The sequence below is a fragment of the Pseudomonas sp. RA_15y_Pfl2_54 genome (assembly GCF_963971015.1).
Classification (GTDB): Bacteria; Pseudomonadota; Gammaproteobacteria; order Pseudomonadales; family Pseudomonadaceae; genus Aquipseudomonas; species Aquipseudomonas baetica_A.
On record NZ_CAXAPN010000039.1, the window covers coordinates 1 to 57,671 of the forward strand.

The 57,671-nt window shown below is 59.1% G+C and carries 45 protein-coding genes and 4 tRNA genes (1 of these 49 running past the window's edge); 24 read left to right on the forward strand and 25 right to left on the reverse strand.

Annotated features, from left to right (window positions below; translation table 11 throughout):
* Window positions 1-133: 133 nt before the first annotated feature.
* Window positions 134-1,072 (reverse strand): D-alanyl-D-alanine endopeptidase, encoded by a 939-nt coding sequence (gene pbpG, locus AACY50_RS24420; protein ID WP_339431962.1) that lies wholly within the window; start codon window positions 1,070-1,072, stop codon window positions 134-136.
* Between the two features lie 242 nt (window positions 1,073-1,314).
* Entirely contained in the window at window positions 1,315-2,169 is an 855-nt protein-coding gene (folD, locus tag AACY50_RS24425; protein ID WP_339431963.1) for a bifunctional methylenetetrahydrofolate dehydrogenase/methenyltetrahydrofolate cyclohydrolase FolD, read from the reverse strand.
* A 275-nt stretch (window positions 2,170-2,444) separates the two neighbouring features.
* Here folD and AACY50_RS24430 point away from each other — a divergent pair.
* From AACY50_RS24430 to AACY50_RS24480, 11 genes are all read left to right on the forward strand, one after another.
* A tRNA-Arg gene (locus tag AACY50_RS24430) sits at window positions 2,445-2,521 on the forward strand.
* 32 nt (window positions 2,522-2,553) lie between these two features.
* Window positions 2,554-2,629: transfer RNA gene (locus AACY50_RS24435), tRNA-His, on the forward strand.
* Between the two features lie 56 nt (window positions 2,630-2,685).
* Window positions 2,686-2,770 (forward strand) — tRNA-Leu (locus tag AACY50_RS24440).
* A gap of 76 nt (window positions 2,771-2,846) precedes the next feature.
* A tRNA-His gene (locus AACY50_RS24445) sits at window positions 2,847-2,922 on the forward strand.
* Window positions 2,923-3,324: 402 nt separating this feature from the next.
* Complete coding sequence (tig, locus tag AACY50_RS24450) at window positions 3,325-4,635, forward strand: trigger factor (RefSeq protein ID WP_221730452.1); 1,311 nt, start codon at window positions 3,325-3,327, stop codon at window positions 4,633-4,635.
* A 93-nt stretch (window positions 4,636-4,728) separates the two neighbouring features.
* The gene (clpP, locus tag AACY50_RS24455; RefSeq protein WP_007951559.1) at window positions 4,729-5,364 is read left to right on the forward strand and encodes an ATP-dependent Clp endopeptidase proteolytic subunit ClpP; all 636 of its coding nucleotides are present in this window, start codon (window positions 4,729-4,731) and stop codon (window positions 5,362-5,364) included.
* A gap of 112 nt (window positions 5,365-5,476) precedes the next feature.
* A complete protein-coding gene (clpX, locus tag AACY50_RS24460; protein ID WP_007951558.1) occupies window positions 5,477-6,760 on the forward strand; it encodes an ATP-dependent Clp protease ATP-binding subunit ClpX in 1,284 nt (427 codons plus the stop codon).
* A 162-nt stretch (window positions 6,761-6,922) separates the two neighbouring features.
* Window positions 6,923-9,319 carry an endopeptidase La gene (lon, locus tag AACY50_RS24465; RefSeq protein ID WP_339431964.1) on the forward strand — a complete coding sequence of 799 codons (2,397 nt, stop codon included), beginning with the start codon at window positions 6,923-6,925 and terminating at the stop codon, window positions 9,317-9,319.
* Between the two features lie 148 nt (window positions 9,320-9,467).
* On the forward strand, window positions 9,468-9,740 hold the full coding sequence (locus tag AACY50_RS24470) for an HU family DNA-binding protein (protein WP_008077714.1): 273 nt from the start codon (window positions 9,468-9,470) through the stop codon (window positions 9,738-9,740).
* A 228-nt stretch (window positions 9,741-9,968) separates the two neighbouring features.
* Complete coding sequence (locus AACY50_RS24475) at window positions 9,969-11,825, forward strand: SurA N-terminal domain-containing protein (protein ID WP_339431965.1); 1,857 nt, start codon at window positions 9,969-9,971, stop codon at window positions 11,823-11,825.
* 301 nt (window positions 11,826-12,126) lie between these two features.
* On the forward strand, window positions 12,127-12,987 hold the full coding sequence (locus AACY50_RS24480) for a DUF2242 domain-containing protein (protein ID WP_339466325.1): 861 nt from the start codon (window positions 12,127-12,129) through the stop codon (window positions 12,985-12,987).
* A 337-nt stretch (window positions 12,988-13,324) separates the two neighbouring features.
* Here AACY50_RS24480 and AACY50_RS24485 read toward each other — a convergent pair whose 3' ends face one another.
* Together AACY50_RS24485 and AACY50_RS24490 are read right to left on the reverse strand one after the other, a co-directional pair.
* Window positions 13,325-14,365, reverse strand: coding sequence for an AraC family transcriptional regulator (locus AACY50_RS24485; RefSeq protein ID WP_339466324.1), 1,041 nt, complete (start codon window positions 14,363-14,365; stop codon window positions 13,325-13,327).
* 3 nt (window positions 14,366-14,368) lie between these two features.
* Entirely contained in the window at window positions 14,369-15,496 is a 1,128-nt protein-coding gene (locus AACY50_RS24490; RefSeq protein WP_339431968.1) for a carbon-nitrogen hydrolase family protein, read from the reverse strand.
* 208 nt (window positions 15,497-15,704) lie between these two features.
* Here AACY50_RS24490 and AACY50_RS24495 point away from each other — a divergent pair, with 208 nt between their 5' ends.
* Both AACY50_RS24495 and AACY50_RS24500 read left to right on the forward strand, forming a co-directional pair.
* Window positions 15,705-17,744, forward strand: a complete 2,040-nt coding sequence (locus AACY50_RS24495) for an NADPH-dependent 2,4-dienoyl-CoA reductase (protein WP_339493758.1) — start codon at window positions 15,705-15,707, stop codon at window positions 17,742-17,744.
* Window positions 17,745-17,824: 80 nt separating this feature from the next.
* Window positions 17,825-18,751: a 1-aminocyclopropane-1-carboxylate deaminase/D-cysteine desulfhydrase gene (locus AACY50_RS24500; RefSeq protein ID WP_339431970.1), complete on the forward strand. Its 927-nt coding sequence runs from the start codon at window positions 17,825-17,827 to the stop codon at window positions 18,749-18,751.
* Between the two features lie 3 nt (window positions 18,752-18,754).
* Here AACY50_RS24500 and AACY50_RS24505 read toward each other — a convergent pair whose 3' ends face one another.
* From AACY50_RS24505 to AACY50_RS24515, 3 genes are all read right to left on the reverse strand, one after another.
* Window positions 18,755-19,303: a cytochrome b gene (locus AACY50_RS24505; RefSeq protein WP_339431971.1), complete on the reverse strand. Its 549-nt coding sequence runs from the start codon at window positions 19,301-19,303 to the stop codon at window positions 18,755-18,757.
* A 189-nt stretch (window positions 19,304-19,492) separates the two neighbouring features.
* Window positions 19,493-20,320 carry a phosphonoacetaldehyde hydrolase gene (gene phnX / locus AACY50_RS24510; protein ID WP_339431972.1) on the reverse strand — a complete coding sequence of 276 codons (828 nt, stop codon included), beginning with the start codon at window positions 20,318-20,320 and terminating at the stop codon, window positions 19,493-19,495.
* 79 nt (window positions 20,321-20,399) lie between these two features.
* A complete protein-coding gene (locus tag AACY50_RS24515; RefSeq protein WP_339431973.1) occupies window positions 20,400-21,509 on the reverse strand; it encodes a 2-aminoethylphosphonate--pyruvate transaminase in 1,110 nt (369 codons plus the stop codon).
* Window positions 21,510-21,621: 112 nt separating this feature from the next.
* Here AACY50_RS24515 and AACY50_RS24520 point away from each other — a divergent pair, with 112 nt between their 5' ends.
* The gene (locus AACY50_RS24520) at window positions 21,622-22,482 is read left to right on the forward strand and encodes a LysR substrate-binding domain-containing protein (RefSeq protein WP_339431974.1); all 861 of its coding nucleotides are present in this window, start codon (window positions 21,622-21,624) and stop codon (window positions 22,480-22,482) included.
* A gap of 65 nt (window positions 22,483-22,547) precedes the next feature.
* Here the strand turns inward: AACY50_RS24520 and AACY50_RS24525 are convergent, their stop codons facing one another.
* Entirely contained in the window at window positions 22,548-23,948 is a 1,401-nt protein-coding gene (locus AACY50_RS24525) for a type VI secretion system Vgr family protein (protein ID WP_339431975.1), read from the reverse strand.
* 221 nt (window positions 23,949-24,169) lie between these two features.
* Between AACY50_RS24525 and AACY50_RS24530 the strand changes: the two genes are divergently transcribed.
* On the forward strand, window positions 24,170-24,874 hold the full coding sequence (locus tag AACY50_RS24530) for a YebC/PmpR family DNA-binding transcriptional regulator (RefSeq protein WP_123529345.1): 705 nt from the start codon (window positions 24,170-24,172) through the stop codon (window positions 24,872-24,874).
* Between the two features lie 58 nt (window positions 24,875-24,932).
* Here the strand turns inward: AACY50_RS24530 and AACY50_RS24535 are convergent, their stop codons facing one another.
* The 4 genes from AACY50_RS24535 to AACY50_RS24550 form a co-directional block, all read right to left on the reverse strand.
* A complete protein-coding gene (locus AACY50_RS24535) occupies window positions 24,933-26,246 on the reverse strand; it encodes a protein kinase (RefSeq protein ID WP_339466317.1) in 1,314 nt (437 codons plus the stop codon).
* Window positions 26,247-26,361: 115 nt separating this feature from the next.
* The gene (gene zapE, locus AACY50_RS24540) at window positions 26,362-27,492 is read right to left on the reverse strand and encodes a cell division protein ZapE (RefSeq protein ID WP_339539275.1); all 1,131 of its coding nucleotides are present in this window, start codon (window positions 27,490-27,492) and stop codon (window positions 26,362-26,364) included.
* A 174-nt stretch (window positions 27,493-27,666) separates the two neighbouring features.
* Complete coding sequence (locus tag AACY50_RS24545; RefSeq protein WP_339431978.1) at window positions 27,667-28,422, reverse strand: anti-sigma factor family protein; 756 nt, start codon at window positions 28,420-28,422, stop codon at window positions 27,667-27,669.
* The gene (locus AACY50_RS24550; RefSeq protein ID WP_339431979.1) at window positions 28,419-28,925 is read right to left on the reverse strand and encodes a sigma-70 family RNA polymerase sigma factor; all 507 of its coding nucleotides are present in this window, start codon (window positions 28,923-28,925) and stop codon (window positions 28,419-28,421) included. Before AACY50_RS24550 ends, AACY50_RS24545 begins: the two co-directional genes overlap by 4 nt.
* A 157-nt stretch (window positions 28,926-29,082) precedes the next feature.
* Here AACY50_RS24550 and AACY50_RS24555 point away from each other — a divergent pair, with 157 nt between their 5' ends.
* Together AACY50_RS24555 and AACY50_RS24560 are read left to right on the forward strand one after the other, a co-directional pair.
* A complete protein-coding gene (locus tag AACY50_RS24555) occupies window positions 29,083-30,177 on the forward strand; it encodes a catalase family peroxidase (RefSeq protein ID WP_339493746.1) in 1,095 nt (364 codons plus the stop codon).
* Window positions 30,174-30,719 (forward strand): cytochrome b, encoded by a 546-nt coding sequence (locus AACY50_RS24560; RefSeq protein WP_339466316.1) that lies wholly within the window; start codon window positions 30,174-30,176, stop codon window positions 30,717-30,719. Before AACY50_RS24555 ends, AACY50_RS24560 begins: the two co-directional genes overlap by 4 nt.
* Window positions 30,720-30,797: 78 nt before the next feature.
* On the opposite strand, the gene AACY50_RS24565 is transcribed toward AACY50_RS24560, so the two are convergent.
* Window positions 30,798-31,949: a M14 family metallopeptidase gene (locus tag AACY50_RS24565; protein ID WP_339539276.1), complete on the reverse strand. Its 1,152-nt coding sequence runs from the start codon at window positions 31,947-31,949 to the stop codon at window positions 30,798-30,800.
* Window positions 31,950-32,046: 97 nt separating this feature from the next.
* On the opposite strand from AACY50_RS24565, the gene AACY50_RS24570 reads away from it, so the two are divergent.
* Window positions 32,047-32,211: a hypothetical protein gene (locus AACY50_RS24570; protein WP_339431983.1), complete on the forward strand. Its 165-nt coding sequence runs from the start codon at window positions 32,047-32,049 to the stop codon at window positions 32,209-32,211.
* Between the two features lie 217 nt (window positions 32,212-32,428).
* Here AACY50_RS24570 and AACY50_RS24575 read toward each other — a convergent pair whose 3' ends face one another.
* Window positions 32,429-32,767: a DUF6124 family protein gene (locus AACY50_RS24575; protein WP_339431984.1), complete on the reverse strand. Its 339-nt coding sequence runs from the start codon at window positions 32,765-32,767 to the stop codon at window positions 32,429-32,431.
* 130 nt (window positions 32,768-32,897) lie between these two features.
* On the opposite strand from AACY50_RS24575, the gene AACY50_RS24580 reads away from it, so the two are divergent.
* Entirely contained in the window at window positions 32,898-33,554 is a 657-nt protein-coding gene (locus AACY50_RS24580) for a LexA family protein (RefSeq protein ID WP_339539277.1), read from the forward strand.
* Between the two features lie 39 nt (window positions 33,555-33,593).
* On the opposite strand, the gene AACY50_RS24585 is transcribed toward AACY50_RS24580, so the two are convergent.
* The 4 genes from AACY50_RS24585 to AACY50_RS24600 form a co-directional block, all read right to left on the reverse strand.
* A complete protein-coding gene (locus tag AACY50_RS24585; RefSeq protein ID WP_339539278.1) occupies window positions 33,594-35,543 on the reverse strand; it encodes an acetyl/propionyl/methylcrotonyl-CoA carboxylase subunit alpha in 1,950 nt (649 codons plus the stop codon).
* Window positions 35,543-36,358, reverse strand: coding sequence for a gamma-carboxygeranoyl-CoA hydratase (locus tag AACY50_RS24590; protein WP_339431987.1), 816 nt, complete (start codon window positions 36,356-36,358; stop codon window positions 35,543-35,545). The genes AACY50_RS24585 and AACY50_RS24590 overlap by 1 nt, the downstream gene beginning before the upstream one ends.
* 116 nt (window positions 36,359-36,474) lie before the next feature.
* A complete protein-coding gene (locus tag AACY50_RS24595) occupies window positions 36,475-38,082 on the reverse strand; it encodes a carboxyl transferase domain-containing protein (RefSeq protein WP_221730427.1) in 1,608 nt (535 codons plus the stop codon).
* Between the two features lie 12 nt (window positions 38,083-38,094).
* Complete coding sequence (locus AACY50_RS24600) at window positions 38,095-39,258, reverse strand: isovaleryl-CoA dehydrogenase (RefSeq protein WP_339431988.1); 1,164 nt, start codon at window positions 39,256-39,258, stop codon at window positions 38,095-38,097.
* 294 nt (window positions 39,259-39,552) lie between these two features.
* Here AACY50_RS24600 and AACY50_RS24605 point away from each other — a divergent pair, with 294 nt between their 5' ends.
* Entirely contained in the window at window positions 39,553-41,250 is a 1,698-nt protein-coding gene (locus AACY50_RS24605; protein ID WP_339431989.1) for an AMP-binding protein, read from the forward strand.
* A 665-nt stretch (window positions 41,251-41,915) separates the two neighbouring features.
* On the opposite strand, the gene AACY50_RS24610 is transcribed toward AACY50_RS24605, so the two are convergent.
* The 3 genes from AACY50_RS24610 to AACY50_RS24620 all read right to left on the reverse strand — a co-directional run bounded on the left by AACY50_RS24610 (window position 41,916) and on the right by AACY50_RS24620 (window position 44,286).
* The gene (locus AACY50_RS24610; RefSeq protein ID WP_339466306.1) at window positions 41,916-42,815 is read right to left on the reverse strand and encodes a hydroxymethylglutaryl-CoA lyase; all 900 of its coding nucleotides are present in this window, start codon (window positions 42,813-42,815) and stop codon (window positions 41,916-41,918) included.
* Window positions 42,816-42,881: 66 nt separating this feature from the next.
* Window positions 42,882-43,283, reverse strand: coding sequence for a MerR family transcriptional regulator (locus AACY50_RS24615; RefSeq protein WP_339431991.1), 402 nt, complete (start codon window positions 43,281-43,283; stop codon window positions 42,882-42,884).
* A gap of 73 nt (window positions 43,284-43,356) precedes the next feature.
* Window positions 43,357-44,286, reverse strand: coding sequence for a LysR family transcriptional regulator (locus AACY50_RS24620; protein WP_339431992.1), 930 nt, complete (start codon window positions 44,284-44,286; stop codon window positions 43,357-43,359).
* A 172-nt stretch (window positions 44,287-44,458) separates the two neighbouring features.
* Here AACY50_RS24620 and AACY50_RS24625 point away from each other — a divergent pair, with 172 nt between their 5' ends.
* Window positions 44,459-45,688, forward strand: a complete 1,230-nt coding sequence (locus tag AACY50_RS24625) for an acyl-CoA dehydrogenase (protein ID WP_221730422.1) — start codon at window positions 44,459-44,461, stop codon at window positions 45,686-45,688.
* Between the two features lie 68 nt (window positions 45,689-45,756).
* On the opposite strand, the gene AACY50_RS24630 is transcribed toward AACY50_RS24625, so the two are convergent.
* Together AACY50_RS24630 and xthA are read right to left on the reverse strand one after the other, a co-directional pair.
* Window positions 45,757-47,091, reverse strand: coding sequence for a phosphate ABC transporter substrate-binding/OmpA family protein (locus tag AACY50_RS24630; RefSeq protein WP_339539279.1), 1,335 nt, complete (start codon window positions 47,089-47,091; stop codon window positions 45,757-45,759).
* 187 nt (window positions 47,092-47,278) lie between these two features.
* A complete protein-coding gene (gene xthA / locus AACY50_RS24635) occupies window positions 47,279-48,097 on the reverse strand; it encodes an exodeoxyribonuclease III (RefSeq protein WP_339539280.1) in 819 nt (272 codons plus the stop codon).
* 241 nt (window positions 48,098-48,338) lie between these two features.
* Between xthA and AACY50_RS24640 the strand changes: the two genes are divergently transcribed.
* From AACY50_RS24640 to AACY50_RS24650, 3 genes are all read left to right on the forward strand, one after another.
* A complete protein-coding gene (locus AACY50_RS24640; protein WP_221730419.1) occupies window positions 48,339-48,989 on the forward strand; it encodes a GNAT family N-acetyltransferase in 651 nt (216 codons plus the stop codon).
* Window positions 48,990-49,055: 66 nt separating this feature from the next.
* The gene (locus AACY50_RS24645; protein ID WP_339539281.1) at window positions 49,056-50,783 is read left to right on the forward strand and encodes an autotransporter assembly complex protein TamA; all 1,728 of its coding nucleotides are present in this window, start codon (window positions 49,056-49,058) and stop codon (window positions 50,781-50,783) included.
* A complete protein-coding gene (locus AACY50_RS24650) occupies window positions 50,780-54,454 on the forward strand; it encodes a translocation/assembly module TamB domain-containing protein (RefSeq protein WP_339539282.1) in 3,675 nt (1,224 codons plus the stop codon). The genes AACY50_RS24645 and AACY50_RS24650 overlap by 4 nt, the downstream gene beginning before the upstream one ends.
* A 191-nt stretch (window positions 54,455-54,645) precedes the next feature.
* Here the strand turns inward: AACY50_RS24650 and AACY50_RS24655 are convergent, their stop codons facing one another.
* Both AACY50_RS24655 and AACY50_RS24660 read right to left on the reverse strand, forming a co-directional pair.
* Window positions 54,646-57,144: a fimbria/pilus outer membrane usher protein gene (locus AACY50_RS24655; protein ID WP_339539283.1), complete on the reverse strand. Its 2,499-nt coding sequence runs from the start codon at window positions 57,142-57,144 to the stop codon at window positions 54,646-54,648.
* A gap of 84 nt (window positions 57,145-57,228) precedes the next feature.
* Window positions 57,229-57,671: the 3' portion of a fimbria/pilus periplasmic chaperone gene (locus AACY50_RS24660; RefSeq protein WP_108225634.1), read on the reverse strand. 307 nt of this gene lie beyond the right edge of the window; 443 of the gene's 750 nt are visible here — the last part of the coding sequence; its start codon lies beyond the right edge, outside the window; the stop codon is at window positions 57,229-57,231.

Consider the following 57,671-nt stretch of genomic DNA (forward strand, 5'->3'; position numbering starts at 1 on the left):
TGGTGCGGGAAGCGGTCTTGATCTACAACCAAGAGCGCCCGCACCTGTCCTTAAAATACAAAACGCCCGATGCAGTGCATCGGGCGTTAGGGTGAGATAGGTGTAAACCTATTTCAGGACTAGACAGCGCGAATTACTTGGAGGCTTCGACCACGCCGCTCTGGCGCGCCTTGAGGTTTTTGTCGGCTTTGTACTGTTGAGCCGCTGCTGGAACGCTGGCGCTCCTGCCGGTTTCCACCCAACTGCGGATGCGGCTGGCATCGGCAAAATGGGTGTATTTACCAAACGCGTCGAGAATCACCAGCGCGACCGGGCGGTTGCCCATTTTCGTTACCAGTACCAGGCAATGACCGGCAGGATTGGTGAAGCCGGTTTTGGTGATCTTGATGTCCCAGTCGGCCTTATTGACCAAGTGATCGGTATTGCGAAAGCCCAGTGTGTAATTGGGTTTACGGAAAGAGACGGTCTTTTCCTTGGTGGTGGTGAGTTCGCTGAGGACCGGGTACTTGCTGGCGGCTACCAGCAACTTGCTCAAGTCACGGGCAGTCGACACGTTGCGCTCAGACAAGCCGGTCGGCTCGACGAAGTGCGTGTTGGTCATGCCCAGCGCCTTGGCCTTGGCGTTCATCGCCGCGATAAAGGCTGCGTAACCGCCCGGGTAGTGATGCGCGAGGCTGGCGGCCGCACGGTTTTCCGAAGACATCAGAGCAATCAACAGCATCTCGCGGCGCGGCAGTTCACTCTTGAGTTTGACTCGGGAGAACACGCCCTTCATTTCCGGCGTATTGCTGATATCGACATTGATCCATTCGTCCATGTTCTGTCGGGCTTCAACCACCACCAGGCCAGTCATCAGCTTGCTGACGGAAGCGATCGGCACAATCACGTCAGGGTTGCTGGAATAAATGACTTTTTTGGTCTGCATATCCATGAGCAGGGCGCTACCGGAGGCGATTTTCAATTGCGAAGCGTCACGGGGGGCAGCGATGGTTTGCGCGGCATTGATCGATGGCGTGATGAATGTGCCTGTAAAAGCAAAAAACAGGCTCAGAATCGAAAGACGAATTTTCACGCGGGCGAACTCATAAAGGTTGGATATTCCGTTAGTTTGTAACGGGTTATTTCTTAAAAGCGTCGCATTTTAGGAGTATGGCTGAATAACTGTCGATGGTTGTTTGAGTGGCCTGAAAATCTTGTGAAAAGGCCTGTAGAAATAGGGTTTTCCGGCGAACGGTTACAGCTTTTTCTCAGGCACGAAAAACCCCGCACGCGGCGGGGTTCTCGGGGGTATTGCCAGCGCGTGAAAAAAACCACTCAGGCGTGCAGGGTTTCCGCTGCGTATAGGGTGTTTTCCAGCAGGCAGGCACGGGTCATCGGGCCGACGCCGCCCGGTACCGGCGTGATCCAGCCGGCGCGGGGCAGGGCGGTTTCGTAGACAACGTCACCGACCAGTTTGCCGTCGTCCTGACGGTTGATCCCGACATCGATCACGATCGCGCCTTCCTTGATCCACTCGCCTTTGACCAGGCCCGGCTTGCCGGCAGCCACAACGACCAGATCGGCACGACCGACGTGCTCGGCCAGATCCTTGGTGAAGCGATGGGTCACGGTCACGGTGCAGCCAGCCAGTAACAGCTCCATCGCCATCGGACGACCGACGATGTTTGAGGCGCCGACCACAACTGCGTCCAGTCCGTAAAGATCAACGCCTGTGCTTTCCAGCAAAGTGATGATGCCTTTAGGGGTGCACGGACGCAGCAGAGGGATGCGTTGGGCCAGACGCCCGACGTTATAAGGATGGAAGCCATCGACGTCTTTGTCCGGGCGAATGCGCTCCAGCAGTTTGGAGGCATCCAGATGCTCGGGCAGCGGCAGTTGCAACAGAATGCCGTCGATTGCCGGGTCGTCGTTGAGGCGATCAATCAGATCGGTCAACGCTTCTTGCGTGGTTTCAGAGGGCAGGTCGTAGGCTTGAGAGAGGAAGCCGACCTCTTCACAGTCTTTACGCTTGTGCGAGACATAAACCTGAGAGGCAGGATCGCTGCCGACCAGGATCACCGCGAGGCCGGGAGTGCGCAGGCCTTGCTGGCGACGCTCGGCAACTCGTTGGGCGATCTGCTGGCGCAGGCTGGCGGCGATCGATTTGCCGTCGATTAGTTGTGCAGTCATTGCGCGTGATTAACCATCGAGAGGGGAAAAAATGAGAACGCATTCTCGCATGTCGAGCGGTGAGGGCAAAGGCGCTTGGTCAGCAAATTCCTCTAACTCCTTTAATTAAATGAATTTTTTTTAAAAAGGATTTGACGACCTTTCGGGCGCTCTATACTATTCGTCGCACTTGTCGGGCACAGCCTAGCACTGGTTAAGAAGGTGAAGCGGAATCAAGGTTCTGTGATACTGGAAAGCACTTAGTTTGTAGTCCTTTAAGAGTACAGATTAATAAGGCGCCCGTAGCTCAGCTGGATAGAGCATCCGCCTTCTAAGCGGATGGTCGCAGGTTCGAGTCCTGCCGGGTGCGCCATTAGGCAGCTTTGGCACAAGTAACGCGATATGGTGGGCGTAGCTCAGTTGGTAGAGCACGGGATTGTGACTCCCGTTGTCGTGGGTTCGATCCCCATCGTCCACCCCATATTTCGAAAGGCGCCAGATGTAACAGTCTGGCGCCTTTGCTTTAAAGCTTGATCCGCGGATGTGGTGGAATTGGTAGACACACTGGATTTAGGTTCCAGCGCCGCGAGGCGTAAGAGTTCGAGTCTCTTCATCCGCACCAATTAAAGCTTCATTCATGTCTTCGGGCAGGTGAGGTTCAACAAAGAAGTTGTTTGGCTTTTTTGTTACGCAATATGGTGGGCGTAGCTCAGTTGGTAGAGCACGGGATTGTGACTCCCGTTGTCGTGGGTTCGATCCCCATCGTCCACCCCATATTTCGAAAGGCGCCAGATTTAACAGTCTGGCGCCTTTTTTGTTTTAGCGATTTGAAGACTTGGCGATTGCCGGCTTCGATTCGCAGGAGTGGGGCGTTTCGTCGTGTTTATGTTGCTCGATGATTCTGTGCTGCTCGCCGGGCTTGCTTGCAGGGTCGGCCGTCAGGGCGTGATTGGCGGTCTCTTCTATATATAGAAGAGATCGGCGCAGAGCCCTGGCGTGATTGGTTGTATTCGCCTGTGGGGCGCCACGCATTCGTGCAACGGTCCCTATAAATTGCCTGCTGTTTTTTTACCCGTTTTCAGTAGGGTGACTTCTTGAGTTTGACCCACTAGAATGCATGCCCTTGATTCTGGGGTCGGAAACGGCCGGCTAACGTCTGTGCAACGAGGAATATCCATGCAAGTTTCTGTTGAAAATACTACTGCTCTTGAGCGCCGCATGAGCGTCACCGTGCCGGCTGAGCGCATTGAGAGCCAGGTCAACAAGCGTCTGCAGCAGACTGCCCAAAAGGCCAAGATTGCTGGCTTCCGTCCAGGCAAAGTGCCAATGAGCGAAATCAAGCGCCGTTTCGGTGCTGACGCTCGCCAGGAAGCTGTTGGTGATGTCATCCAGTCCTCCTTCTATGAAGCTGTGGTTGAGCAGAAGCTGAACCCGGCTGGTTCGCCTTCGATCGAGCCTAAATCGCTCGAAGCGGGCAAGGATCTGGAATACGTTGCTGTATTCGAAGTGTTCCCTGAGTTCACCGTTGCCGGTTTCGAAGGCATCACCGTTGAGCGCCTGAGCGCTGACGTGGCTGACGCTGACCTGGACAAAATGCTCGACATCCTGCGCAAGCAGAACACCCGTTTTGAAGTGGCTGATCGTGCTGCCCAGAACGAAGACCAACTGAACATCGATTTCGTTGGCAAGGTCGATGGCGAAGTGTTTGCAGGTGGCTCCGCCAAAGGTACTCAGCTGGTTCTGGGTTCCGGCCGCATGATCCCGGGCTTCGAAGAAGGCCTGGTGGGCGCTAAGGCGGGCGAAGAGCGCGTTCTGAACCTGACCTTCCCTGAGGACTATCAGAACCTGGATCTGGCGGGTAAAACCGCTGAGTTCACCGTGACGGTCAACACTGTTTCCGAGCCAAAGCTGCCTGAGTTGAACGAAGAGTTCTTCGCTCAATTCGGTATCAAGGAAAGCGGCATCGACGGCTTCCGCACCGAAGTTCGCAAGAACATGGAGCGTGAACTGCGTCAGGCGATCAAATCCAAGGTGAAAAATCAGGTAATGGACGGCCTGCTGGCCACCAACCCGATCGAAGTGCCTAAGGCTCTGCTGTCCAACGAAGTTGACCGTCTGCGCGTGCAGGCTGTTCAGCAGTTCGGTGGCAACATCAAGCCTGACCAACTGCCGGCCGAGCTGTTCGAAGAGCAAGCCAAGCGCCGCGTAGTGCTGGGTCTGATCGTGGCTGAAGTGGTCAAGCAGTTCGACCTCAAGCCTGACGATGCCCGTGTTCGTGAAATGATTCAGGAAATGGCTTCGGCGTACCAGGAGCCTGAGCAGGTCGTGTCGTGGTACTACAAGAACGACCAACAACTGAACGAGGTTCGTTCGGTTGTGCTGGAAGAACAAGTTGTGGATACTGTTCTGCAGAAAGCTAGCGTGACCGACAAATCGGTCTCTTACGAAGAAGCGGTCAAGCCGGTAGAAGCTCCAACAGCCGACTGATTGTTTTTGCGTTAAGAAGTGCACACCATAAGCCAGCTCTCGAGCTGGCTTATGCGTATTCAAGACATAACTATTTGGGAGTGACTGCAGAGCATGTTCCGTAATTCGTATATTCAGCAGAACTCTGATATCCAGGCCGCAGGCGGCCTGGTCCCGATGGTTGTCGAGCAATCTGCTCGTGGCGAACGCGCCTATGACATCTACTCGCGCCTGCTCAAGGAGCGAGTGATCTTTCTGGTTGGTCCGGTAGAGGACTACATGGCCAATCTGATCTGTGCGCAACTGCTGTTCCTTGAAGCGGAAAACCCGGACAAGGACATCCATCTCTATATCAACTCCCCGGGCGGTTCGGTGACAGCGGGCATGTCGATTTACGACACCATGCAGTTCATCAAACCCAACGTATCGACCACTTGCATCGGTCAGGCGTGCAGCATGGGCGCGTTCTTGTTGACCGCCGGTGCTCCAGGCAAGCGTTTCTGCCTGCCGAACTCGCGCGTGATGATTCACCAGCCACTGGGTGGTTTCCAGGGTCAGGCATCGGATATCGAAATCCATGCCAAGGAAATCCTCTTTATTCGCGAGCGCCTGAACACGCTGATGGCCAAGCACAGCGGTCGTACCCTTGAAGAAATCGAGCGCGATACCAATCGCGATAACTTCATGAGTGCAGAAGCTGCGAAGGAATACGGCTTGATCGATGAAGTGATCAACCAGCGCCCAGCTTAAAATAAGCAGCTCAAAATAGGCTTGGTCGGCGCGTCTGATCAGCGGCGGGCTTGAAAAAGCCCGCAATAGCCTTCATCTTGTGTTGCAAGCCTATCGGATTTGGATCGAACGAATGACTGACACCCGCAACGGCGAGGACAACGGCAAGCTGCTCTATTGCTCCTTCTGTGGCAAAAGCCAGCATGAAGTACGCAAATTGATTGCCGGCCCCTCGGTCTTTATCTGCGACGAGTGCGTCGACCTGTGCAATGACATCATCCGCGAGGAGGTGCAGGAAGCCCAGGCCGAAAGCAGCGCGCATAAATTGCCTTCGCCTAAAGAAATCAGCGGCATCCTTGATCAATACGTCATTGGTCAAGAGCGTGCGAAGAAGGTTCTGGCCGTAGCGGTGTACAACCACTACAAGCGTCTGAACCAGCGTGACAAAAAGGCTGACGACGTCGAACTCGGCAAGAGCAACATCCTGCTGATCGGCCCGACAGGCTCTGGTAAAACCCTGCTGGCCGAAACACTGGCCCGCTTGCTGAACGTTCCGTTCACCATCGCTGACGCAACCACCCTCACCGAGGCTGGTTATGTCGGTGAAGATGTCGAGAACATCATTCAGAAGCTGCTGCAGAAGTGTGATTACGACGTAGAGAAGGCCCAGATGGGTATTGTCTACATCGACGAAATCGACAAGATATCCCGCAAGTCCGACAACCCGTCGATCACCCGGGACGTTTCCGGTGAAGGCGTGCAGCAGGCCTTGCTCAAGTTGATCGAAGGCACGGTCGCTTCCGTACCGCCGCAAGGTGGCCGCAAGCATCCGCAGCAGGAATTCCTGCAGGTCGACACCCGTAACATTCTGTTCATCTGCGGTGGTGCGTTCTCGGGCCTCGAGAAGGTCATCCAGAACCGTTCCACCAAAGGCGGCATCGGTTTCAACGCAGAAGTTCGCAGCAAGGAAGAAGGCAAGAAAGTCGGTGAGTCCCTGCGAGAAGTCGAGCCTGACGATCTGGTCAAGTTCGGTCTGATCCCGGAATTCGTCGGTCGTCTGCCAGTCCTTGCGACACTGGACGAGCTGGACGAGGCTGCGCTGATGCAGATCCTCACCGAGCCGAAAAACGCTCTGACCAAGCAGTATGCGAAGCTGTTCGAGATGGAAGGCGTGGATCTGGAGTTCCGCTCCGACGCGCTGAAATCGGTCGCCAAACGTGCCCTGGAACGTAAAACCGGTGCCCGTGGCCTGCGTTCGATTCTCGAAGGTGTGCTGCTCGATACGATGTACGAAATCCCCTCGCAGTCCGAGGTGAGCAAAGTCGTCATCGATGAGAGTGTGATCGAAGGCAAGTCCAAGCCACTGTATATCTACGAGAACAGTGAGCCAGCTGCCAAGGCAGCACCGGACGCTTAAGCGTCTACGCTGCCGGAACAAAGAAGGGGCCTTCGGGCCTCTTTTTTTTATGTCGTTTTTTACATCCGCTTTGCGCTTGTTTTTTTTCAAGGCAGCCCCCATCTTGGTTTCAAGCTTAATTCCATCTGATTACGGCCATATGGCCGCCGTAGAGGCGAAATCATGAAGACAACCATCGAATTGCCTCTCCTGCCATTGCGTGATGTCGTCGTGTATCCGCACATGGTTATCCCGCTGTTCGTGGGGCGTGAGAAATCCATCGAAGCCCTCGAGGCAGCGATGACGGGCGACAAGCAGATTTTGCTGCTGGCCCAGAGAAACCCGGCTGATGATGATCCCGGTGAAGACGCTCTCTATCGCGTAGGTACCATTGCCACCGTTCTACAACTGCTCAAGCTGCCTGACGGCACCGTCAAGGTTCTGGTCGAGGGTGAGCAGCGCGGTACCGTTGAGCGCTTCAGCGAAGTCGACGGCCACTGTCGTGCCGAAGTCTCCTTGATTGAAGAACTCGACGCTGCCGAGCGCGAGTCCGAAGTGTTCGTGCGTACACTGCTGTCTCAGTTCGAACAATATGTGCAGTTGGGCAAAAAAGTCCCCGCAGAAGTCCTGTCGTCGCTCAACAGCATCGAAGAACCGGGCCGTCTGGTCGATACCATGGCCGCCCACATGGCGCTGAAAATCGAGCAGAAGCAGGAAATCCTGGAAATCATCGATTTGTCGGCCCGGGTCGAGCACGTCCTGGCGTTGCTGGACGCCGAGATTGACCTGCTGCAAGTCGAAAAACGCATTCGCGGTCGCGTTAAAAAGCAGATGGAGCGCAGTCAGCGTGAGTACTACCTGAATGAGCAGATGAAGGCCATTCAGAAGGAGCTCGGCGATAGCGACGAAGGTCACAACGAAATCGAAGACCTGAAAAAGCGCATCGACGCTGCCGGTCTGCCGAAAGACGCATTGGCCAAAGCCACTGCCGAGTTGAACAAGCTCAAGCAAATGTCGCCGATGTCCGCAGAGGCCACTGTGGTGCGCTCGTACATCGACTGGTTGGTGCAGGTGCCGTGGAAGGCCCAGAGTAAAGTGCGCCTGGACCTGGCTCGCGCAGAAGACATTCTCGATGCGGATCACTACGGTCTCGAAGAGGTCAAGGAGCGCATCCTTGAGTACCTCGCCGTACAAAAACGCGTGAAGAAAATCCGTGGCCCGGTGTTGTGCCTGGTCGGTCCTCCAGGCGTGGGTAAAACTTCGCTGGCGGAGTCGATTGCCCACGCCACAAACCGTAAATTCGTCCGCATGGCCTTGGGTGGCGTGCGTGATGAAGCGGAAATTCGAGGTCACCGCCGGACTTACATCGGTTCGATGCCCGGAAGATTGATTCAAAAGATGACAAAGGTGGGCGTCCGTAACCCGCTTTTCCTGCTCGATGAAATCGACAAAATGGGCAGCGACATGCGTGGCGATCCAGCGTCGGCGTTGCTGGAAGTGCTCGACCCCGAGCAGAACCACAACTTCAACGACCACTATCTGGAAGTCGATTACGATCTCTCGGATGTGATGTTCCTGTGCACCTCCAACTCGATGAACATCCCGCCGGCGCTGCTGGACCGGATGGAGGTCATCCGTCTGCCGGGCTACACCGAGGACGAGAAGATCAACATTGCGGTCAAATACCTGTCGCCAAAGCAGATCGCTGCCAATGGTCTGAAGAAAGGCGAGCTGGAATTTGACGAAGAGGCGATCCGCGACATCATCCGTTACTACACACGTGAAGCCGGTGTGCGTGGCCTTGAACGTCAGATCGCCAAGGTCTGCCGCAAGGCCGTTAAAGAGCACGCGATGGAAAAACGCTTCTCGGTGAAAGTGACAGCAGACTTGCTGGAACATTTCCTCGGTGTGCGCAAGTTCCGCTACGGTCTGGCCGAGCAGCAGGATCAGATCGGTCAGGTTACCGGCCTTGCCTGGACTCAGGTGGGGGGCGAATTGCTAACCATCGAAGCCGCAGTTGTGCCAGGTAAAGGCCAGTTGATCAAGACTGGTTCGCTGGGCGATGTAATGGTCGAATCGATCACTGCTGCCCTGACCGTGGTGCGCAGCCGTGCGAAGAGTCTGGGCATTCCTCTGGACTTCCACGAAAAGCGAGACACACACATCCACATGCCGGAAGGGGCGACCCCGAAAGATGGACCGAGCGCGGGTGTAGGCATGTGCACGGCATTGGTTTCGGCCTTGACCGGCATTCCGGTGCGCGCTGATGTCGCCATGACCGGTGAAATCACTTTGCGTGGTCAAGTGCTGGCCATTGGTGGTCTGAAGGAAAAACTGCTGGCGGCGCACCGTGGCGGAATCAAGATTGTGATTATTCCGGAAGAGAATGTGCGCGATCTGAAGGAGATTCCTGACAATATCAAGCAGGATCTGCAGATTAAACCGGTTAAATGGATTGACGAGGTCCTGCAAATTGCGCTGCAATACGCGCCGGAGCCCTTGCCGGATGTGGCTCCGGAGATAGTTGCCAAGGACGAAAAACGTGAGTCTGACTCTAAGGAAAGAATTAGCACGCATTAATACGTTTTTGCCTGGGTGGCTTCCTTGACAGCTTTTTAGAGCCCTTGTTATAAAGCGGCTCTTAAGTGTCTGTAGGCCATTCAGCACACGTTTTTGCTTTCACCAAAAAACTTAGAATCATCTCAAAATAGATATAAGGGGACTTAGAGTGAACAAGTCGGAACTGATTGATGCTATCGCTGCATCCGCTGATATCCCGAAAGCTGCTGCTGGCCGTGCGCTGGACGCAGTAATCGAATCCGTCACTGGCGCTCTCAAGGCTGGCGACTCCGTTGTTCTGGTTGGTTTCGGTACGTTCTCCGTGACTGATCGTCCGGCTCGCGTTGGTCGTAACCCACAGACCGGCAAGACGCTGCAGATCGCAGCGGCCAAAAAACCAGGTTTCAAAGCCGGTAAAGCACTGAAAGAAGCTGTTAACTAAGTTTTCAGGTTTTTACCTATCCGGGTCGGGGTCATGCCTGACCTGGCAGCGGAGCGGTAGAGCAGGTCGCTGAAACAGATGCCTGTAACGCCGGGATCGAGGGTTCGAGCCCTGTCCGCTCCGCCAGTTACGAGAAGGCGCATCCTCGGATGCGCCTTTCTTCTATCCGGATTCTACCCACGCTCCACGGTTGCCTAATTTTGAAGTTCAACCGTTTCTGGGGGACGCATGCTGCAGAATATCAGGGACAATTCACAAGGCTGGATTGCCAAGACCATTATCGGAGTCATCGTTGCACTGATGGCTCTGACCGGTTTCGACGCCATTTTCAAGGCCACGACGCACTCTAACGAGGCGGCCAAGGTCAATGGTGAGGAAATCAGCCAGAACGAGCTGAGCCAGGCCGTTGACATGCAACGCCGTCAGCTGATGCAACAGTTGGGCAAGGATTTCGATGCTTCCTTGCTCGACGAAAAAATGCTGCGCGAGTCGGCTCTCAAGGGCCTGATTGATCGCAAGCTGCTGCTGCAAGGTGCCGAACAATCGAAATTCGCTTTCTCCGAAGCTGCTCTGGACCAAGTGATCCTGCAAACGCCTGAATTTCAGGTGGACGGCAAGTTCAGCTCTGATCGTTTCGACCAGGTGATCCGTTCGCTGGGTTACAGCCGTATGCAGTTCCGCCAGATGCTGGCTCAGGAAATGCTGATCGGCCAACTGCGGGCCGGTGTCGCTGGCAGCGGTTTCGTCACCGACGCTGAAGTGCTGGCATTCGCCCGTCTGGAGAAACAGACTCGCGATTTCGCCACCCTGAACGTCAAGACCGATCCGGCTGCGATCAAGCTGACCGACGATGAGGTCAAGGCTTACTACGACGAACACGCCAAGGAATTCATGACCCCGGATCAGGTGGTCATCGATTACCTTGAGTTGAAGAAGTCTTCCTTCTTCGATCAGGTCGCCGTCAAGGACGAAGACCTGCAAGCGGCGTATCAAAAAGACATCGCCAACCTGTCGGAACAACGTCGTGCGGCGCACATTCTGATCGAAGTGAACGACAAGACCACCGAAGCGCAGGCCAAGGCGAAGATCGAAGACATCCAGGCGCGTCTGGCCAAGGGCGAGAAGTTCGAAGCGCTGGCCAAAGAGTTCTCGCAGGATCCGGGTTCGGCCAACAATGGCGGTGACCTGGGTTATGCCGGTCCCGGCGTTTACGATCCGGCTTTCGAGAAGGCCCTGTACGCCTTGTCCAAGGATCAGGTTTCCGGGCCGGTTCGCACCGACTTCGGTTTCCACCTGATCAAGTTGCTGGGCGTGGAAGCACCTCAAGTGCCGACCTTTGCAAGCCTGAAGGACAAGCTGACCCGCCAGTTGAAAGAGGCGCAAGTCGAGCAGCGTTTTGTCGAGGCGACCAAGCAACTGGAAGACACCGCGTTCGAGGCATCTGACCTGGCTCAGCCGGCGGCGGATCTGAAGCTGACTGTGCACACCTCCAAGCCGTTTGGCCGTGAGGGTGGTGAAGGTATTACGGCCAACCGTGCCGTGGTCACCGCCGCGTTCAGCACTGAAGTGATCGATGAAGGCGCCAACAGCACTGCCATCGAGCTGGATCCTGAAACCGTGGTCGTGCTGCGCGCCAAGGAGCACCTCAAGCCTGCGCAACTGCCTTTGGAAAGCGTGAGCGCGGCCATTCGCACACAACTGACCAAAGAGCACGCCAGTGCAGCTGCCAAAACCAAGGCCGAGAAGCTGATTGCTGATCTGCGCGATGGCAAGGCGGTTGATGGACAGAGCTGGAAAACCACCGAAGCGGCCACCCGTGCTCAGGAAGGTATTGATCCTGCTGTGCTGCAAGCGTTGTTCCGCATGCCGAAGCCGGTTGCCAAGGACAAGCCTACGTACAGCAGCGTGACCCTGCCGGACGGTAGCCTGATGATCGTTCGGCTGAACGGCGTCAACGAAGCGGCTGCACCGACTGATGAAGAGAAGGCTCAATACCGTCGCTTCCTCGCGTCTCGTGAAGGTCAGCAGGACTTCGCGGCGTATCGCAAGCAGTTGGAAGCCCAGGCAGAGATCAAGCGTTATTGATGTCTGACTGAGCGGCAAGACAAGAGCCCCGGCCTGACAGCCGGGGTTTTTTGTGGGTGCGCTTTTGTTGGCAGTTCAGGCGACATAGCCGTTTCAGAGGCTCATTTATTGACCTTCTCCATGCAGTTTTCCTCACCGCCACCGCGAGGTCGCGGATGTTTATCGATGATTTATCGCTGCGACTTTTTCCCGCAGCTGAAGGTCGATAGCGTTGTAACTGTTTTAAGACACTAATCCATACGCCGTCGGGCTGCGATCTGTTGCACAATACGCCCCGGACTGTTTTCCCTCAGGATGTTCAATGTTGATTTCCACCCCCCTGCGTGTTGTCGGATTGGCGCTGTTGTTGACCGCTGTTGCTGGCTGTTCGAAGGACAAGCCGATTTATGAGCATGAGAGCTTCGACGATTCCGGCACGTTTTCGCGTAACTATCCGGTAAGCGACATCGGCAGTTGCGAAGCGGCTCGCCGTGCGTTGCTCAGTCAGGGCTACATCATTACCAGCAGTGACCCGAAACTGGTCAGCGGCCACAAGAGCTTCCAGCAGACCGGTGAAACTCACCTGGAGATCAGTTTCAACGTGGTCTGCGCCGAAGATGGCAGTGGCAAGCATCATGCGACGGTGTTCGCCAACGCCCTGCAAGATCGCTACGCACTGAAGAAGACCAACAACTCCGCCAGTCTGGGTGTTGGTGTGCTGGGCTCGGTGTCCATGCCGATCGGCTCTTCGGACGATTCGATGGTCAAGGTTGCCAGCGAGACGGTGACCGCTCAAAAGTTCTACGAGCGTTTCTTTACCCTGGTAGAACAGTTCCTGCCGGCAGAAACGAAGAAAGCCGCGCATATCGAAGAAAAGCCAAAGACGGATCTGGGCATGCCTGAGCCTAAAGCAGTTCCTGCCGCAGAACTTGCTCCTGCGCCTGCCGCTGAGCCCGTTCCAGCACCAACACCCGCCCCAGCGGCTGCCGCGCCGGCGCCACTTGAAACCACACCGCTGAGTTCAGAGCCGGTTGTACCACCCGCCGAGTCAACCCCGATTGCCCCCGCGCCGAGTGCTGAACCGGCGGCGCCAGCCACGCAAACCATCACGCCACCCGCCAACCCGACGGACATCCCGCCGCCGTCCGAGCCAATTCCGGCGATGCCAGCCTCCGGCCAATAATTCGCCTACCGAATCTCTGTGGGAGCGGGGGCGCTCGCGAATGCGGTGTGTCAGTCGACATTTGCATCGACTGACACAACCTCTTCGCGAGCCGGCCCGCTTTTGATTTATGGGCTGTCAAAAAAACTGCGATAAATTCCTGACCACCTGCTACGTTTTATTCATGAAGGCGCTGTTTCATTTTTCCTTCACACGGGCGCGCTATGCTCGGGACACCATCGAATAGAGCAGTAGGGGGATGACACAATGGATGACTATCAAGAAGAACTGCTCGAGTTCCAGGCCTATGAACTGGATCAGCCCGAGCCGGCCGAAGACGCCACCGAGCTGTAAGGTTTCAAGCTGTTTTGCGATGACTGCGGCGAAATTCGCCCGGGGTTTGTCCGCTCAAGCGTTTGAACGCTCGCTGAAATGCTTCGGCTGAGGCAAAGCCCAGCAGGTAGGCGATTTCGCCGAACGCCAGTTCGGTGTCGCGGATGTAGGTCATCGCCAGATCACGGCGAGTGTCATTGAGGATCGCGCGAAACTGCGTGCCTTCTTCGGCCAGTTTGCGCCGCAATGTCCAGGTAGGCAGCTTCAGGCGTGCCGCCACTTCTTCCAGGTCCGGTTCCCGGCCTCCACTGAGCAAAGGCCCGAGCAATTGCGTGATGCGTTCGCGCAGGCTGCGAGTGCGGGTCAGTTGTTCCAGTTCTCGTTCACACAGTTGCAGCAGGTGCCGCCAGGTGCTCGGGCAGTGCTGAGGGTTGCGCAGGGCGAGGCTGCTCAGGTTCAGGCGCAATTGATTGCGCTCGGCGCCGAACTGGATTGGGCAATCGCCCAGCACGCGGTAGGCGTCGTGGTAATCCGGCGTGTCGAATTCGATTTCGATGCGCTCGGTCTTGAGCACTTCGCCGCCGACACTGGATAGCTGATGCAACCAGCCGGCGATGATTGAATCCACCACAAAGCGGTTATAGGCGTTGTACGGACTGATCGAATAGAAACGCAGCCACGCGCCGTTGGCGTCTTCGTGGAAACTCGACTGGCCGCGGTAATTGGAGCCGTACAACGGTTCAAAACGGATCAGACATCGAGCTGCTTCGCGCACCGTGGGGGCCTGCGACGCGGTGACACCGGCCAGTCCTGCCTGGCTCAGGCGACTGAGCTGGCCCATGCGCAAGCCCAGCGCCGGATCTTGCGTCAATTGAATCGCGCTGTAACCCAAACGCATATAACGCGGGATCGAAAGCCGTGCGCCGGCCTCGGCCAATCGCGCTGCATCCAGACCGTACTGCTCCAATATCGGCAGTGGGTCGGCGCCATGACTGCGCACGGCGTCGGCGAGGCTATGGACAAAGCCTACCGACAGATCCCCGAGGCGCATCGGCAGCGGCTTCATGGCTTACAACCAGATATTGAGCAGACATGCACCGCGGGCATCGCCTGCGGCAAACTGCTGACCGTTGCTGCTGAGGAAGCTCTGACCCGAACTCGCTTTGTCCCAGAATTGCCCGCGCAGGAATACGCTCATCCCGGCAATCGCCCGGCTGCCGGGCGGCTGCGTGGTCAGGGTCAGGCGATGCCAGGCTTGGCCTTCGCTGACGTCACCGGGTTTGAGGCTGACTGAACTCGGTGTACTCGAACCCTTATAGCCGCGCCACGGCTGATCCCAGGCACCCTGTCCGAGCACCTGCGCCGGCACCGCCACCAGTTGCGCGCTTTGTTCATCGAGTTGGCGGTAGTTGTCCGGATACCAACTGTCGCGGCCGATCAGCACGCCGAGACGTCCGGCCGGGGTGTCGACGACGTTGATCGTCCGTTCACTGGCCTGGATGACGTCATGCTGGTCAAAGACCGGATGCATCTGGCGTTGCGGCTGGCCGAGGGGCACACCGTCGCGGCCAAAGACCACGCTGCTGTTGTAGAGCGCGCCGCTGCCGGGTTTGAGTTGGCCGTCGCGGATGGTTGGCTCAGGCAGCACGATGGAACCAGCCACCAGGGTCACATGAAACTCTTTGGCCAGCCCCCCGAACAGCGTCTGGTAATCCTTGGCCATGGCGCGTGATTTCATGCGCAGGTGAGCGTCGTCGAGACGGTCGCTACCCTTGGCGCTGAGCCAGGCCCGGGCGAACAGCAGCGGATTGCTCGCTGCCAGCCAGTTCATCGCTTCTGCAAGAGTCGGTGCCTGATACAACTCGTCTTTCTCGCCGCTGATCATCAGCCAGGTGCCGACATGTTCGGGCAGCACCACCACGGTCTTGTCATTCAACAAGCCCTGATCCTGCGCTTGCTGCAAATAAGCCGCGAGCTTGCGGTGCAGACGCTCGGGGTTCTGATAGTCGGTAGGAAACAGCTCTGGCTGGATACCCAGCAAATTGCCACGGTCGGCAGGCGTGCCCTGATCGACCGCCAGTTTGATGCGCAAGTCCGACAGGTAATGCCCCGCAGGCCGGTCTGCCGCCCACATGGCATAGGTGGTGAGAACGGCCACGATGGCCATGGAAAAAAACAGGTACAAAAGTTTGCGCATGAAAACCAACAGCAGCCGGGTACAGGGTGTGGCGACTAGGGTAGGGCCCATGGGCGTACTTGCCAAGGGGCGCTGTGCATTTGGATCAATAAGTTGTCAGTTACGGTCATTGAGTGACAGCGATGCGACTCTTAGTCTGTCGAGTATGACTGACGGGGGACAAAGAACTCCCGCAACTTTTCCGTGATTGCTCGTTGTGGAGTTACCGATGACCGCCGCTCATTACCCGCACCTGTTGGCCCCGCTGGACCTGGGATTCACCACGCTGCGCAATCGCACCCTGATGGGTTCGATGCACACGGGCCTTGAAGAGAAACCGGGTGGTTTCGAGCGCATGGCAGCGTATTTCGCGGAACGTGCCCGTGGTGGCGTCGGCCTGATGGTCACCGGCGGTATCGGCCCGAACGACGAGGGCGGCGTTTACTCCGGCGCAGCCAAGCTGACCACCGAAGAAGAAGCGCTCAAGCACCGCATCGTGACCCGCGCAGTGCACGAGGCGGGCGGCAAGATCTGCATGCAGATCCTTCACGCCGGTCGTTATGCCTACAGCCCGAAACAGGTGGCACCGAGTGCGATTCAGGCACCGATCAACCCGTTCAAGCCCAAAGAACTGGACGAGGAAGGTATCGAGAAGCAGATCAGCGATTTCGTCACCTGTTCGGTACTGGCGCAGTCGGCTGAGTATGACGGCGTTGAGATCATGGGATCGGAAGGTTATTTCATTAACCAGTTCCTCGCCGCACACACCAACCACCGCACCGACCGCTGGGGTGGCAGCTACGAAAACCGTATGCGCCTGCCGGTGGAAATCGTTCGCCGCGTGCGTGAGGCGGTCGGCCCGAACTTCATCATCATCTTCCGTCTGTCGATGCTCGACCTGGTCGAGGGCGGCAGTACCTGGGATGAAATCGTGACCCTGGCCAAAGCCATCGAGCAGGCGGGTGCGACCATCATCAACACCGGCATCGGTTGGCACGAAGCGCGGATCCCGACCATTGCCACTAAAGTGCCGCGTGCCGCATTCAGCAAGGTCACGGCCAAGCTGCGTGGGGCGGTAAGCATTCCGCTGATCACCACCAACCGCATCAACACCCCGGAAATCGCCGAGCAGATTCTCGCCGAAGGCGATGCCGACATGGTCTCGATGGCGCGTCCATTCCTCGCCGATCCGGACTTCGTCAACAAAGCGGCCGAAGGTCGCGCCGATGAGATCAACACCTGCATCGGTTGCAACCAGGCCTGTCTGGATCATACGTTTGGCGGCAAGCTCACCAGTTGTCTGGTCAACCCGCGTGCCTGCCACGAAACCGAACTTAATTACCTGCCGGTGCAGCAGATCAAGAAAATCGCCGTGGTCGGCGCCGGGCCTGCCGGGTTGTCCGCCGCCACCGTGGCGGCTGAGCGCGGCCATCAGGTGACCCTGTTCGATTCGGCCAGCGAGATCGGTGGCCAGTTCAACATCGCCAAACGCGTGCCGGGCAAGGAAGAGTTTTTCGAGACCTTGCGTTACTTCAAACGCAAGTTGCAGACCACCCATGTCGAGGTGTGCCTGAACACCCGCGTCGATGTGGCAAAACTGGTGGACGGCGGTTACGACGAAATCATCCTCGCCACCGGTATTGCGCCGCGCGTGCCGGCGATTCCGGGGGTGGATAACGCCAAGGTGCTGAGTTATCTGGATGTGATCCTTGAGCGCAAACCGGTCGGCAAGCGTGTGGCGGTGATCGGCGCGGGCGGGATCGGGTTCGACGTCTCGGAATTCCTTGTGCATGAAGGCGTGGCCACCAGCCTCGATCGAGCCGCGTTCTGGAAAGAATGGGGCATCGACACGCACCTTGAAGCCCGAGGTGGGGTGGCCGGCATCAAGGCGGCTCCGCACGCGCCGGCCCGCGAAGTGTTCCTGCTGCAACGCAAGAAAACCAAGGTGGGCGATGGTCTGGGCAAGACCACTGGCTGGATTCACCGCACCGGTTTGAAGAACAAGCAGGTGCAGATGCTCAACAGCGTCGACTACCTGAGCATCGATGACGAAGGTCTGCACATCCGCATCGGCGAAACCGGCGAGCCGCAAGTGCTGGCAGTGGACAACATTGTCATCTGCGCGGGACAGGACCCGCTGCGTGAGTTGCACGATGGCTTGGTGGCAGCAGGCCAGAATGTGCACCTGATCGGTGGCGCTGATGTGGCGGCGGAACTGGATGCCAAACGCGCGATCAATCAGGGGTCGCGCCTCGCCGCCGAACTCTAAGCAGGGCAAATTCCCCGCCCCCACTGGGGGAAGTGTCTCTGGCTGCTAAGATGGCGGTTCTTGTTCTGGAACCGCCATTAATGCTTTTGCCTTCCAACGAATGGCTTGCTCAAGCCCCCCTCGAACGCCTCCAACTGGACTGGCTCAGTGCCGCCAACGTTGAAGTGGCGATCCTGCGTCTCGATCAGATCGATCCGCTGATCAGCGGCAACAAGTGGTTCAAACTCGTCGAACACCTGAACGCTGCTGACCGTGCTGGTGCGCAAGGCATCATCAGCCTCGGTGGGGCACATTCCAATCATCTGCACGCGTTGGCGGCGGCGGGCAAGCGTCTGGGCTTCAAAACGGTCGGGCTGTTGCGTGGCCATGCCCGGGAAACGCCCACTGTGAAAGATCTGCAAGCGTTCGGCATGCACTTGCACTGGCTGGGTTACGGCGGTTATCGGGCGCGGCACGAACCGGGATTCTGGCTGCCGTGGCAGGCGCAATATCCCACGCTGCATGCGGTGCCGGAGGGTGGCGGTGGATTAAGCGGCGCCCTCGGTTGCGTCGCGCTCAAAGCGCAGGCCAATGCACAACTGAGCCATTTGGGCTGGAGTGATTTCCACGGCTGGTGGTTGGCTTGCGGTACAGGAACGACGTTGGCGGGACTGGTGCTGGCAGAGGCGGGCGAACGTCCGGTATACGGCGCATTGGCCGTGCCCGGCGACCACGGCGTGGCACCACACGTCGAAGCGATCATTCGCGAGGCCGGGTTGTGCATGGCGCACTATGAACTGCTGGACGCCAGCCGTGGTGGTTTTGCCAAGGTTGATCCGCCCTTGCTGGGGTTCATTGAACAGACCGAACAGGTCAGCGGTGTGCCGTTGGAACCCGTGTACACCGGCAAGGCGTTGCTGGCGCTCAGGCAGCAGGTCGAAGCGGGCAGGTTCGCCAGCGGCACGCGACTGATTTTCGTGCATACCGGAGGTTTGCAGGGGCAGCGCGGATTTGCGGCCGCGCCGTGAGGTTCAATCGCGTTTGGGCATCATCCGCACCAGTGTGTTGTCGCGCACTACGTAGTGGTGATAGATCCCCGCCAGCGCATGCAGCCCGATCAACCAGTAGCCAATCGTGGCGATGAGTACGTGCCAATATTCCACCTGCTTGGCGAGTGCCTTGTCCTCATTCACCAGCATCGGCAGATCAAAACCATAGAACATCACTTGATGCCCCTCGGCGCTGGTGATCAACCAACCGAGAATCGGCATGCTGATCATGAACAGGTACAACGCCCAGTGCATCAGCCGCGCCAGCACGGTTTGCCATGCCGGCGAGGCCGGGAAGATTTTCGGTGCCGGGCCGACGCTGCGGGCGAGCAGGCGAAACCACACCAGCACGAACACCGTCAGGCCGAGCATGTAGTGGGCCTCTTTGATCAGCGTGCGACCGCCGCTGCCTTTGGGAAAGATGCCGCGAAATTCCATGCTGGCGTATACCAGTACCAACAACACCAGCATCAGCCAGTGCAGCAAGACTGAGACGGTGCTGTAACGAGATTCGGAACTGGTCCACGGCATACGGTGTTTCCTCACAGATCAGGGGGCAAACGCACCGTTCTTGTATGACGGCATGTCTTAACTGTAATCCGCTTTGGCGGATTTGCCTGTTGCTGATCGGCGTTTCAATGCGCTGGGTCAGGAAGTGTCCAAAAAAACACGCCAGTGTCGCGACAGACACTGGCGTTTTCGTTTACAGCAGGCGATGGATCAGCTCGACTGCGGCATTTCACCCTGGGCCAGACGCTTGTTGATGTCGGCAATCACCTCGGGCAGGTCTGTAATGGTGTCGATCATGTAGTGCGGGCGCGAACCTTCGAACAGTGCGTGGATGCGCTTTCGCTCGCTGGCCAGTTCATCGCTGCCCAGTGCGCGGAACCCCTCGTAGTCCAGGCCCAGTGCATTACCGGAGCAGATCAGCGCCACCGTCCACATCCCGGCACGCCGACCTTCGAGAATGCCCGGCACAGTGTCATCGATCTTCACACAAGCGCCGACGTCGTCGATGCCCAGCGCGATCACGTTGGCCAGTGCCTGGGCCGGCCATGGGCGGCCATTCGGCACTTCGTCGGTGGCGACGACGTGGTCGGCGACGTAGCCGTTGGTGGCGGCCAGTTCGACGACTTTGTCCATCACCTGCTTCGGGTAACCGGAGCAGGAGCCGATCTTGATCCCTTGTTCGCGCAGATTGGCAATGGTATCCAGAGCGCCCGGGATCAGTGCCGAGTGTTCGGCGATCTTCTCGATCTGCAGCGGCATGAAACGGTTATAGATCGCGGTGACATCGTCGTCGGTCGGCGTGCGACCGAACACTTGGCGATAGCGCTCGGCGACCTGCGGCTGATCGCACAGAGCGCGGATGTGATCCCACTTGCCCATGCCCATCGGGCCACGGGCTTCTTCGATGGAGACCTGAACGTCGAACTCGGCGAAGGCTTCGACGAAGATCTGGGTCGGCGCAAAAGAACCGAAGTCGACCACGGTGCCGGCCCAGTCGAGGATGGCGGCTTGCAGCTTGTCTGGATTTACATAGTTCATGGCAGTCAATTCCTGAGTTGGCAATGCGGTTCTTTGTGGGAGGGGAGCAAGACCCCTCCCACAGGGATTTGGGGGTGAATCAGATGTCGAGGACTTCCATCTCGCGCAACACTTCACCGACTGCTGCGACGGCCTGGCGCATGTCGTCCGGGCTGACGTGGCCGATGCAGCCGACGCGGAAGGTTTCAACCTGGGTCAGTTTGCCGGGGTAGAGGATGTAGCCCTTGGCCTTGACGCGCTCGTAGAAGTCCTTGAACTGATAACGCGGATTGGTCGGCGCATGGAACGTGGCGATGATCGGTGCCTGAATCGCTGCCGGCAGAAAACTGCGTAAACCCAGCTCGCCCATCTCTTCCATCAGCGCCTGGCAGTTGGCCGCGTAGCGCGCATGCCGTGCCGGCAAGCCACCTTCTTCGTTGTATTGCAGCAGGGCTTCGTGCAGCGCCGCGACCACATGGGTGGGCGGGGTGAAGCGCCACTGGCCGGTCTTCTGCATATAGGTGTGCTGGTCGTACAGGTCCATCGCCAGCGAATGCGACTGACCGGCGCAAGCGGCCAGCGACTCTTTGCGAGCGAAGACAAAACCCATCCCCGGTACGCCTTCCAGGCATTTGCCGGACGCGGCGATCAGCGCGTCGAACGGCACTTGTTGTGCATCCACCGCCAGCGCGCCGAAAGAGCTCATGGCGTCGATGATCAGGCGTTTTCCGTGTTGGGCGATAACCTCGGCAATCTCTGGCAGCGGATTGAGGATCCCGGTGCTGGTCTCGCAGTGGATCAGCGCGACGTGGGTGATGGCGCTGTCGGCACGCAGCAGGCGGTCAACGTCGGCGGCCGTGGTCGGTTTGTCTTCAGCGGTTTCGAAGGTACTGAACGAGCGGCCGAGCACCTCGCAGATCTTCGCCAGACGCTGGCCATAGGCACCGTTGATCAGTGCCAGCACTTTGCCATCACGCGGTACCAGCGTACCGATGGCCGCTTCGACGGCGAATGTCCCGCTGCCTTGCAACGGCACGCAGTGATGGGTGGCTGCGCCGTTGAGGATCGCCAGCAGTTGTTTGCAAAGGCTGGCGGTCAGTTGATTGAAACGGTCATCCCATGACCCCCAGTCGATCATCATCGCCTGGCGGGTGCGGGCCGAAGTGGTCAACGGGCCGGGAGTCAGCAGGATGGGTTCGGCGATACTCATTCGTATGTCCTTGGATAGCGCTGTGGGGTGAAGCTAGGGGGCATACGTTGCAATTCGCCGTTGCATCAATCAAATTGTTTGTTGTTATGCCAGCCATCAGCGAGGGTTATTCATGAATCTGTTTCAGCTACGCGCCTTCGACGCCGTAGCCCGGGAGGGCAGCTTCACCCGCGCCGCCTTGCGTTTGTTCATCAGCCAGCCAGCGGTCACCGGGCACATCAAGGCGTTGGAGGAGCATTACCAGATCACCCTCCTGCGACGTACGGCGCGACGGGTGGAATTGACCGAGGAGGGCACCAAACTGGCGGCGATCACCCGGGCGATGTTTGGTCTCGCCGAAGAAGCGCAGGCGATGCTGGAGGCCAATCGGCAACTGCTGACCGGGCGCCTGGAGGTGGCGGCGGATGGGCCGCACATGGTCATGCCGATGTTGGCGAGTCTGCGGGCGCGGTATCCGGGGATTACGGTGAATTTACGCTTGGGCAATGCGCAGGAAGCGCTGGCAGCGCTGTTATCGGAACACGCAGATGTCGCCGTGTTGACCGAAGTCGAACCGCGCAAAGGCTTGCATCTGCAAGCGTTGAGCGAGTCGCGGATCTGCGCTTTGGTGCCAGTGGGCCATCCTTGGGGGACGCGGGCCGGGGAGGTGAAGCTCAAAGAACTGGATCAGGTAATCATGGTCTTGCGTGAGCCGAGTTCGATTACCCGGCGCACGTTTGATCAGGCTTGCGCGCAGGCATCGATTCAGCCACGGGTCTTGCTGGAACTGGACAGCCGCGAAGCGGTGACCGAAGCGGTTGCCGCAGAACTGGGGGTTGGCGTGGTGTCTTCGGTGGAGGTCAGCCACGACCCTCGGGTGGTGGCGATTCCGATTGCCGGCGAAGGGCTGGGAAACCGGCACATGATCGGCTGCATGGAGCGGCGACGGGAGTTGCGTTTGATTCAGGCGTTTTTTGCATTGGCGCCGGCCTGACAGTTTCGCTTCAGGCCCCCAGCAGGAACTGTCGCAGGCTGCGACAACGCCAGCAGGGAGGACTGTCATGGCGCGGTGCTGTTGAGCAGCCAATCCAGTAGAAGGCTGCTGCTGTCAGGCATCGGCACTGTCTCGCGTGGCGGTGGACTGCGTCTGCTGTCGAGGCACAGGATCGGTCGGTCCGGATCGCTGTCGAGGAAGCTCACCCAGACTTCACTGCCTGCAGACGGGAGTTCATTCGCTGCCAGTCGTCTGTTGGCCCGGGTCATGGCGATGGGCAGCCACAGCGCGTCGGTTTCAGTGGTGTTCGGGTGTTGCGCAGGCCAGAGAATAACGGCGACGCGCCCCTGCTCATCAAGTTGCGCGGGTTGCCCCGACGCGCCAAGTATCTGCGCCAGATGAAAGCCTGCGACGCTGGGACGCGGTTCTTTGAGGGGCGGGCGATAGTCGGTTGACCAGGGCTGGGCGGTGAAGTCGTTGTAATAACGGTGCTGGGTCGGGGTGGGGTCAAGAATCGATGGATGTTGCCCGTGATGGCGTATGGCAGTGATCCGCCATTGGTCGTTGAAGGTGCTGATCGGGTGCTCGGTCACTTGCAACAAGTGCCCACTGAGCAAACCGACGCAGTCGCTGCGGCCATTGATCGAGCGATGCTGGCAACGTTGTCGCTCCAGATGGCGGCGACTGCGTTGCTCGGCATGACGTTGTTCAAGCGACAACGTGGGCTGCGGTGCGATAGGCGAAGTCTGATTGGCGGCAGCCTCGCTGACAGCCTGTTGCCCACGATTGCGCAAGGCGTGGAGCGTCGCAATGGGCGCGGCGTGATGATGCTGGTACAGCGCACTGACGCAGGGTGAGGCTGTTTGTTCGTCGACATTGAACGGCACCAGAACGGGGGCTTGCGGTAGGCTCAGGCTGTCATCGGCGAACACGACAACGTGACCGTCCACCCGGTGTTCGAAGTGATAGTGAATGCCTTCCTCTTCGCAAAGCCTGTGCAGCAGCGCCAGATCGCTTTCCTCGAACTGGATGCAGAACGGCCGCGTCGGGTACTGGCCCACGGTCATTTCAATTCGGTAACTATTGCTCGGCAGGGCATTTTCAACGAGTAATTGCTGAAGAATCTGCGGCACGCTCAGTTGTATAAACACACGCCGTTTAATCGTTCGCGACAGTCTTTGCAGGTGTGGCACCAAGACAAGTCGATAGCCAATCCGATGCGTGCCACGGTGTTCGCAAGTGGCACTGTGGATCATGCCGTGGATCCCGTGATGGTCGTTCAGGCGCAGAAATGCCGGTTGCTGCAGCAGCGTACCCGGGGGCACGGCGGGTGCCAGACCGATCAGGTCAATGTCGAAACGGTAGGGCTGGTTGAGCGCTTCCTCGCCTTGAAAGCGCAACACTGGCAGGCATAAGCCGCTGTCGGTCAGGGTGAGGGTGAACGGACTTTCCTTGTCATTGAGCATTCGAACAGGCTCTGTCAGGCAATACGGGCCTCAGAGGGTACGAAACCACAGCGTTGAATGGTTATGTCAAAGGGGTTTTTCAGAATCGCCCTACAAGGTCTGGTGAATAAGTCGATTCCACATTGGATTTTTTTGGTCGATTGCCGAGTTTAGGCCGTATAAACTTGGCGCCACGCGTCGGCCAATAGATGTCTCGGCGCCACAGATCAAGAGAGTGAGTAATGGGCGCACAGTGGAAGGTTAAACACAAAGAAGCGGCAGCCAACGCCAAGGGCAAAATCTTCGGCAAACTGGTGAAAGAAATCACCATCGCTGCCCGCAACGGTGCCGATACCGCCACCAACGCACACCTGCGTCTGGTGGTCGAACAGGCCAAGAAAGCCTCGATGCCGAAAGAAACCCTGGATCGCGCAATCAAGAAAGGCGCGGGCCTGCTAGGCGAAACCGTGCAATACCATCGCGTGACCTACGAAGGCTTCGCGCCGCACCAGGTACCGCTGATCGTCGAGTGCGTGACCGACAACATCAACCGCACCGTCGCGGAAATCCGTGTGGCGTTCCGCAAGGGTCAACTGGGTGCTTCCGGCTCCGTTGCCTGGGATTTCAACCATGTGGGCATGATCGAAGCCTCGCCGGACACCCCGGACGCCGATCCGGAAATGGCCGCCATCGAAGCCGGTGCCCAGGATTTTGAACCGGGTGAAGACGGCGCAACCCTGTTCCTGACCGATCCGACCGACCTCGACTCCGTGCAGAAAGCCCTGCCGGAGCAAGGCTTTACCGTGCTGTCGGCCAAGCTTGGCTACCAGCCGAAGAACCCCGTCAGCGGTTTGAGCGATGAGCAAATGGCTGAGGTTGAAGCGTTCCTGGAAGGCCTCGACAACCATGACGACGTACAGGATATGTTTGTCGGTCTGGCGGGCTGATTGGTTTTACCGGTAACGCCGTCAATGGCGGGCAAGCCCGCGATTGACCGCGTTGCGGTCACTGCTTGTCCAGTACCGCACTCACTTCACTGAACCCCGGCCGCCCCAGCACATCGGCCTGACAGCAGCGCCGCTGCAAATCCTCCAGCACCCCACGCCGCTCATCACTCAACCCCGAGTCGATCCGCGCCAGCAACTCCCCGAGCAAAACCCCGAACGCTCGCACTTCGATGCGTTGCAGTGATCGTGTCTCGACGTTGTCCGTGGTGGCATGGAAGGACGCCGCGCCGAAATCTCCCAGCAGACAATCGCCCTCGTCGTTCAACAGAATGTTGTGCCCGTAGAGGTCGCCGTGGGTGATGCCCTGTTGATGCAGATGTTCGGCCGCCGACGCGATGCCCTTGGCAATTCTTAGCGCAACGTCGGCCGTGAAGCGGCAATCTTCGGCGTAAACGTCCCGTGAGCAGGACGCCAGGCTCGGCAATGCCGCCAGATTGCGAAAGCTCGGATCAATCAATTGCATCACCAGCCCTTGCTGGCCTTCGGGATGGTCATCGATACGACCTTCAACCCGGATCAGATTCGGGTGCAGCCCGGCCGTGATGCAGGCGTTCATTTCATGCAGCGGCGAGCCATCGCTGGTCATTTCACCTTTGTACAACTTCACGGCGACCGGTTTCAGCGAGCCCTCGGCGTGCTGCCAAGTCGCCCGGCAAATCACCCCCGAAGCGCCTTCGCCCAGTTGCTGCTCCAGGCGCAGCGTTGACCAGTCAATTTGCGGTGTGGCTTGAAGGGCGGCGGCGTCGGCTTCGGTTTCCAGTGGATTACCGGCATAGGCCAGCCACGTCAGGCTCGGCAACGCCAGCAGAAAGGGTGGCAATTGGCTCAGGCGGTTGGCGGCGATGCGGATCAGCTCCAGCCGATGGCAGTTACCCAGAGAAGCGGGTAGCGATTGCAGGCGATTGCCCGCCAGCATGAGTTTTTGCAGGTCAGGACGTTCGCCCAGTTCGCTCGGCAGGGTTTCGATGCAGTTGTCGGTCAGGATCAGCCAGCGCAGCCGCGTTGGCAGGGCGGCACCCGGCACATCGACGATGCGGTTGGCTTTAAAACCGATCATCGTCAACGCGGCGCATTGGCCGAGGCAGGCGGGCAACTCGGTGAACTGATTGTCGGAGCAGAACAGTACGCGCATTCGAGTCAGCCGATGCAAATCATCCGGCAGACTGCTCAAGGCGTTGCCGCTGAGGTTGAGCACCTCGAGGGTATCGGCCAGATCAAAGATCTGCCGCGGGAACTCGGTCAGCCCGCAGGACAGATCCAGCCGCGTGATGCCTGACAATTCGCCGGCGCGCAATTGAGCAAGGGTATGCATAAAGGTCTTCGCCATAGAGGAGTCGCAAGGAATGGGCGACATGATAACGGCAGATTCAACACTGTCGAATTCTTCCTCTGCACTGCGATCCTCTGTGGGGCGCGATCTTTGTCTGTCAGGTAAGGAGGCGCACTTCCTGTAACTGCCCCAACCGGCTCCGCGTGCGGGCCAGGTCAATGGCATTGCCGCCCAGACGCTCAAACAGCGGCAGTTGACCGAGCAGGGTCAAGCATTTGTCCTGATCGTAGAGCACGTCGATCAGATTGATGAAACGCTGTTGCGCGGCGATCGAGCATTCAGCCAGTGCCGGTAAATCATCAATGACCCAGTGGTCGAAACGCCGGCAAAGCTCCAGATAATCCATCACCGCCGTCGGCTGTTCGCACAGGTCCTTGAAGGTAAAACCGACCCGCCGACCTTCACACAACCGTGCCTGAATTTGCCGCGTGCCGACCGCTAGGGCAAGCGCTGGAGCATCGTGTGGTGGCAGGTTCAGGACGTGGCGCTGAGCAGGCGTGGCCGGCCATACGTAGTGACCTTGCGTGAACAATTGATGCGCCTGGTTGCGCGCCTGGCTTCGGTAATCGTGCGGCCCGCCGACTTCCATGACCTGCATGCGTGAGTTGATCAGTTCGATGACGGGTTTGAAGCGAGCGTGATAGAGCGGGTTGGGCAGCAAGCCCTCAGGCGGATAGTTCGAGGTCACCAGGAGCACGATCGCGCGCTGGAACAACGCCTTGAACAACCGGTTGATCAGCATCGCGTCACCGATGTCATGCACATGAAACTCGTCGAAACACAGCACCCGGCAGTCTTGCAGCAGATCATCGAGCGTGAGGGCGAGGGCATCGTCCTGTTCACGATGACGGAACATGCCTTGATGCAATTGCGCAAAGAACTCATGGAAATGCAGGCGTCGTTTTTGCTTGATCGGCAGCGCCTGGAAAAAGCCATCCAGCAGCCAGCTCTTGCCGCGTCCAACGGCGCCGTACAGATACAGACTCGGCGGGGTAGGCGCTTTTGCGCCGAACAGCAGACTGGCCTGCTGCGCCAGACAATCGATCACGCGCTGCTGGCTGTGGCTGAGGGTGTAACCCTGGCTGTGGGCCTTGTGCCGGAAGTAGTCGCGGATCGACTGGGCGCTGTCGTCATGGCCAGCACTGGCAGGCAGGCGTTTGCCGAACCAGCGGCGTAACGCTGGCCAGCGCTGGATCAATCGCGTTCGTTTTGGCGGTCGGGCGGGCACTTTGTGGTGACTCCGTGTTCGTCAAACCGGCTCCCCGGAGCGCGGCGGCGTAGTGTAACCACACGCAGAGCACGCCTTCTACTGCAGCCGGTCGAGAGTAGGCGTTCATTGAACACAAATGTGCCTGGGCCCGCTGTATGGGGCGTGTCCGCACCCACAGGGTTATGTCGCGTTTCACAATGGCAGGGACTGCTTGAGCAGTGGGGCGACCGGCGTATCAACCGGGCTGACCATCGCATAGTTATACCCGTGCCCGGACCAGTATTCGGCCTGCAGATCCCCGTCGCTGCGGCTGCCACGCGGCAGAAAGGTATTTTTCGGTCCCGGCGGTCGCACATAAAAGCTGACTTTGTGCCCACCCCCATCCTCATACATCACCATCGCCGCCGGGCCTTCGTCGGTGCTGAGCAACCGTCCGCTGACCGGTTCGAACCCGGCAGCCTTGAGATCCGGCAAGCGACTCGCCTGCGTGAAATAACGGTCGAGCCAGCGCTGCATGTCGCCGTTACTGTCGACCTTGTAATCGGCCGGGAGCATTCCCTGCTGGGCAATCAAGCGATAGGCCTGCAAGGCGTCGGTCATCGGTAATACCGAGGTGCGCACGAGGGTCATTTCCCGCGCTTGCCAACCACTGAAACCACCCACACTGACGGCGATCAGCAACACGGCGGCGCTGGCCAGGTGTCGACGTGACTGACGTATGCGGCGCTGGCGAATCGTTGCCGGGTCAAGCGCCGGATTGGCCGGCCGCTGCAACGCGCCCCCCAGTGCTGCACGTAATTGCTGGGCGTCACGTTGCCAGGCGCGAACCTGCGCGGCTTGGTCTGGGTGATTCGCCAGCCAGGTGTCAAGCACCCGGCGGTCGGCGTCGCTGAGTTGGTGGTCGACGTAGGCGTGCAGGTCATGCTCGCTGGGAGGCAGGCTGATCATTTGAGTATCCGCAAAGAAGGGCTGCTGATTTCGCCGTCGCTGAGTTGGCGCAAGGCTTGGCGGGCGCGGGAAAGGCGCGACATCACGGTGCCGATCGGGGCGCCAAGGATCTCGGCGACCTCCTTATAGGAAAGGCCTTCAACTGAGACCATCAGCAGTAGCGCGCGCTGTTCGGTGGGCAATCTATCAAAGGCTTGCAGTGTCGACCGGGCGATGACGGTGCGCTCCGCCGAAGGTTCGGCATCGTCGCGCCCGGTGAAAAATTCGAGCATCCGCGCATAGCGTCGGGAACGGCGATGAGCATCGAGAAATTGTCGGTAGAGGATCGCAAACAGCCAGGCGCGCAGATCACCGTCGACGCGTTTGCCGCCCCAACTCGACAAGGCCCGCTCCAGGCTTGCCTGCACCAGATCGTCGGCGCTGCTGCTATTGCGCGTCAACGACACGGCAAAACGCCGCAATCCGGGAATGATTTCTCTCAATTGCTCGTCGAATTCGCTCATGAAATTCTGCTGGTCACTACGCTGTGGACTAGGGAGACGTCCACCGTCGAAGGTTATTCCACGTTCGGAAAAATAAATACCGGACTGTGGAATAAATCCCGACGGGGTGCGTCTTGCTGACTCTTCCTACTTGTGGCCGATGGTCCCGGAGTTATTCATGGTTGATCGCACTTCACCCTCAGGCGGGCCGCAGCGCCCGCCACTGAGTGCCGCGAACGTGGTACTGCGTCTGGGCGGCATTGCCGCGGTAGTCGCTGCAGTGGCCGGGGCGTTTGCCTATGTTCACGGCACCTTTGACCCACAACGTCTGACGCCCAAGGCGCTGGTCGATGTGCTGGAGAAAAACAACGGCGTGCATCCCGGATTCCGCCGCAATCATGCCAAAGGTGTGTGTGTGATCGGGCATTTCGAGAGCAGTGGCGAGGCACGGGTGTTCTCGGCTGCGCAAGTGTTCAACGAACCGCGCACCCCGGTGGTGGGGCGTTTTGCGTTGCCGGCGGGTAATCCCTATGCCCCGGACAGCAGCGTGCCGATTCGCAGTCTGGCGCTGCGCTTCACCCAGGCCAATGGTCAGCAGTGGCGCACCGGGATGAACAGCATGCCGGTGTTCCCGGTGGGCACGCCTGAGGCGTTCTATCAGTTGCTGCAGGCGCAGTCGCCGGATCCGGCCACAGGCAAACCTGACCCAGGCAAGGTGCCGGCGTTCTTCGCCGCGCACCCGGAAACTGTGCCGTTTCTGACCTGGGTGAAGACCGCCAAGCCATCGGCCAGTTACGCCACCGAAACCTATAACAGTGTCAATGCGTTCTATCTGGTGGACGCCAGCGGGAAGCGGCAAGCCGTGCGCTGGAGCATGACGCCATTGGCTAAAGACGCGGCGGGTGACAGCGCACCTGAGGGCGCTGACTTTCTGGAAAAGGATCTGGTGCAAAGGCTTGCCGCTGCGCCGCTGCGTTTTCAGTTGAATATCACGTTGGCTAACGCCGGTGACCCGGTGAACGACGCCAGCAAGGCCTGGCCCGAAGGGCGCAAGGTTGTGAACGCCGGCACCCTGGTGCTGGAAAAGACTCAGCCGCAACTGAGCGGTGAGTGCCGCGACATCAATTACGACCCGTTGGTGTTGCCAGCCGGGATTCAAGGCTCCGACGACCCGTTGCTCGCGGCCCGTTCCGCCGGTTACGCCAATTCCTATCGGCGTCGCACCCGCGAAGTCAGCCAGTTGCCCGCCGCCAAACAGGAGACTCGTCCATGAGCGCTCAACCGACTCATTTCGCGCTGTTGGCGCGACTGCTGCATTGGCTGATGGCGCTGATGATCATCGCGATGCTGTTTATTGGCGCCGGCATGGTCACCTCGGTCTCCGAACGGCATGAATGGCTGATCCACCTGCACAAGCCCTTGGGCATTGCGATTCTGCTGCTGGTGATCGTGCGTCTGCTGGTACGTTTCTCCACACGCCAGCCGCCGCTGCCGGTGGATCTGCCGGGCTGGCAGGTGATGGCTGCGAAGGCCTCGCATCTGTTGCTTTATGCGTTGATGCTGGTGCTGCCGCTGCTCGGTTGGGCGATGATCAGCGCCTCGGGCGAGCCGGTGATGCTCAGTGCATCGCTGCAGTTGCCGTCGATTGTCCCGGCCGATGCGCAGTTGTTTGCGTTGCTGCGCAGCGCTCATGGTTATCTGGCTTATCTGCTGTTTCTGACGGTGCTGGTGCACTTGGCGGCGGCGCTGTTCCATGGCTGGGTGCGCCGTGACGACGTGCTGGACAGCATGTTGCGCGGTCGCAATCGCGGTTAGCTGACCGCAATGGCGCATTGTGACGATGCGCCATTTTCCGGGACAGCCTCCGTTCCTTTGACCAGGCAAGGGAAGGGATCAGCGCAGTGTGTCGACCATGTCGGCAATGGTCGTCAGCACGTCTTTGCCTAATTGACTGGAGCGTTTGCCCGACCAGCCGGTTTGCGCGTTCGGCGCGTCGTCGTGATCCTTGAACGGCATTTCCAGGGTCAGTGACAGGCAATCGTACTTCTGGCCAACGCTGTTGCACGCCAGGGTCATGTTGGCTTGGCCCGGTTCGTCACGGGTGTAGCCGTATTTGGTCTGGAAGTCTTTGGTGGTGTGTTTCAGATGGCTGCGAAAATGTTCTTCGAGTTTCTCCAGCCGCGGCGTATACCCCGGATTACCTTCGCAGCCAGCGGTGAAGACATGAGGGATTTCCTCATCGCCGTGTACGTCGAGAAACAGATCGACGCCGTATTTTTCCATCTGCTGCTGCACGAAAAGGACTTCAGGGCTGATTTCCTGGCTGGCGCTTTGCCAGGCACGGTTCAAGTCTTGCCCCATGGCGTTGGTGCGCAGATGCCCATGGAAGGTGCCGTCCGGGTTCATGTTGGGCACCAGGTACAGATCGGCACTGGCGAGCAGTTTATTCAGCACCGGATCGTCGTGTCTTTCCAGGCGTTCGATCACCCCTTCCATGAACCACTCAGCCATGTGCTCGCCCGGGTGTTGCTGGGCGATGATCCAGATTTTGCGCTGACCTTGCGCGCCGCTGCCTTTGCGCAGTAACTGAATATCGCGGCCCTCGACACTTTTACCTGTCGCCAGCAACTCGGCGCCGGCCTTGGTCAGCGCTTGTTCGATCAGCCAGTCGTGACGGCCGCGGCTATAGGGTTCGAAATAGGCGAACCAGGCGTGAGTCTGGGTGGCTTCCAGGCAGAAACGCAGGCAGTCGCCTTCGAAAATGGTGGGTACGCGGAACCAGTTGACGTGATCGTAGGAGGCTACGGCCTGATAACCATCCCAGGCTTTGTTGTACGAAGATTGACTGGCGTTGTTGAGGCGAAACCAGTGTTCCTGACCGACGTGAAGACCGCTGGCCTTGAAGTGGAACCACTGAAAGTGGGCGCTTCGGGTGTCCGGGCGGATGGCCAGAACCGGATTGAGCGGATTGCTGATGTCGATGACTTGAATATTGCCGCTATCGAAGTTGGCACTGATGTCGAACGAAGATTTGGCCACGGTCATAATCGGTTCCTGAATATGATTTTTATGGTGGCTACTTTACACGCAAGACAGAGATGAAACCGAGGGGAAATGCGGGGTCGTGGCGGGGGCGTCCTCCATGACGCTCATGCAGCTTAGAGACTATGCGATTGATTCTCAAGCGCTAATTGCTATTAGTTTTCCCCAATGTGGCTGGGCTTCGCTTGCCAAGCGATATTCTTTTGATACTATCGGCGTCATTGAATTTGCAGCACTTAAAGACTTCATTAGCCTGAAGCCATAAGCCCGAAAAACGGGTAAAAAAAGACCCGGCAAAAAGCCGGGTCAAAAACCGTGATTAGCCTGATGAGGAGATAGTCCAGAAGACCGACCTAAGGTCTCTGGTCCATCGACTGATCTCGCGACCAGTTGCTTGCAATAATAATCATTATCATTTGCAAGTCAAATGTTTTTATCTGTGCGATTGGAAAACTCTTTCCCGCACGATCGTCCCCCGTTCCTCAGACTTCATCGCCATCGAGCGAGTGGTCAACCATCGCCCGCGCCATATCCACCATATGAACCACTGAAAACGCCAGGTCGCGATTCGCGCCTTGCAGGTTTTCCGCAGCCTTGAAAGCAGTGGCGGCCGCGCAGCGCAACAGATCGGAGGCGTGCACCAAGGCTTCTTCGCCACTGAGATGCTGTTTGACATCGAAAAAACGCTCATCGACCTCGGGTTCTGACACAGCTGGTTTCAAGTAATAATCCAAGGCTCGCTGCGCCGCGGCGTTGCCTTGTGGTGAAGTGAACGTGGTGTCCATCTGCAGATCGGGCAAGTCTTTGCTGCTGATATTCATGATGAAAGGCCGCTCCTTGTTCGATTGAAAATCCGTGCCTTCAGAATAGTACGAAACGTAGTTGTGACCACATTTTTAATACTACAATATGTGTTTTGTTGGCCGGAGGTGTCCGAGTAAGGTGCCGCACATGGATAAATGGATTGAGTTGGTCAAGGCCAAGATGAGTGAGCTCAAAATCACTCAAACAGAGCTCGGAGAGCGCGTCGGCATGTCCCAGGGGGGCATCGGTCATTGGCTGAACAAACGTCGCGAACCCGGTATCACGCAGATGAACCGCGTGCTGCAAGCGCTCGGCATGGATTTCCTTGAAGTGGTGCTGGTGATTCGTGAGCCGCAGGTGATGCCGGATGACGAGATGCCGCTGGCGCAGAAGTACAACCCGTACTTTCGTTACCCGGTCAGCGACTGGCAGACACCCTGCGAGGTGCGCGAGAACGGATCCGCCTATGCCCCGACGTCAGCCAGGCAGCGGTTCGCACTCACGGATTATCATGCCCGTGGTGCGGCGTTCTGGCTGACGGTGGCAGGGAATTCGATGACCGCTCCCAGCGGTCAGAGTATTGCCGAAGGCATGCTGATTCTGGTGGATCCAGAGGTCGAGGCCGTGCCTGGTAAGCTGGTGATTGCCCAGTGGGCGGGCAGCGATGAAGCGATTTTTCGCAAGCTCGACGAAGAGGGCGGCCAGCGTTATCTGGTGCCGCTCAATCCGACCTGGCCCAAGGCCCTGTTTACCGATGAATGTCGAATCATCGGCGTCGTGGTACAGGCTACGGCGCGTTTCTAGTCAGATCGATCCTCGCCAGGCGCAGGATCGATCCTTCACTCACGCTTCTTCCAGTTCAACCAAAGCGCTGCCTTCGCCGACCATTTCGCCTTCCTGGCAATACAGCGCTTTGATCACCCCGGCATGTGGTGCGCGGATGCTATGTTCCATCTTCATGGCTTCCAGCACCACCAGTTGCGCACCGGCCTCGACCTTCTGCCCGGGCTCGACCAATACCCGTACGATGCTGCCGTTCATTGGCGCAGTCAGACCGCCCTGATAAGTGTGGCTGGCTTCGGCCGCACTGATCGGGTCGTACGCCTCGATACGCCGCAACTCGCCATCCCAGCGCAGATACAGCGAATCTCCCTGACGAATAGCGCGCAACGCGCGACGTACGTTCTCTTGCTCAACCACCAGCGTCTCGCCCGTTAGTGTGGCGTTGCCACCTGAACTCAGCGTCAGCGCTCGATCCTGGCCCTCACAGCTCAAGTGCAGGGTGAATTCCTTCGGCAGGCCGGTGCGCAATCCGCTGTTAAGCGACCACGGCGAAGAAGGATCGTCCGCCCGCATAACGCCCGGCAGACTCTGCGCGAACGCCTGCGCCGCTGCATCCCAGAATGCCTCGCTCAACTCGCCCGGCGGCGGCATTAGCTGCTCCTGATAACGCGGAATAAACCCGGTATCCAGTTCTGCTGCCGCAAACGCCGGGTGAGCGATGATGCGTCGCAGGAAGTTGATGTTGGTTTTCAACCCGCCAATGGCGAATTCGTCGAGCATGCACAACAAACGCAGGCGCGCCTGTTCACGATCCTCGCCCCAGGCGATCAACTTGCCGAGCATCGGGTCATAGAACGGCGAAATTTCATCACCTTCTTCAACGCCACTGTCGACTCTGCGCCCCGGCCCCTCAGCCGATTCGCGATACAGCTGCAAGCGGCCAGTCGCCGGCAGAAAATCATTTGCAGGGTCTTCGGCGTACAACCTCACCTCAATCGCATGGCCGTCAAGCGGCACTTGATCCTGCGTGATCGGCAGCGTTTCACCACGGGCCACGCGGATCTGCCAGGCCACCAGATCAAGACCGGTAATCGCCTCGGTCACCGGGTGCTCAACCTGCAGCCGGGTGTTCATCTCCATGAAGAAGAATTCGCCGCGTGCGTCGAGCAAAAACTCCACCGTCCCCGCGCCGACGTAACCGATGGCCTGTGCCGAACGCACCGCCGCTTCACCCATGGCCTTGCGCAGTTGCGGCGACAGGCCCGGTGCCGGGGCCTCTTCGACCACTTTCTGATGGCGGCGTTGAATCGAGCAGTCACGCTCATTGAGGTACAGGCAATGGCCGTGCTGATCGGCAAACACCTGGATTTCCACATGACGGGGTTTGAGCAGGTATTTCTCTACCAGCATCCGCGAGTCGCCGAATGACGACTGCGCCTCACGCTGAGCGGAGGCGAGGGCTTCAGCCAGTTGACTGACGTCCTCAACCACTTTCATGCCTTTGCCGCCACCACCGGCCGTGGCCTTGAGCAACACCGGGTAACCGATGCGTTCGCAGGCGTCACGGAAGGTGTCGATATCCTGTGCTTCGCCGTGATAACCCGGCACCAGCGGTACACCAGCGGTTTCCATCAGCGCTTTGGCGGCTGATTTGCTGCCCATGGCGTCGATGGCGGACGCGGGTGGGCCAAGAAATATCAGGCCCGCCGCCTCGATAGCGCGGGCGAACCCGGCGTTTTCGGAAAGAAAACCATAACCCGGATGAATCGCTTGAGCGCCGCAGGCCTTGGCCGCCGCGATCAGTTTGTCGATTTGCAGATAACTGTCAGCCGCTTTGCTGCCACCGAGATCAACACGGATATCCGCTTCTCGGCTGTGCCGCGCTTCACGGTCGGTAGCGCTGTGCACCGCGACAGTGGTCAGGCCCAAGGCTTTGGCGGTGCGCATGACCCGGCAAGCGATTTCGCCACGGTTGGCCACCAGCAGGGTGGTGAGAACAGGTGCGCTCATCAACGCGGCTCCTTGGTGGTGGTTGCGGCTTGCCAGTTCGGCGGACGTTTTTGCAGGAAGGCACGCAAGCCTTCCTGGCCTTCGGGGCTGACGCGGATACGCGCGATGGCGTTTTCGGTGTAGCGGCGCAGGGCCGGGGTCAGTGAGCCGTTGCCGACTTCGCGCAGCAGATCTTTACTGGCGCGCAGCGCAGCGGGGCTGTTGAGCAGCAGCTTGTCGATCCATTGCTCAACCTGTTGCTCCAGCTCAACGGCCGCATAGCTCTCGGACAATAAACCGAGTTCTCGCGCTCGCTGGCCGCCAAAACGCTCGGCGGTCAGGGCATAACGACGTGCTGCGCGTTGACCGATGGCTTGCACCACGAACGGACTGATCACCGCCGGCGCCAGACCGATGCGTACTTCCGACAGGCAGAACTGCGCATCATCGGCGCCGATGGCCATGTCGCAGCAACTGATCAGGCCCAATGCGCCACCGAACGCTGCGCCTTGCACCACGGCCAGCGTCGGGATTTTCAGTTTGGCGAGGTTGTACATCAGCTCAGCCAGCTCGCGCGCGTCGTCCAGGTTGGTGTGGTAATCGAGCTCGGCCGATTGCTGCATCCAGGCCAGATCGGCGCCGGCGCTGAAGTGCCGGCCACGGCCGCGCAGCAGCAGGAAGCGCAGGCTGGTATCGCTGGCAACCTTGTCGAGGGCCAGGATCAGTTCGCGGATCATCTGGGCATTGAAGGCGTTGTTCTTTTCTGCACGGTTGAGCCACAGCGTCGCGAAACCCCGTGGGTCACTGTGCAGTTCGAGGGTGTTGAAATCGCTCATATTCGTCCATCTCCACGGTCCTTGTGGGAGCGGGCGTGCTTGCGAAAGCGTCTATTGAGTCACATCCATAGTGGATGTGCCGCCGTCTTCGCGAGCAAACCTGCGCCCACAAAACATCACATCCGGAACACGCCAAAGCGGCTCGGTTCGATAGGCGCGTTCAGTGACGCGGACAAGGCCAGGGCCAGCACATCGCGGGTCTGCGCCGGGTCGATGACGCCGTCGTCCCACAGGCGTGCACTGGAGTAGTACGGGTGACCCTGCTCTTCGTACTGGTCGAGGATCGGCTGCTTGATCTCGGCTTCCTGTTCCGCACTGAAGGCCTGGCCGCTGCGTTCGGCCTGTTCACGCTTGACCTGCACCAGCACGCCTGCTGCCTGTTCGGCGCCCATCACGCCAATCCGCGCATTCGGCCACATCCACAGGAAGCGCGGATCGTAGGCCCGGCCGCACATGCCGTAGTTACCGGCGCCGAAGCTGCCGCCGATGATCACGGTGAATTTCGGCACCTTTGCACACGCCACGGCGGTGACCAGTTTTGCGCCGTGCTTGGCGATGCCGCCCGCCTCGTATTTCTGACCGACCATGAAGCCCGTGATGTTTTGTAAAAACAGCAGTGGAATACCGCGCTGGCAGGCCAGTTCGATGAAGTGCGCGCCTTTTTGCGCGGCTTCGGCGAAGAGGATGCCGTTGTTGGCGAGAATCGCGATCGGATACCCGTGCAGATGTGCGAAACCGCACACCAGCGTGGTGCCGAACAGCGCCTTGAATTCATCGAACACCGAACCGTCGACCAACCGCGCAATCACTTCGCGCACATCGAACGGTTGCTTGGCGTCCGCCGAAACCACGCCATACAACTCGTCGCTGGCGTACAGCGGAGCAATCGGCGTGCGCTGCTGCACTTCGCCGAGTTTGCGCCAGTTGAGGTTGGCGACGCTGCGGCGGGCGAGGGCGAGGGCGTGTTCGTCGCTCTCGGCGTAATGGTCGGCGACCCCGGAAATCTTGCAGTGCACATCGGCACCGCCCAGCTCTTCGGCGCTGACCACTTCACCGGTCGCGGCTTTCACCAGCGGCGGGCCGGCGAGGAAAATCGTCGCCTGATTGCGCACCATGATCGCTTCATCGGCCATCGCCGGCACATACGCGCCGCCCGCCGTGCACGACCCCATCACCACGGCAATCTGCGCAATGCCCATCGCGCTCATGTTGGCCTGGTTGAAGAAAATCCTCCCGAAGTGCTCGCGGTCCGGGAACACCTCGTCCTGACGCGGCAGGTTGGCGCCGCCCGAGTCCACCAGGTAAATGCACGGCAGCCGGTTCTGCTGGGCGATGGTCTGGGCCCGCAGGTGTTTCTTCACCGTCAGCGGGTAGTACGAGCCTCCTTTTACGGTCGCATCGTTGGCGACGATCATGCATTCGACGCCTTCCACGCGGCCGATCCCGGCAATCACCCCGGCGGCTGGCACGTCCTCACCATAAACGGCGTAAGCCGCGAGTGGGCTGATTTCCAGAAACGGCGAGCCCGGATCGAGCAAGCGGTTGATCCGCTCACGCGGCAGCAGTTTGCCGCGTGAGGTGTGACGCTCCTGAGCTTTCGCGCCGCCGCCCTGGGCCACTTGGGCGAGCAGGGTGTGCAGGGCGTCGACTTGTTTGAGCATCGCTGCGCTGTTGGCGGCGAATTCCGCTGAACGAGGATTGAGCTGAGTGTGCAGGGTAGCCATGGTCAGCTCCGTTTAGCGGGTTTCGTTGAACAGTTCGCGACCGATCAGCATGCGACGGATCTCACTGGTGCCTGCGCCGATTTCGTACAGCTTGGCGTCACGCAGCAGGCGGCCAGCCGGGAATTCGTTGATGTAACCGTTGCCGCCAAGAATCTGGATCGCGTCGAGGGCCATTTGCGTGGCGCGCTCGGCGGTGTAGAGGATCACCCCGGCGGCGTCCTTGCGCGTGGTTTCACCGCGTTCGCAAGCCTGAGCCACTGCATAGAGGTAGGCACGGCTGGCGTTCAGTTGGGTGTACATGTCGGCGACTTTGCCCTGGATCAGCTGGAATTCGCCGATGCTCTGGCCGAACTGCTTGCGGTCGTGGATGTACGGCACGATCAGGTCCATGCACGACTGCATGATCCCGGTCGGGCCGCCGGACAGTACGACGCGTTCGTAATCGAGGCCGCTCATCAGGACTTTCACGCCGCCGTTGAGGGCGCCGAGGATATTGTCTTCCGGCACTTCGACGTCATCGAAAAACAGCTCGCAGGTGTTGGAGCCGCGCATGCCGAGCTTGTCGAACTTGTTGCTGCGGCTGAAGCCTTTCCAGTCACGCTCGACGATGAACGCGGTGATGCCGTGCGGGCCTTTTTCCAGATCGGTCTTGGCGTAGATCACGTAGGTGTTGGCGTCGGGGCCGTTGGTGATCCAGGTTTTGCTGCCGTTGAGGACGAAGCGGTCGCCGCGTTTGTCGGCGCGCAGCTTCATCGAAACCACGTCGGAGCCGGCATTCGGCTCGCTCATCGCCAAAGCACCGACGTGCTCGCCGCTGATCAGCTTGGGCAGGTATTTGATTTTCTGTTCGTGGTTGCCGTTGCGGTTGATCTGGTTGACGCAGAGGTTGGAATGCGCACCGTAGGACAGCGCCACCGAGGCCGAGCCGCGGCTGATTTCTTCCATCGCGACCACATGCGCCAGATAACCCAGGCCTGCACCGCCGTATTCTTCCGGCACGGTGATGCCGAGCAGGCCCATGTCACCGAACTTGCGCCACATGTCGGCCGGGAACAGGTTGTCGTGATCAATCTGCGCAGCACGCGGGGCGATCTGATCGGCGACAAAGGACTGAACCTGATCGCGCAGCATGTCGATGGTTTCACCGAGGGCGAAGTTCAGGGATGGGTAGCTCATGGGTCACCTTTTGGCTTTTTTGTAGGGTGGGGAGGGCGGTCGGCTCTCACCTTTACGTTAACGTAAGCCTGCGATGAATGACTGTCAATCACCCTTTACGTTAACGTCAACTTGAGCGAGAGTAGGAGTCGTTCAAGATCGAAAACGGATTGTCTTTTGTGGGGCGAGCTTGCTCGCGAAGGCGGTGGTTCAGTCGCCATATTGGTTGAATGACACACTGCCTTCGCGAGCAAGCCCGCTCCCATCAAAAATAGAACTCCGGTAAACCCACTAATAAAGACAATAGGGGTCATCATGGATCAACCCAGTGCAAACCCGCAGCGCAGCTACACTCGCGGCTCCCAGGAGCAAGCTTTGCTGGCGATGACCATCGGTCAGCAGTTCGACCAGACTGTGGCGCAATACCCGGACGGCGAGGCGCTGGTGGTGCGTCATGAGCAGTCGCGCTATTCCTGGCGGCAACTGGGGGAGGCCGTGGATCTGCATGCCCGGGCCTTGCTCGCATTGGGATTGCAGACGGGTGACCGCCTCGGTATCTGGGCGCCGAATGGCGCGCAGTGGTGCATCACGCAAATCGCCACGGCAAAAATCGGTGTGATCCTGGTCAACATAAACCCGGCCTACCGCAGCTCCGAACTTGAATACGTATTGAAGCAATCCGGCTGCCAATGGCTGGTCTGCGCCGGGTCGTTCAAGTCCTCCAACTACCACGCCATGGTGCAGGGGCTGGCGCCGGAACTGGCCGAGCAATCCATCGGCCAGTTGCGCAGCGAGCGCCTGCCGGATTTGCGCGGAGTGATCAGTCTCGATGCGCAGCCGCCCTCAGGTTTTCTGCCGTGGTCGCAACTGGCCGATCTGGCAGCCAGTGTCCCCCTGGAGCAATTACGCGACCGCAGCAACAGCCTGCACTTGGATCAACCCATCAACATCCAGTACACCTCCGGCACCACCGGTTTTCCCAAGGGCGCGACCCTCAGTCACTACAACATCCTCAATAACGGTTACATGGTCGGCGAAAGTATTGGCCTGACGCCCCTTGATCGGCTGGTGATTCCGGTGCCGCTGTACCACTGTTTCGGCATGGTCATGGGCAACCTGGGCTGCATCACCCACGCCAGTACGATGATTTACCCCAGTGACGCCTTTGATCCGCTATTGACCCTGCAAACCGTCGCCGAAGAGAAAGCCACCGGGCTGTACGGCGTGCCAACCATGTTTATTGCCATGCTCGATCAACCGCAGCGCGCCGGGTTCGACCTGTCGAGCCTGCGCACCGGGATCATGGCTGGCGCCACGTGTCCGATTGAAATCATGCGTCGGGTGATCAACGAAATGCACATGAGCGAAGTGCAAATCGCTTATGGCATGACCGAAACCAGCCCGGTATCGCTGCAAACCGGTCCAGATGACGAACTGGAACTGCGCGTGACCACCGTCGGCCGCACCCAGCCGCAACTGGAAAGCAAGATCATCGATGAGGCTGGCAACCTCGTACCCCGAGGCACCATCGGCGAACTCTGCACTCGCGGTTACAGCGTAATGCTCGGTTACTGGGGCAACCCGCAAGCCACGGCCGAGGCCATCGATGACGCGGGCTGGATGCACACTGGCGATCTGGCGAGCATGAATGACGAGGGTTACGTGAACATCGCCGGGCGTAACAAGGACATGATCATCCGGGGTGGCGAAAACGTTTATCCGCGCGAGCTGGAAGAATTTTTCTTCACCCATCCAGCAGTGGCGGACGTGCAGGTAATCGGCATTCCCTGTTCGCGTTACGGGGAAGAGATCGTCGCCTGGATCAAATTCCATCCCGGTCACAGCGCTTCGCAGCTGGAACTGCAAACCTGGTGCAAGGAGCGCATCGCGCACTTCAAGACGCCGCGGCACTTCAAGTTCGTGGAGGAGTTTCCAATGACGGTGACCGGCAAGGTCCAGAAATTCAGGATGCGCGAGATCAGTATCGAGGAGTTGAGAGAAAAGCAGGCCTGAAAACATTCAACGGTGGGGGCAGGATTGCACGCGATAGCGCAGTGTCAGAAACATAGGTGTCGACGGAACCTGCGCCTTCGCGAGCACGCCTGCTCCCACAAAAGGTCGGTTGTGAAACAAGAATGGCAGAAAGCACAAAGGGGAGCCGAGGCTCCCCTTTAATTTTGTCGTCGCGTGCTCTTTTTATTATTGAGGCTCGGTCTGTTGTTGTTTTTAGCAACCGTGGCCTTCTACCGCTTTTTTGGCGACCCCCATCCGGGGTCAAGAGCAAACGTATTTTTTTGAGCGCTGATTTGCTTTCTCGTTAAACGATCCAACCGATTCGGGAGCTACCTGAAGGTAGTTTTATTGTTCTCTGCCCGGTTGCGGGTCACTCCTGAGAGCACCCTGAAAAGCACACCTTCTCCAAAAAAATCTGTTAGCTGCGTCTCTGCCGTGTTGTTCTTGTTATGTCAGAGTCGGTACGTCTTATTTTTATTGGTTTGCTGCTTTTTATTCTTGTTATGCCATAGAGATAGCAGAACGCGTGCCAACTTTCAAAAAGCTATATAAATCAATAGCTTGGCGTTTCTCTTGTTTTTTTCGTTCTGTCAAAGCCAGACAATTTGTTTCCGTGTTACTCGTTTAAGCCCACATTGGCGACACCGCGGTAACACCGTCCCTCATTACTGTGCGCTACGTGCCTTGGCCACACGCGAACCGCTCGGGCGACCGAGCACCGCGCTGATCTGCTGGCCTGCGTCAATCAAGGCGTCCAGGTCGATACCGGTTTTGATCCCCAGGCCGTTGAGCAGGTACACCACGTCTTCGGTCGCCACGTTACCGCTCGCGCCTTTGGCGTAAGGGCAGCCGCCGAGTCCGGCGATAGAGCTGTCGAACACCGCAATGCCTTCGAGCAGACTGGCGTAGATGTTGGCCATGGCCTGGCCGTAAGTGTCGTGGAAGTGCCCGGCGAGTTTGTCCCGTGGCACTTGTGCCGACACCACGTCGAACAGACGCCGGGTCGCGCCAGCCGTGCCAGTGCCGATGGTGTCGCCCAGCGATACTTCATAGCAGCCCATGGCGTACAACTCCCGGGCAACCATGGCCACTTGCTCTGGCGCGACCGTGCCTTCATAAGGGCAGCCAAGCACGCAGGAAACGTAACCGCGCACGGTAACGCCGTGTTGTTTCGCCGCATCCATGATGGGGGCAAACCGCGCCAGGCTTTCACTGATCGAGCAATTGATGTTGCGCTGCGAGAACGCTTCGGACGCGGCGGCGAACACCGCGACTTCCTTGACCCCGGCCGCGATAGCGTCTTCGAAGCCGCGCAGGTTCGGCGCCAGTGCGCCGTAGGTCACGCCGGGTTTGCGCTGGATCTGCGCGAAGACTTCGGCAGAACCGGCCATCTGCGGGACCCATTTGGGCGAGACGAAACTGCCGACTTCTATATAGCCCAGACCTGCGGCGCTCAGGGCATCGACCAGTTGCACCTTGTCAGCGACGCTGATGGGCTGGGCTTCGTTCTGCAGGCCATCGCGAGGGCCGACTTCGATCAGGCGTACTTCGGAGGGGAGGGACATTGGGCGGACCTGTTCTTTTGAATTCGAGATGACCCCCTCGTGGGAGCGGGGAGATGTTGTGTTCAATTACTGCGCTATCTGCTGGCTCTTGAGTGTCAGCTCCAGTGCCTGTACGCAGCGTTCTTCGGCGGTATCGAGTTCCAGCTTCATCTGTTCGATGTCGAGCAACTGCTGCTCTAGCTGTTCGCGGCGTTCGCTGATTTTCGCCAACATGCTGTTGAGCTGTTTGGTGTTACCGCTGGACGGGTCGTAGAGCTCGATCAATTCGCGACATTCGGCCAGCGAGAAACCGATGCGCTTGCCGCGCAGGATCAGCTTCAGGCTGACTTTGTCGCGTGGCGAATAGATGCGTTCCTGGCCTCGGCGCTCGGGGCTGAGCAGGCCTTGCTCTTCATAAAAGCGGATCGCCCGTGTGGTGATGTCCAGTTCACGGGCGAGGTCGGAAATGCTGTAGGTCTGGCTGCTCATGAAAGCGCTCGGAAATAGGGGCTTGGCGCTAAGCTAATGGCTGCTTTACGTTTACGTCAAGCGACGCAATGCCTTACACCTTATCCAGTTTTTTCTCATGCGCCGTCACCTGCTGGCACAACTCGATCATCTGTTCGCGCATCCAGCGGTTGGCCGGGTCCTGATCGGTGCTTTCATGCCAATACAGGTGAGTCTCCACCGGCGGCACATCGTTGACCGGCAAATTAAACGCATGCAGTTCATGCCGACGGGCAAAACGCTCCGGCACGGTCATGACCATGTCGGTCTGCTGCATCACTTGGGATGCCATCAGGTAGTGCTGGGAGCGCAGGGCGATCTTGCGCTGAATGCCCATTTTGCCCAGGGCCAGATCGACATAACCCAAGCCGCTGCGACGGCTGGAAATGTGGATATGCGTCAGCGACAGATAGTCATCGAGGCTGAGTTTTTCCTTGCCAGCCATCGGGTGCCCCTTGCGCATCGCGCAGACGTAGCGGTCTTCCATCAGCTTGACGTGGCGCACCTGCGGGTCGGTGTTGAGTGGCGCATCGACGGCAAAATCCAGTCGCCCGGCCGCCAGTTCCTTGGTGGTTTCCCGGCGTTTGGACAGAAAACTTTCGATGATCACTGTCGGGGCCAGTCGGCGCAAACGCTGGAACAGCGGCGGCAGAATCACCGCTTCAGTGAGGTCGGTCATGCTGATGCGATAGGTCTTGGCCGCTTGCGCCGGGTTGAAAATACGGCTTTCCTGAACCGACACTCGCAACAGCGACAGCGCGTTGCGCACCGGGCCGATGATGTTCTGCGCCATCGGCGTCGGCACCATGCCCTGGGCCGTACGCACGAAGAGCGGGTCGTTGAAGGTCTCGCGCAACCGCGCCAATGCGTTGGACACCGCTGGCTGAGTGATGCCGACAATCTGCCCGGCGCGGGTCAGGTTGGCTTCGGTGTAGATCGCGTCAAAGACGATGAAAAGGTTGAGGTCGACCTTGCTCAGATTCATAACGCGGCTTCTCTTGTTTTTAAGGGCAGGTGTTTTAGGGGCTGACGATCACTGGATCATATATCGGTGATGAATGTTTATACACGCCGAGAATAGGCTAGGTAAATTATCAACGCTGTTCTAGCATCGATTGCATGACCTGAACAACCTCTCGAAAAAGAAGGTACTGCCCATGGATTTCGCTTATTCGCCCAAGGTGCAAGAACTGCGTGAGCGCGTGACCGCGTTCATGGACACTTACGTTTACCCGGCCGAAGCCGTGTTTGAACGCCAGGTTGCCGAAGGCGACCGCTGGCAGCCGACCGCGATCATGGAAGAGCTCAAAGCCAAGGCCAAGTCTGAAGGACTGTGGAACCTGTTTCTGCCCGAGTCGGAACTCGGCGCCGGCCTGACCAACCTCGAATACGCACCGCTGGCGGAAATCATGGGCCGCTCCTTGCTGGGGCCAGAGCCGTTCAACTGCTCGGCGCCGGACACCGGCAACATGGAAGTGCTGGTGCGCTACGCCAACGAAGAACAGAAACAGCGCTGGCTCGAACCGCTGCTGCGCGGCGAGATCCGCTCGGCGTTCGCCATGACCGAGCCGGACGTTGCCTCGTCCGACGCCACCAACATGGCCGCCCGCGCTGTGCGTGATGGTGACGAGTGGGTGATCAACGGCAAGAAATGGTGGACCTCCGGCGCCTGCGACCCGCGTTGCAAAATCCTGATCTTCATGGGCCTGAGCAACCCTGATGCGCCGCGCCACGCCCAGCACTCGATGATCCTCGTGCCGGTCGATACCCCCGGAGTGAAAATCGTCCGTCCGCTGCCGGTGTTTGGCTACGACGATGCACCGCACGGTCACGCCGAAGTGTTGTTCGACAACGTGCGCGTGCCGTACGAAAACGTCCTGCTCGGTGAGGGACGCGGCTTCGAAATTGCTCAGGGCCGACTTGGCCCCGGCCGGATTCACCACTGCATGCGGTCGATCGGCATGGCTGAACGGGCGCTGGAGTTGATGTGCAAACGCTCGGTGAACCGCACGGCATTTGGCAAACCGCTGGCACGCCTGGGCGGTAACATCGACAAAATCGCCGACTCGCGAATGGAAATCGACATGGCCCGTTTGCTGACGTTGAAAGCGGCGTACATGATGGACACCGTGGGTAACAAAGTCGCCAAGAGCGAGATCGCGCAGATCAAAGTCGTCGCGCCGAACGTGGCATTGCGCGTGATTGACCGAGCGATTCAGATCCACGGCGGGGCCGGGGTGTCGAACGATTTCCCGCTGGCCTACATGTATGCCATGCAACGCACCCTGCGGCTGGCCGATGGCCCGGACGAAGTGCACCGTGCGGCGATCGGCAAGTTCGAGATCGGCAAATATGTGCCGAAGGAAATGCTGCGCAGCGAGCGCTGATCCCGCGCCGCGTTATCGTTCTTCGCGAGCTTGCTCGCGAAGACGTCAATGCAGGTGCCAATGAGCACTCAATACACCCAAACCTCCACTCGCCGATTCTTGATCCGGCCTTCATCGGCACTGTTGGTCGCCACCGGCATCAGCGCCCCAAAGCCACGAACCTCACGCAATACCACGCCGTTCTTGACCAATTCGCGCCGCACCGCCATCGCCCGCAATTTGGACAGCAGATCCGCGCGCGCCGGGTCATCCTTGGCATCACCAAACCCCACCAGTGTTACCGCGCGATCGGTCTTGTCGTGACCCTTTATATAGTCGAGCACCCGTGCCAGATCTTGCCGCGCCTTGTTATCCAGGCTGGCGCTACCTTCTTCAAAACGGAAGTTCACGGTCAGACGTTGGGCGTGGCGGCTCAGGGATTGATAGCCCTCGGGCATCAGCGAGTTGGGAGTGACGCTCATCGCCCGCACGGTCTGACTGATAAAGCCGTTGGCGGCGACAATCGTCTGGCCCTGAGGGCTTTGCGCAAATGCCACCAACGCTCTCGCCCACAGGTTTTTGCTGTCTGGCGGCAGATAGAAGAACAGCCGTCGGGACAGCGGATAGTCTTCGGTGGCAATCAGATTGTTAAGCGCCAGCATCGATTGCGAAGCGCCATCAGCGATTGCCACGGCTTTTGCCTGACGCACATAAGGCAGGCCAATGAAGCCAATGCCTTGCGGGTCACTGCTCACGGCGTCGGATAACTGCTCGCTGGATTCGAACCTTTTCGCCTCAATGCTCAGATTTTTCCCACGAGGGCTGAGGACCAGTTCCTTAAACGTGTCGTACGTGCCGGACTGATCATCCCGCGCATATAAATGAATCCGGCCGTCACGACCGCCGAGGTTTTTCCAGGTTTTCACCTCGCCGCTGAAGATGCGCGCCAGTTGCTCGGTGTCCAGTTGCTGCAGCGGGTTGTCGGGGTGAAGGATGATCGCCACACCATCGATGGCAATGACTTGCTCGGCAGCGGGATTTTTCAGGTCGCCCAGCGATTGCAGGCTGAGCAACTCGCTGTCCTTGATCTCGCGGGAGGAGGCCGCCAGATCGGCGCTGGCGTTCTTCAACGCGGCGAAACCGGTACTGGAACCGTGGGCGGCGACTTCCACCACGACGCGTTTACCTTGGGCGGTCAGGCCGACGATGCGTTGTTCGTTGGCGGTATCCGGGGGCTCGCGGTGGATTTTCAGCAGGCCTTGTTCCTGCAAGAGACCTTCGGCCAGCGCCGGGCCGAGTTCAGCGCCGATGGTGTTGGAGCCTTGAATGCGCAACGCCGGGCCGTTTTCGGGTATCGGCAGGGCAGCGGCAGAGACCGTCAGCCCTGCACTCAATAGAAAAACGAACAGAACACGCAGGATCATGCCGGCACCGAATCAAGCCAAGGGGATTGCCGGGGAGATTAAGTCAGTCGCATGACCAAAAGATTACAGCGCCTCAGCCTGGGTGCGGGCGTGCTCGCGGATGGCGGCGTATCAGCTGGATTGTCGTCAACGGATACACCGAATTCGCGAGCATGCCCGCACACAGGGGAATGTGTGATGTCCGGGATCAGCTCAATTCAAGCCAGATTGGCGCATGATCCGACGGTTTTTCCATGCCGCGCAATTCATAGTCCACGCCCGCCGCTTTCACCCGTGGCAGCAGGCCGTTGGAGGCCAGGATCACGTCAATGCGCAGGCCACGCTTGGGTTCGTCTTCAAAACCACGGCTGCGGTAGTCGAACCAGCTGAACATGTCGGTCACGTCCGGGTTCAGGTGGCGATAGCTGTCGGTCAGGCCCCAGTTTTTCAGGCGTGCCATCCATTCGCGTTCTTCCGGCAGGAAGCTGCATTTGCCGGTTTTCAGCCAGCGCTTCATGTTGTCCGGGCCGATGCCGATGTCGCAATCTTCTGGGGAAATGTTCACATCGCCCATCACCACCAGCGGCTGTTCGTTGTGGAACTGGCTTTCCAGCAGTGCTTGCAGATCGCTGTAAAAACGCTGCTTGGCCGGGAATTTGGTGGGATGGTCGCGGCTTTCACCCTGAGGGAAGTAGCCGTTCATGATCGTCACCGGCACGCCGTTGGCGTCGGCGTCGGCGAAGGTGCCCCAGATGAAACGGCGCTGAGCGTCTTCTTCATCGGTGGCGAAACCTTTATGGATGGCAATCGGTTCCTGGCGCGAGAGCAGGGCGACGCCGTAATGGCCTTTCTGGCCATGGTAAGAGACGTGGTAGCCCAGGGCGCGCACGTCTTCCAATGGAAACTGGTCGTCGTGGACTTTGGTTTCCTGCAGGCCGATCACGTCCGGCTGATGTTTTTCGATCAGCGCTGCCAGCTGATGCGGACGGGCGCGCAGTCCGTTGATGTTGAAGGAAACAATCTTCATGGTCGGCAGTCCTGGCAAAAGGGCGATGCTAGCTGACATGTGGGATGGGGGCCAGTGTGGGGTGGGAGAAATCATTCTGGTCTGTGGGATGTGTGTTGCCTGGGCGTGCTCGCGAAGAGGCCCGCCCAGTCGATGAAGATCCCGAGTTGGTCTATACCTGAGGGGAACTGCGCCAACACCAAAAGGTTCGTACCAACAAGAGCGCAGCCATTTGAGCTGCGCCCCGGGGAGAATCACCGTCATGCCTGAAACCCAGACCGCCATCGCCGACATCCACATGCTCGACCGCGGTTATTCGCGCGAAGCCCGATCACTGCTGTATCAGGCCTATCGCCACGAGCCGACCTTCGGCTACCTGTTCGAAGCCGAGCGTCCCGGCTATGAGCAGCGGGTGCGCGCGACGGTGAGGGAACTGGTCAAGCAACACTTCCTGCAGGATCTGCCGGCCATTGGCCTGTTGGTCAACGACCGCTTGATCGGCATCGCCCTGATCGCGCCGCCGCAACGTCGCTTGGGCATCACCGACAGTTGGGCGTGGCGCCTGCGCATGGTGCTCAGCACCGGTTTGCGTTGCACTCGGCGCTATCTGGAATATCACGATGCCGTGTCCGCGTGCGTGCCCGGCGATTCGGTGCACATGCTGCCGCTGCTGGGGGTTCATCCGCAGTTCCAGGGCAAACACTTCGGCGAACAATTGCTGACGGCTGTGCACAACTGGTGCGCGGTGGACGAAACCTCCCAAGGCGTGGTGCTCGACACCGGCAATCCGCGTTACCTGGACTTCTATAAACGTCAGGGTTATCAGGAAATTGGCGAAGTTGCCGTCGGTCCGGTGCGCGAACATGTTTTTTTCCACGCCAATCCGCAGCTGTTACAAACTGCAACAGCATAACAATCGAACTTCTTGGGAAATTTCCTGTTCTATCACGCTCCCAAGCCCGTGATAGCATCCGCGCCTATGAAGTTTCCAGGAAGATTTACCAGTGGCGTGCTCGTGCTGTTAACCAGCTGCGCGGCGCTGGCGCAAAGTGAATTGGACGTGCGGATCAAACCGTCCAACGACGAACTCAAAGCCAATATCGAAGGGTATATCGGCGGCTTGGGCGACCGTGACGAAGAAGCCTTGCAGCGCTTCAGTCGCGGCGCCGAAGAGCAGGCGCGCAAGGCCGCTCAGGCATTGGGTTATTACCAGCCGCAGATTGAAAGTGACGTCAAGGGCGGGGCCAAACCGCGCCTGGTGCTGAACATCGATCCCGGTGAGCCGATTCGCCTGCGTAACGTTACCATCCGTGTCGACGGCCCGGCGGCCGCTCTCAAATCCTTTCGTGTACCGAACAGCGACGTGCTCAAGTCCGGCGCGGTGCTCAACCATGGTCGCTACGAAGACGCCAAACGGCTGATCCAGAATCAGGCCTCGCGCTTCGGTTTTTTCAGCGGCCACTTCACCCGTCAAAGACTCTTGGTGGATCCCCGCGCCGGGATTGCCGACGTCGAATTGATCTACGAAAGCGGCCCGCGTTATGCGCTGGGCACCGTCAGTTTCGAGGGCGACACGCCGTTCGACGAAGACCTGCTGCAACGCATGGTGCCGTTCAAGGAAGGTGAACCGTACGATTCCGAGTTGATCGCCGAATTGAACCGCAATCTGCAATCAAGTGGCTATTTCGAAGGCGTGCGCGTCGATGCCGCCCCGACTGCTGCGAAAAACGACGTGATCCCGGTGGACGTCAAACTCGACACCCGCAAGCCGCGCACAATGGGCCTGGGCCTCGGTTACTCCACCGACGTCGGGCCGCGAATCAAGGCCAACTGGACGCGCCACTGGGTCAATCCGCAGGGCGACAGCTATGGCTGGGAAGCCGAACTCTCGGCGCCGCGGCAAAACGTCGGGCTGTTCTATGACATTCCACTCGACCCGCCGCTGACCGACAAACTGCGTTGGGCCGGCGGTTATCAGTTTGAAGACATTGATGGCTCCGACACGTCGAGCAAGCTGTTGACCTTCGGCCCGGAATGGCACAGCAAGTTGCCCAGCGGCTGGCAACGGGTGATCTCGCTGAAATGGCAGCGCGAAGAATACGAACTCGGTGATGACTCCGGCCTGAGTACCCTGCTGATGCCTGGCATCAGCTATTCGTACCTCAAAAGCGACAACCGCATCGACCCGCACAACGGTTATCGCCTGGCCTTTGAAAGCAAAGTGGCGAAAGAGGGCGTCGGCTCCGACAACAATCTTCTGTATGGCACCGCGTTGGTCAAAGGCTTGACCACGGTGTTCGACAAGCATCGCTTCCTTGGTCGCGTGCAGGTCGGCGGCAGCGCCACCAATGGCTATAACTCGGTGCCGCCGTCGCTGCGTTTCTTTGCCGGTGGTGATCAAAGTGTGCGCGGTTACGACTACCAGAGCCTGTCGCCGGAAAACTCCAAGGGTGACCGCATCGGTGGCCGCTACATGGTCGCCGGCAGCGTCGAGTATCAATATTCGGTCGCCGAAAAATGGCGCGTCGCGACGTTCGTCGATCAGGGCAACTCTTTCAACAAACTCGAACTGCCGAACCTCAAGACCGGGGTTGGCATCGGTGTGCGCTGGGTTTCACCGGTGGGGCCGATCCGCCTCGACCTGGCCCACGCGCTGGACGACGATGGCGGCTTCCGGCTGCACTTTTCCATGGGGCCTGAGCTGTGAAGCGTGGTTTGAAAATAACGGCGCTGGCCCTGTTGGCGCTGGTGATGTTGATTGTTTTGAGCATCGCTGCGGTGTTGGGTACGCAGGCTGGCAGCCGTTGGGCGCTGAGTCGGGTGCCGGGCTTGAGCGTGGAAAATTTCCAGGGTCGCCTCGGCGGACAATGGAGCGCCGACCATCTGGTGTGGCAGCAGGACAGCAGTCGTGTCGAGCTGGACAAACCGATCTTCGCCTGGTCACCGCTGTGCCTGACCCGCATGACGTTGTGCATCGAACAGCTCAAGGCTGATCAGGTCATCCTTCAATTCCCGCCGAGCGAAGAGACCACCGAAAGCGGCCCGATCAAACTGCCGGATCTGCAATTGCCGGTGGCTATCGAGTTGGGCGACGTCGAGGTTGGCAGTTTGCTGTTCAACGGCAGCGAGCAACTCAAAGGCCTGAAACTGGCAGCGCACTGGACGGCCAAGGGCCTGCAGATCGACAGCGTGAAATTGCAGCGCGACGACCTCAGCCTGAACCTGTCGGGCCTGTTGCAGCCGACCGCCGACTGGCCGCTGAACATCGCCGGTGATCTGACTTTACCTTCGCCGAGTAGCGATCCCTGGACACTGGCGTTGAAAGTCGACGGCGATTTGCTCAAGACCCTCAACCTGCACGCCGACAGCCGTGGCTACCTCGATGGCCAGTTGAGTGGTGAGCTGCAACCGCTGGCAGATAATCTGCCGGCCACAGTGCGCATCACCAGCGAGGCGTTCAAACCGAGCGCCGACCTGCCAGACACCCTGCAACTCAATCAACTGCTGCTGACCGGTGAAGGCAACCTGAAAGACGGTTACCAGTTGCTCGGTCACGCGACGCTGCCTGCCGAACAAGGCCCGGTGGCACTGTTACTCAAAGGCAAGGTCGACGCCAACGGCGCGCAAATCGCCGGCCTGGACCTGAGCGCCAATGACAAGCAAAGCCTCAAGCTGACCGGCAGTGTTGACTGGAGCAAAGGCATCACCGCTCAGGCCAACATCAATTGGCAGGACTTTCCGTGGCATCGGCTTTATCCGGTGATCGACGAGCCAGAAGTCGCTTTGCGCACCTTCAATGGCGAAGTCTCCTACACCGACGGTCAATACATCGGTAATTTCGCCGCCGCGCTGGATGGCCCGGCGGGGGCGTTCAGCCTGAGCAGTCCGTTCAGCGGCAGCCTGAAACAGATCGCCCTCCCGCAACTGAAGATGGAAGCGGGGCAGGGCAAGGCCGAAGGTCATGTCAACGTGCAGTTCGCCGATGGCATTGCCTGGGACACCGCGCTAGACCTGTCGGCGTTGAACCCGGCGTACTGGGTCGCGGAACTGCCGGGCACCTTGGCAGGGCCGCTGAACAGCAAAGGTGAATTGAAGAACGAACGCCTGAGCCTGACCGCCGACCTCGATCTCAAAGGCAAACTGCGTGGCCAACCGGCCGTGCTGCAAGCCAAGGCTGACGGTGCTGGCGAACAGTGGACCCTCGATGCCCTGCACATCCGTCTCGGCGACAACAGCATCAACGGCAAGGGCAGCCTGCAAGAGAAACTCACCGGGCAGATCGACATCAAGCTGACGCGCTTGGCCCAGCTCTGGCCGCAACTGCGCGGGCAGGTCAACGGTCAGGTCAACGTCGCCGGCACCTTGAAAGCGCCGCAAGGCAAACTCGGCCTGCAAGGTTCGCAACTGGCCTTCCAGGACAATCGCCTGCAAAGCCTCAACCTCGACGCCACCCTCGACAGCGCGCAACGGGCGAAAATCGGTCTGAAAGGCGCCGGCATTCAGGCCGGCGACACTTCATTGGGCACGCTGACCGCCAGCGCTCAAGGCGACATCAAGAACCAGAAACTCGACCTCGACCTGATCGGGCCGAAGCTGAAACTGGCCCTCGGTCTGGACGGCAATCTGGATAAAGGCAACTGGCGCGGACGCTTGGCCAGCGGCGACATTCAGGCCGGCGGCCAGGACTGGAAACTGCAAAGCCCGGCCAAACTGGAACGTCTGGCTGACGGTAAAATCAACTTTGGCGCGCATTGCTGGATGTCCGGCGACGCCAGCCTGTGCGGTGAAGATCAGCGGCTGATGCCGGAGCCGAAACTGCGCTACCACCTCAAGCAATTCCCGATTGAAAGCCTCGCGCAATGGTTGCCGAAAGACTTTGCCTGGAAGGGTAAGCTCAACGCCGATCTGCAACTGGATCTGCCGGCCAGCGGCCCGAATGGTGTGGTCAGCATTGACGCCAGCGGCGGCACCCTGCGCATGAAGGAAAAGGATCAGTGGCTGGACTTCCCGTACCAGACCCTGAAGCTCAGCAGCAAACTCACGCCGAAACGCGTCGACACCGAACTGAATTTCGTCGGCGGCAAACTCGGCGAACTGATGGTGCAGGCGCAGCTCAACCCGTTGCCGAAAAACAAACCGCTGAGCGGCTCGTTCCGTCTCAGTGGACTTGATCTGTCGGTGGCGCGGCCGTTTGTGCCGATGGTCGAGAAACTCACCGGGCGCCTCAACGGCAGCGGCACGATTTCCGGCGGATTGCTCGCGCCGCTGGTCAACGGCACCGTACAGCTCAGTGACGGCGAAGTGTCCGGTGCCGAGTTGCCGATGGAGCTGCAAAATCTGCAACTTACCGCCCTGATTGCCGGCGAGTCGGTACGCCTCGACGGCGGCTGGAAAAGCGGCAAAAGCGGGCAGGGCAGCCTCAACGGCAACGTCGCCTGGGGGCAGGCGCTGGTGGTCGATCTGGCGTTGAAAGGCACGCAATTGCCGGTCACCTTCGAGCCGTACGCCAAGCTCGAAGTGGCGCCGGACTTGAAGATTTCCATGGCCGGCGACGAGCTGAAAATCGCCGGCAAAGTGCAGGTGTCCAGAGGCGAAATCACCGTGCGAGAGCTGCCGCCATCCACGGTGAAAGTCTCCGATGACACGATCATCGTCGGTGCGCAGACCGAAGAGGGCAAACCGCCGCTGGCCATGAAAATGGACATCGACGTGGTGGTCGGTGAAGACAAACTGGCCTTCGCCGGTTTCGGTCTGACCGCCAACGTGCAAGGTCATGTGCACATCGGCGACAACATGGACACCCGTGGCGAGCTGTGGCTCAACGACGGCCGCTACAGTGCCTACGGCCAGCGCCTGCAAGTGCGCCGTGCGCGTCTGTTGTTCGCCGGCCCCCTCGATCAGCCGTATCTGGACATCGAAGCGATTCGCCAGACCGACGACGTGATAGCCGGTATTCGCCTGAGCGGCAGCGCCGAGCAGCCGACCACGCAGATCTTCTCGGAACCGGCGATGAGTCAGGAACAGGCGTTGTCCTATCTGGTCCTCGGCCGTCCGCTGAGCACCAACGGCGAAGACAACAACATGCTTGCGCAAGCGGCGTTGGGGCTGGGCTTGATGGGCAGCTCCGGGGTAACCAGCGGCCTGGCCAAGGATCTGGGCATTCAGGACTTCCAGCTCGACACGGCAGGCAGCGGCGATGCCACCAGTGTGGTGGCCAGCGGCAATATTACCGAGAAGCTCAGTTTGCGTTATGGCGTTGGCGTGTTTGAACCGGCCAGCACCATTGCGCTGCGCTATAAGCTGAGCAAGAAGGTTTATGTCGAAGCGGCCAGTGGCGTGGCCAGTTCGCTGGATATTTTCTACAAGCGCGATTTCTAAAGCGCGCTTTCTCCTGAACCGAGTCGCTCCAATCTCGAGCAGGCTCACTTCTACATTTGGAATGCGTTCCCCTGTAGGCCTTCGCCTGCTCGCGATGGCGTTTTTTCAGTCGATATCAATGGTGCGGCTGATGGCCTTATCGCGAGCAGGCTCACTCCTACACTGATCTGTGGTGGGCAAGGATTTTGTGTTTACAGCAAATTAGCTGTGGGCAGGCGACATACCAGTGAAGCTCGTTCGTAGTTCAATGCCTTGTCCCGCTCGGGCAGTGCATACGACGCCTCGCAGCGCTGGCCTTGCCAGTTGATGGTCAGCGTGCCGGTGTCGCTTTCCACCAGTGCCAGTGCCTTGCCGCTCGGGTCGGAGATCGCCAGTTGCTTACCGGTGGCATCTTCCAGCGACGCACCAAACGGGATTGGCTGGTTCTGCGCATCGAACAAAGCAAATTGCACGCGGCGACCGGTCTTGCTCGCATAGCGCGCCAGCACCACCGCACCGCGGCGCGGCACCACTTGCCGGGTCGCATTGTCGATCTCGATATCGCCGCCCAGATCGCGGGTATCGAGGTTGATCCAGTTGACCCGATAGGGCTGCGCATTGGGCACCACGGCGAAGCCGTTACGCCCGGTTTTCGCTCCGGAGAAACTGCCGATTTTCACCCCGGAAACGCCTTCGACCTGCGCCAACGCAAACGTCTCACCCACGGTTTGGCCCAGGTTGATCCCGCCGCCGTGACCGACGATCGAGCCGGCCAGATTGAGATTCTGCGAGTTGTAGCCGCGTCCCTGACTGTAACCGGCGCTGATGTCCATCACCGAGGTGCGGGTGCTGAGGTTGGCCGAACCGCTGCTGCCTCCGGTGCTGCTGTTGCCGCCTTGCACCGAGTAATAAGTGTCGCTGTCTTCCGTCAGATAACCGTTGATCCCGACCTGAGTGCTGTCGGTGGCTTTCTGGGTGCTGGCGGAAACAAACGCTCGCGGCGCACGGGGTTTGGAACCCAGCGGGAATGACAGCGACAGGTTGACCAGAGTGTCATTGTTCGCCGGCCCATAGTTGCCGACGTCCTTGGTGTAAGTCGCGCCGAGGTTGTAGCTGACATCGCCCCAATAGTTGCTGTAACCCGCCGACAGGCTTTGCGATCCGCCGCGCCCCCAATAACGCTGGTCACTGGCGTTGAGGTAAACGCTGCCATATTGCTGGTTAGTCCCCAGGCTCTGGTTGACGGTCAGGTCGGTACGGGTTTTCGAGTTGCCCGTGCGTTTTTCGCCCTCGTGGCTCAGTTCCTCGACGTGGTCGCTGAGGGTGCGATAGCCCTCGGTCGAATAGCGATAGGCGGCGAGGGTGAAGCTGGTGTCGGTGCCGGTAAAGGTCTTGGCGTACAGCGCCCGCAAGCTGTTGCCCTTGACCACTTGGCCAAAGGTGCGGCTGGCGGAATGGGTCACGTCCAGTGACACGGCACCGATCGGCGTATTGCGCCCGGCGCCCACGGACAACGCCTGGAAATTCTCGGTCGCCTGCACGCCGACGATGCCGGACAAGTTGCTGCTGATGCCATAGGCCAGTGTGCTGCTGACGAACTGCGGCGATTGCAGATCATCGCTGTTGCTGTTGTAACGGCCGGCCGAGACACTGTATTTCAACTGCCCCTGGCGGACCATGATCGGCAGGCTGGAAAACGCCTGCACCGTCACCCGGCGCTGGCCGTCGGCCTCGATAATCGTGATTTCGAGATCGCCGTTGGAACCGCTGGGATAGATATCGCTGATCTCGAACGGGCCCGGTGGCACGTTGGCGCTGTAGAGCATGTAGTTGTTCTGACGAATTTCCACCGTGGCGCTGGACTGGGCAATCCCGCGAATGACCGGCGCATAGCCGCGCTCGCTGTCGGCGCGCATGCCGTCATCGGAGGCCAGTTTCAAGCCGCGATAGCGCACGCTGTCGAACAGGTCTGCGTCGGAGAAAATATCCCCGGCACTGAACTGGCCCTTCAGCGCGGTCAGGTCATGTTGCAGATAGCTGCGGTTGCTCTTGAACGTGCTCGGCTGACCGGTGCTGCTGTTGAAGTTCGACTCGTTGCGCAGGCGCCAGCCACCCAGGTTGATGCCGTTGCGCAGGCCGATGTTATTGGAAATCGTATTGGCCGTTTGCGTGCTGTTACGGCTGCTGCTCAGTTGATAGTTGATGAATGCAGCTGGGACGCCTTCGTCCCACAGCGCCGGGTCAACGTAACCCCGTCGACCGCGTTCCATGGCACTTTGCGGCACGCTGACCAACAGGCGCAGGCGCGGCACGTCGTAACGCACGCTGGCATGCTCGATCAGAGCGGGCAGGTCGAGGCACGCGTTCGGGTCGTCAGCGTTGAGTTTGCCGCTAGCTTGCAACTTGGCGATGTCGACGCCTAACTGCTGGACCATTTCCAGGGTCAGGCAGGCCTGGATCTTGCCGCTGCCGGGGTGGCGTCGGAAGTCGATGTCGCGACGACCGACCAGCGTGTCGTTGCTGTAGAGGTCAACCCGGTAGTTGCCGGGCAGCACGCTGTTGCTGGCGAGCAGCGATTGCACATCGACAGTCGACGCGGCACCTTGCAGAAACGACGTGTTGAACTGTTCATCGCCGTCAGCCTGGCACGCGGAGCTGATCGCCGAGGCGATCAACAACGATGCCAAACCGTCGCGTTTGAGTAAAAACATGCAGGAACCCTATATCACCTCCGATACGAACTAACGGAGCGAAGAGAAATACAGTGAAAGTGTGCGATCAGAGCGATTCGCGAGTTATGGCGTTTCTTTCTTTGGGCTGGCGCGAGTGTCTGCGCTATTGGAAAGTTGTGCGGTAAAACGATCTTGAGCGCCGTAGTCATTAATGCTGCTGAACAACAAACTTGTCGCATTAGTCGAGTGAAGTTGTTTAAGCGCGAACTCTTTGTGTTCGCCAGGCGCGATCATCATCGAATCAAACGGATGCTCGCTGAGTGCGCCGGATTGCAGGGTGATATCGGCAATCGACACGTGATACAGACCGGGATTGTTCACCACCAGCACGCTTTTGCCGGCGCGCTCGGCCAGGCGCCAGGTCAATTCGCTCGGCGCCAGATAGGCGTTGTTTTTCAGGCCGGCCGGGCGGAAGAACACCTTGATGCGCTGGCGCACGGCAAGTTGCAGGGTGTTCTGGGTCTTCGCGTTCTGGGGGATTTCCTGCACGTTGAGCCAGACCACCG

Excerpts from the sequence above, each read along its gene's own strand:
- lon (WP_339431964.1), top strand. The coding sequence starts at position 6,923 with ATGAAGACAACCATCGAATTGCCTCTCCTGCCATTGCGTGATGTCGTC.
- AACY50_RS24535 (WP_339466317.1), bottom strand. The coding sequence starts at position 26,246 with ATGCATACCCTTGCTCAATTGCGCGCCGGCGAATTGTCAGGCATCACG.
- AACY50_RS24550 (WP_339431979.1), bottom strand. The coding sequence starts at position 28,925 with ATGAGCGAATTCGACGAGCAATTGAGAGAAATCATTCCCGGATTGCGG.
- AACY50_RS24530 (WP_123529345.1), top strand. The coding sequence starts at position 24,170 with ATGGGCGCACAGTGGAAGGTTAAACACAAAGAAGCGGCAGCCAACGCC.
- AACY50_RS24625 (WP_221730422.1), top strand. The coding sequence starts at position 44,459 with ATGGATTTCGCTTATTCGCCCAAGGTGCAAGAACTGCGTGAGCGCGTG.
- AACY50_RS24505 (WP_339431971.1), bottom strand. The coding sequence starts at position 19,303 with ATGCCGTGGACCAGTTCCGAATCTCGTTACAGCACCGTCTCAGTCTTG.
- AACY50_RS24545 (WP_339431978.1), bottom strand. The coding sequence starts at position 28,422 with ATGATCAGCCTGCCTCCCAGCGAGCATGACCTGCACGCCTACGTCGAC.
- AACY50_RS24585 (WP_339539278.1), bottom strand. The coding sequence starts at position 35,543 with ATGAGCGCACCTGTTCTCACCACCCTGCTGGTGGCCAACCGTGGCGAA.
- phnX (WP_339431972.1), bottom strand. The coding sequence starts at position 20,320 with ATGAACTATGTAAATCCAGACAAGCTGCAAGCCGCCATCCTCGACTGG.
- AACY50_RS24570 (WP_339431983.1), top strand. The coding sequence starts at position 32,047 with ATGACGCTCATGCAGCTTAGAGACTATGCGATTGATTCTCAAGCGCTA.
- AACY50_RS24480 (WP_339466325.1), top strand. The coding sequence starts at position 12,127 with ATGTTGATTTCCACCCCCCTGCGTGTTGTCGGATTGGCGCTGTTGTTG.
- AACY50_RS24575 (WP_339431984.1), bottom strand. The coding sequence starts at position 32,767 with ATGAATATCAGCAGCAAAGACTTGCCCGATCTGCAGATGGACACCACG.
- AACY50_RS24655 (WP_339539283.1), bottom strand. The coding sequence starts at position 57,144 with ATGTTTTTACTCAAACGCGACGGTTTGGCATCGTTGTTGATCGCCTCG.
- AACY50_RS24515 (WP_339431973.1), bottom strand. The coding sequence starts at position 21,509 with ATGAGTATCGCCGAACCCATCCTGCTGACTCCCGGCCCGTTGACCACT.
- AACY50_RS24590 (WP_339431987.1), bottom strand. The coding sequence starts at position 36,358 with ATGAGCGATTTCAACACCCTCGAACTGCACAGTGACCCACGGGGTTTC.
- AACY50_RS24640 (WP_221730419.1), top strand. The coding sequence starts at position 48,339 with ATGCCTGAAACCCAGACCGCCATCGCCGACATCCACATGCTCGACCGC.
- tig (WP_221730452.1), top strand. The coding sequence starts at position 3,325 with ATGCAAGTTTCTGTTGAAAATACTACTGCTCTTGAGCGCCGCATGAGC.
- AACY50_RS24560 (WP_339466316.1), top strand. The coding sequence starts at position 30,174 with ATGAGCGCTCAACCGACTCATTTCGCGCTGTTGGCGCGACTGCTGCAT.
- AACY50_RS24520 (WP_339431974.1), top strand. The coding sequence starts at position 21,622 with ATGAATCTGTTTCAGCTACGCGCCTTCGACGCCGTAGCCCGGGAGGGC.
- AACY50_RS24595 (WP_221730427.1), bottom strand. The coding sequence starts at position 38,082 with ATGGCTACCCTGCACACTCAGCTCAATCCTCGTTCAGCGGAATTCGCC.
- AACY50_RS24615 (WP_339431991.1), bottom strand. The coding sequence starts at position 43,283 with ATGAGCAGCCAGACCTACAGCATTTCCGACCTCGCCCGTGAACTGGAC.
- AACY50_RS24500 (WP_339431970.1), top strand. The coding sequence starts at position 17,825 with ATGCTTTTGCCTTCCAACGAATGGCTTGCTCAAGCCCCCCTCGAACGC.
- AACY50_RS24610 (WP_339466306.1), bottom strand. The coding sequence starts at position 42,815 with ATGTCCCTCCCCTCCGAAGTACGCCTGATCGAAGTCGGCCCTCGCGAT.
- AACY50_RS24525 (WP_339431975.1), bottom strand. The coding sequence starts at position 23,948 with ATGCTCAATGACAAGGAAAGTCCGTTCACCCTCACCCTGACCGACAGC.
- AACY50_RS24645 (WP_339539281.1), top strand. The coding sequence starts at position 49,056 with ATGAAGTTTCCAGGAAGATTTACCAGTGGCGTGCTCGTGCTGTTAACC.
- AACY50_RS24620 (WP_339431992.1), bottom strand. The coding sequence starts at position 44,286 with ATGAATCTGAGCAAGGTCGACCTCAACCTTTTCATCGTCTTTGACGCG.
- xthA (WP_339539280.1), bottom strand. The coding sequence starts at position 48,097 with ATGAAGATTGTTTCCTTCAACATCAACGGACTGCGCGCCCGTCCGCAT.
- clpX (WP_007951558.1), top strand. The coding sequence starts at position 5,477 with ATGACTGACACCCGCAACGGCGAGGACAACGGCAAGCTGCTCTATTGC.
- AACY50_RS24580 (WP_339539277.1), top strand. The coding sequence starts at position 32,898 with ATGGATAAATGGATTGAGTTGGTCAAGGCCAAGATGAGTGAGCTCAAA.
- AACY50_RS24600 (WP_339431988.1), bottom strand. The coding sequence starts at position 39,258 with ATGAGCTACCCATCCCTGAACTTCGCCCTCGGTGAAACCATCGACATG.
- folD (WP_339431963.1), bottom strand. The coding sequence starts at position 2,169 with ATGACTGCACAACTAATCGACGGCAAATCGATCGCCGCCAGCCTGCGC.
- clpP (WP_007951559.1), top strand. The coding sequence starts at position 4,729 with ATGTTCCGTAATTCGTATATTCAGCAGAACTCTGATATCCAGGCCGCA.
- AACY50_RS24630 (WP_339539279.1), bottom strand. The coding sequence starts at position 47,091 with ATGATCCTGCGTGTTCTGTTCGTTTTTCTATTGAGTGCAGGGCTGACG.
- AACY50_RS24495 (WP_339493758.1), top strand. The coding sequence starts at position 15,705 with ATGACCGCCGCTCATTACCCGCACCTGTTGGCCCCGCTGGACCTGGGA.
- AACY50_RS24490 (WP_339431968.1), bottom strand. The coding sequence starts at position 15,496 with ATGCGCAAACTTTTGTACCTGTTTTTTTCCATGGCCATCGTGGCCGTT.
- AACY50_RS24485 (WP_339466324.1), bottom strand. The coding sequence starts at position 14,365 with ATGAAGCCGCTGCCGATGCGCCTCGGGGATCTGTCGGTAGGCTTTGTC.
- AACY50_RS24475 (WP_339431965.1), top strand. The coding sequence starts at position 9,969 with ATGCTGCAGAATATCAGGGACAATTCACAAGGCTGGATTGCCAAGACC.
- AACY50_RS24605 (WP_339431989.1), top strand. The coding sequence starts at position 39,553 with ATGGATCAACCCAGTGCAAACCCGCAGCGCAGCTACACTCGCGGCTCC.
- AACY50_RS24555 (WP_339493746.1), top strand. The coding sequence starts at position 29,083 with ATGGTTGATCGCACTTCACCCTCAGGCGGGCCGCAGCGCCCGCCACTG.
- AACY50_RS24565 (WP_339539276.1), bottom strand. The coding sequence starts at position 31,949 with ATGACCGTGGCCAAATCTTCGTTCGACATCAGTGCCAACTTCGATAGC.